Annotated in this window: 45 protein-coding genes (1 of these 45 running past the window's edge); 15 read left to right on the plus strand and 30 right to left on the minus strand. The window is 71.9% G+C overall.

Features of this window, described 5'->3' with window-relative positions; genetic code table 11:
* Positions 1 to 330: 330 nt before the first annotated feature.
* The 3 genes from IE258_RS30905 to thyX all read right to left on the minus strand — a co-directional run bounded on the left by IE258_RS30905 (position 331) and on the right by thyX (position 4036).
* A complete protein-coding gene (locus IE258_RS30905) occupies positions 331 to 2016 on the minus strand; it encodes a ribonuclease J (RefSeq protein WP_127894082.1) in 1686 nt (561 codons plus the stop codon).
* Positions 2017 to 2169: 153 nt separating this feature from the next.
* Positions 2170 to 3069: a 4-hydroxy-tetrahydrodipicolinate synthase gene (gene dapA / locus IE258_RS30910; protein WP_159330381.1), complete on the minus strand. Its 900-nt coding sequence runs from the start codon at positions 3067 to 3069 to the stop codon at positions 2170 to 2172.
* Between the two features lie 226 nt (positions 3070 to 3295).
* Positions 3296 to 4036, minus strand: a complete 741-nt coding sequence (thyX, locus tag IE258_RS30915) for an FAD-dependent thymidylate synthase (RefSeq protein ID WP_189749032.1) — start codon at positions 4034 to 4036, stop codon at positions 3296 to 3298.
* Between the two features lie 191 nt (positions 4037 to 4227).
* On the opposite strand from thyX, the gene IE258_RS30920 reads away from it, so the two are divergent.
* Positions 4228 to 4467, plus strand: a complete 240-nt coding sequence (locus IE258_RS30920; protein WP_076976600.1) for a hypothetical protein — start codon at positions 4228 to 4230, stop codon at positions 4465 to 4467.
* Between the two features lie 117 nt (positions 4468 to 4584).
* On the plus strand, positions 4585 to 5139 hold the full coding sequence (locus IE258_RS30925; RefSeq protein WP_189749033.1) for an SCO5741 family PH domain-containing membrane protein: 555 nt from the start codon (positions 4585 to 4587) through the stop codon (positions 5137 to 5139).
* A 75-nt stretch (positions 5140 to 5214) separates the two neighbouring features.
* On the opposite strand, the gene IE258_RS30930 is transcribed toward IE258_RS30925, so the two are convergent.
* The 5 genes from IE258_RS30930 to rpsO form a co-directional block, all read right to left on the minus strand.
* Positions 5215 to 5670: a tetratricopeptide repeat protein gene (locus IE258_RS30930; protein ID WP_109035865.1), complete on the minus strand. Its 456-nt coding sequence runs from the start codon at positions 5668 to 5670 to the stop codon at positions 5215 to 5217.
* Positions 5671 to 5683: 13 nt separating this feature from the next.
* Positions 5684 to 6436 (minus strand): 4-hydroxy-tetrahydrodipicolinate reductase, encoded by a 753-nt coding sequence (dapB, locus tag IE258_RS30935; protein ID WP_189749035.1) that lies wholly within the window; start codon positions 6434 to 6436, stop codon positions 5684 to 5686.
* 39 nt (positions 6437 to 6475) lie between these two features.
* Entirely contained in the window at positions 6476 to 7855 is a 1380-nt protein-coding gene (locus IE258_RS30940; protein ID WP_189749037.1) for a M16 family metallopeptidase, read from the minus strand.
* Positions 7852 to 10068 carry a polyribonucleotide nucleotidyltransferase gene (locus IE258_RS30945; RefSeq protein WP_189749039.1) on the minus strand — a complete coding sequence of 739 codons (2217 nt, stop codon included), beginning with the start codon at positions 10066 to 10068 and terminating at the stop codon, positions 7852 to 7854. Before IE258_RS30945 ends, IE258_RS30940 begins: the two co-directional genes overlap by 4 nt.
* A gap of 281 nt (positions 10069 to 10349) precedes the next feature.
* Entirely contained in the window at positions 10350 to 10637 is a 288-nt protein-coding gene (gene rpsO, locus IE258_RS30950) for a 30S ribosomal protein S15 (protein WP_003973291.1), read from the minus strand.
* 284 nt (positions 10638 to 10921) lie between these two features.
* Between rpsO and IE258_RS30955 the strand changes: the two genes are divergently transcribed.
* The 8 genes from IE258_RS30955 (at position 10922) to IE258_RS30990 (ending at position 21182) form a co-directional block, all read left to right on the plus strand.
* Positions 10922 to 11218 carry a DUF397 domain-containing protein gene (locus tag IE258_RS30955; protein WP_127894090.1) on the plus strand — a complete coding sequence of 99 codons (297 nt, stop codon included), beginning with the start codon at positions 10922 to 10924 and terminating at the stop codon, positions 11216 to 11218.
* Positions 11219 to 11279: 61 nt separating this feature from the next.
* The gene (locus tag IE258_RS30960) at positions 11280 to 11423 is read left to right on the plus strand and encodes a hypothetical protein (RefSeq protein ID WP_189749041.1); all 144 of its coding nucleotides are present in this window, start codon (positions 11280 to 11282) and stop codon (positions 11421 to 11423) included.
* Between the two features lie 198 nt (positions 11424 to 11621).
* A complete protein-coding gene (locus tag IE258_RS30965) occupies positions 11622 to 14798 on the plus strand; it encodes an SCO5717 family growth-regulating ATPase (protein WP_189749042.1) in 3177 nt (1058 codons plus the stop codon).
* 314 nt (positions 14799 to 15112) lie between these two features.
* Positions 15113 to 16969, plus strand: coding sequence for an ABC transporter substrate-binding protein (locus IE258_RS30970; RefSeq protein ID WP_189749044.1), 1857 nt, complete (start codon positions 15113 to 15115; stop codon positions 16967 to 16969).
* On the plus strand, positions 16962 to 18038 hold the full coding sequence (locus IE258_RS30975) for an ABC transporter permease (protein WP_189749046.1): 1077 nt from the start codon (positions 16962 to 16964) through the stop codon (positions 18036 to 18038). Before IE258_RS30970 ends, IE258_RS30975 begins: the two co-directional genes overlap by 8 nt.
* Positions 18035 to 18991, plus strand: a complete 957-nt coding sequence (locus tag IE258_RS30980; protein ID WP_159330402.1) for an ABC transporter permease — start codon at positions 18035 to 18037, stop codon at positions 18989 to 18991. The genes IE258_RS30975 and IE258_RS30980 overlap by 4 nt, the downstream gene beginning before the upstream one ends.
* A complete protein-coding gene (locus tag IE258_RS30985) occupies positions 18988 to 20130 on the plus strand; it encodes an ABC transporter ATP-binding protein (protein WP_189749048.1) in 1143 nt (380 codons plus the stop codon). The genes IE258_RS30980 and IE258_RS30985 overlap by 4 nt, the downstream gene beginning before the upstream one ends.
* On the plus strand, positions 20127 to 21182 hold the full coding sequence (locus IE258_RS30990) for an ABC transporter ATP-binding protein (RefSeq protein ID WP_373309956.1): 1056 nt from the start codon (positions 20127 to 20129) through the stop codon (positions 21180 to 21182). Before IE258_RS30985 ends, IE258_RS30990 begins: the two co-directional genes overlap by 4 nt.
* Before the next feature lie 66 nt (positions 21183 to 21248).
* On the opposite strand, the gene IE258_RS30995 is transcribed toward IE258_RS30990, so the two are convergent.
* From IE258_RS30995 to rimP, 9 genes are all read right to left on the minus strand, one after another.
* A complete protein-coding gene (locus IE258_RS30995) occupies positions 21249 to 22205 on the minus strand; it encodes a bifunctional riboflavin kinase/FAD synthetase (RefSeq protein ID WP_189749049.1) in 957 nt (318 codons plus the stop codon).
* Positions 22206 to 22341: 136 nt separating this feature from the next.
* Positions 22342 to 26283 carry a trypsin-like peptidase domain-containing protein gene (locus IE258_RS31000; RefSeq protein WP_189749051.1) on the minus strand — a complete coding sequence of 1314 codons (3942 nt, stop codon included), beginning with the start codon at positions 26281 to 26283 and terminating at the stop codon, positions 22342 to 22344.
* Positions 26284 to 26538: 255 nt separating this feature from the next.
* Positions 26539 to 27444: a tRNA pseudouridine(55) synthase TruB gene (gene truB / locus IE258_RS31005; protein ID WP_189749053.1), complete on the minus strand. Its 906-nt coding sequence runs from the start codon at positions 27442 to 27444 to the stop codon at positions 26539 to 26541.
* Positions 27441 to 27917 (minus strand): 30S ribosome-binding factor RbfA, encoded by a 477-nt coding sequence (rbfA, locus tag IE258_RS31010; protein WP_189749056.1) that lies wholly within the window; start codon positions 27915 to 27917, stop codon positions 27441 to 27443. The genes truB and rbfA overlap by 4 nt, the downstream gene beginning before the upstream one ends.
* An 82-nt stretch (positions 27918 to 27999) precedes the next feature.
* On the minus strand, positions 28000 to 28293 hold the full coding sequence (locus IE258_RS31015) for a DUF503 domain-containing protein (protein WP_061442259.1): 294 nt from the start codon (positions 28291 to 28293) through the stop codon (positions 28000 to 28002).
* A 152-nt stretch (positions 28294 to 28445) separates the two neighbouring features.
* Positions 28446 to 31508, minus strand: coding sequence for a translation initiation factor IF-2 (infB, locus tag IE258_RS31020; protein WP_189749057.1), 3063 nt, complete (start codon positions 31506 to 31508; stop codon positions 28446 to 28448).
* Positions 31509 to 31669: 161 nt separating this feature from the next.
* Positions 31670 to 31975, minus strand: coding sequence for a YlxR family protein (locus IE258_RS31025; RefSeq protein ID WP_189749058.1), 306 nt, complete (start codon positions 31973 to 31975; stop codon positions 31670 to 31672).
* 102 nt (positions 31976 to 32077) lie between these two features.
* Positions 32078 to 33124 (minus strand): transcription termination factor NusA, encoded by a 1047-nt coding sequence (nusA, locus tag IE258_RS31030; RefSeq protein ID WP_189749059.1) that lies wholly within the window; start codon positions 33122 to 33124, stop codon positions 32078 to 32080.
* Between the two features lie 2 nt (positions 33125 to 33126).
* Positions 33127 to 33669, minus strand: coding sequence for a ribosome maturation factor RimP (gene rimP / locus IE258_RS31035; RefSeq protein ID WP_189749060.1), 543 nt, complete (start codon positions 33667 to 33669; stop codon positions 33127 to 33129).
* 251 nt (positions 33670 to 33920) lie between these two features.
* Between rimP and IE258_RS31040 the strand changes: the two genes are divergently transcribed.
* The 3 genes from IE258_RS31040 to IE258_RS31050 are packed head-to-tail and all read left to right on the plus strand — an operon-like array spanning position 33921 to position 36020.
* On the plus strand, positions 33921 to 34550 hold the full coding sequence (locus IE258_RS31040; protein WP_189749062.1) for a hypothetical protein: 630 nt from the start codon (positions 33921 to 33923) through the stop codon (positions 34548 to 34550).
* A gap of 3 nt (positions 34551 to 34553) precedes the next feature.
* Positions 34554 to 35060, plus strand: coding sequence for a ferritin-like domain-containing protein (locus tag IE258_RS31045; protein ID WP_189749064.1), 507 nt, complete (start codon positions 34554 to 34556; stop codon positions 35058 to 35060).
* Positions 35061 to 35099: 39 nt separating this feature from the next.
* The gene (locus IE258_RS31050) at positions 35100 to 36020 is read left to right on the plus strand and encodes an aminoglycoside phosphotransferase family protein (RefSeq protein ID WP_189749066.1); all 921 of its coding nucleotides are present in this window, start codon (positions 35100 to 35102) and stop codon (positions 36018 to 36020) included.
* Between the two features lie 446 nt (positions 36021 to 36466).
* Here IE258_RS31050 and IE258_RS31055 read toward each other — a convergent pair whose 3' ends face one another.
* The 7 genes from IE258_RS31055 to IE258_RS31085 all read right to left on the minus strand — a co-directional run bounded on the left by IE258_RS31055 (position 36467) and on the right by IE258_RS31085 (position 45819).
* Positions 36467 to 38170: a proline--tRNA ligase gene (locus IE258_RS31055; RefSeq protein WP_189749068.1), complete on the minus strand. Its 1704-nt coding sequence runs from the start codon at positions 38168 to 38170 to the stop codon at positions 36467 to 36469.
* Positions 38171 to 38243: 73 nt separating this feature from the next.
* Positions 38244 to 38786, minus strand: a complete 543-nt coding sequence (locus IE258_RS41945; RefSeq protein WP_127896522.1) for a GNAT family N-acetyltransferase — start codon at positions 38784 to 38786, stop codon at positions 38244 to 38246.
* A gap of 60 nt (positions 38787 to 38846) precedes the next feature.
* Entirely contained in the window at positions 38847 to 39695 is an 849-nt protein-coding gene (locus IE258_RS31065; RefSeq protein WP_164461201.1) for a GNAT family N-acetyltransferase, read from the minus strand.
* Between the two features lie 95 nt (positions 39696 to 39790).
* Complete coding sequence (ispG, locus tag IE258_RS31070; RefSeq protein WP_189749070.1) at positions 39791 to 40948, minus strand: flavodoxin-dependent (E)-4-hydroxy-3-methylbut-2-enyl-diphosphate synthase; 1158 nt, start codon at positions 40946 to 40948, stop codon at positions 39791 to 39793.
* Between the two features lie 195 nt (positions 40949 to 41143).
* On the minus strand, positions 41144 to 42448 hold the full coding sequence (locus IE258_RS31075; RefSeq protein WP_506417437.1) for a M50 family metallopeptidase: 1305 nt from the start codon (positions 42446 to 42448) through the stop codon (positions 41144 to 41146).
* On the minus strand, positions 42445 to 43701 hold the full coding sequence (gene dxr, locus IE258_RS31080; RefSeq protein WP_189749071.1) for a 1-deoxy-D-xylulose-5-phosphate reductoisomerase: 1257 nt from the start codon (positions 43699 to 43701) through the stop codon (positions 42445 to 42447). Before dxr ends, IE258_RS31075 begins: the two co-directional genes overlap by 4 nt.
* Positions 43702 to 43827: 126 nt before the next feature.
* Positions 43828 to 45819, minus strand: coding sequence for an acyl-CoA dehydrogenase family protein (locus IE258_RS31085; protein WP_189749073.1), 1992 nt, complete (start codon positions 45817 to 45819; stop codon positions 43828 to 43830).
* A gap of 316 nt (positions 45820 to 46135) precedes the next feature.
* On the opposite strand from IE258_RS31085, the gene IE258_RS31090 reads away from it, so the two are divergent.
* Positions 46136 to 47149, plus strand: coding sequence for a LacI family DNA-binding transcriptional regulator (locus tag IE258_RS31090; protein ID WP_189749075.1), 1014 nt, complete (start codon positions 46136 to 46138; stop codon positions 47147 to 47149).
* Positions 47150 to 47228: 79 nt separating this feature from the next.
* Here the strand turns inward: IE258_RS31090 and IE258_RS31095 are convergent, their stop codons facing one another.
* From IE258_RS31095 to IE258_RS31120, 6 genes are all read right to left on the minus strand, one after another.
* Entirely contained in the window at positions 47229 to 47957 is a 729-nt protein-coding gene (locus IE258_RS31095) for a glycoside hydrolase family 12 protein (protein ID WP_189749077.1), read from the minus strand.
* Positions 47958 to 47995: 38 nt separating this feature from the next.
* A complete protein-coding gene (locus IE258_RS31100; protein WP_189749079.1) occupies positions 47996 to 50221 on the minus strand; it encodes a glycosyl hydrolase family 95 catalytic domain-containing protein in 2226 nt (741 codons plus the stop codon).
* On the minus strand, positions 50218 to 52200 hold the full coding sequence (locus IE258_RS31105; protein WP_189749081.1) for a beta-galactosidase: 1983 nt from the start codon (positions 52198 to 52200) through the stop codon (positions 50218 to 50220). Before IE258_RS31105 ends, IE258_RS31100 begins: the two co-directional genes overlap by 4 nt.
* Positions 52200 to 53072, minus strand: a complete 873-nt coding sequence (locus IE258_RS31110) for a carbohydrate ABC transporter permease (protein WP_229892530.1) — start codon at positions 53070 to 53072, stop codon at positions 52200 to 52202. Before IE258_RS31110 ends, IE258_RS31105 begins: the two co-directional genes overlap by 1 nt.
* A 95-nt stretch (positions 53073 to 53167) precedes the next feature.
* A complete protein-coding gene (locus IE258_RS31115; RefSeq protein WP_189749084.1) occupies positions 53168 to 54205 on the minus strand; it encodes an ABC transporter permease in 1038 nt (345 codons plus the stop codon).
* A gap of 27 nt (positions 54206 to 54232) precedes the next feature.
* Entirely contained in the window at positions 54233 to 55918 is a 1686-nt protein-coding gene (locus IE258_RS31120) for an extracellular solute-binding protein (protein ID WP_189749085.1), read from the minus strand.
* 259 nt (positions 55919 to 56177) lie between these two features.
* Between IE258_RS31120 and IE258_RS31125 the strand changes: the two genes are divergently transcribed.
* A protein-coding gene (locus IE258_RS31125) for a glycoside hydrolase family 3 C-terminal domain-containing protein (protein ID WP_189749086.1) crosses the window boundary here: on the plus strand, positions 56178 to 57671 show its 5' portion. It continues 1350 nt past the right edge of the window; 1494 of the gene's 2844 nt are visible here — the first part of the coding sequence; it begins with the start codon at positions 56178 to 56180; its stop codon lies beyond the right edge, outside the window.

A 57671-nucleotide genomic window follows, 5' to 3' on the forward strand; every position in this document is an offset into this window, starting at 1 on the left:
GTTCTCAAGGAACGGACGCTTCCTTTGTACTCACCCTCTCGGGCTTTCCTCCGGGCGCTTCCCTTCGGTCTTGCGTTTCCGACTCTATCAGATCTTTTCGATCCGATTTCCTCGGTGCTTTCCAGGTTCCCGCTTTCGCGTTTCCCTTTCCGGCGGTTCCGACTTTATCAGAGATTCTGAGTCGGAATTTCCGCCCTCCGGGGCGGCTCCGGACCACGAAGTGATCGGGTGCCCGTCCGAGCGGAGATGTAAACGTACTGGAGCGGGGCGCCCCGATGCAAATCGGGGCGCCCCGCTCCAGGTTGGCGCTGTCGATGGTCCGACGGCCCGTCAGACCTCCACGACGACAGGCAGGATCATCGGCCGGCGCCGGTAGGTGTCCGAGACCCACTTGCCGAGGGTCCTGCGGATCAGCTGCTGGAGCTGGTGCGGCTCGACGACTCCGTCCTGGGCCGAACGCTCCAGCGCTTCGGTGATCTTGGGGAGCACCGCGGCGAAGGCCGAGTCCTCGATGCCCGAACCGCGGGCCTGGACGTGCGGCCCACCGGTGATCTTGCCGGTGGAGGAGTCCATGACCACGAAGACCGAGATGATGCCCTCGTCACCGAGGATCTTGCGGTCCTTGAGGGCCGGTTCACCGACGTCGCCGACCGAGAGCCCGTCGACGTAGACGTATCCCGCCTGGACCTTGCCGGTGATCTTCGCCTTGCCCTCGACGAGGTCGACGACCACGCCGTCCTCGGCGATGACGATCCGGTCGTGCGGAACGCCGGTTAGGGCGCCCAGTTCGGCGTTGGCGCGCAGGTGGCGCCATTCGCCGTGGACCGGCATCAGGTTCTTCGGGCGGCAGATGTTGTAGAAGTACAGCAGCTCGCCGGCCGAGGCGTGGCCCGAGACGTGGACCTTGGCGTTGCCCTTGTGGACGACGTTGGCGCCCCAGCGGGTGAGGCCGTTGATCACGCGGTAGACCGCGTTCTCGTTGCCCGGGATGAGGGACGAGGCCAGGATCACCGTGTCGCCGTTGACGATGCGGATCTGGTGGTCGCGGTTGGCCATGCGGGACAGGGCGGCCATCGGTTCGCCCTGGGAGCCCGTGCAGACCAGGACCACCTCGCTGTCGGGCAGGTCGTCCAGCGTCTTGACGTCGACCACCAGGCCCGGCGGGACCTTGAGGTAGCCGAGGTCTCTCGCGATGCCCATGTTGCGGACCATGGAGCGGCCGACGAAGGCGACCCGGCGGCCGTACTCGTGGGCGGCGTCCAGGATCTGCTGGATGCGGTGGACGTGGCTGGCGAAGCTCGCCACGATGATGCGCTTGCGGGCGCTGGCGAAGACCTGCCGCAGGACGTTGGAGATGTCCCGCTCGGGCGGGACGAAGCCCGGCACCTCGGCGTTGGTCGAGTCGGCGAGGAGCAGGTCGATGCCCTCCTCGCTCAGCCGCGCGAAGGCGTGCAGGTCCGTGAGGCGGCCGTCCAGCGGGAGCTGATCCATCTTGAAGTCGCCGGTGTGGACGACCATGCCCGCGGGGGTGCGGATGGCGACGGCCAGCGCGTCCGGGATGGAGTGGTTGACCGCGACGAACTCGCAGTCGAAGGGGCCGACGCGTTCGCGGTGCCCTTCCGCCACCTCGAGGGTGTACGGACGGATGCGGTGCTCCTGGAGCTTGGCCTCGATGAGCGCGAGGGTCAGCTTGGAGCCGATCAGCGGGATGTCCGGCTTCTCGCGGAGGAGGAAGGGGACGCCGCCGATGTGGTCCTCGTGGCCGTGGGTCAGGACGATGCCCTCGATGTCGTCGAGGCGGTCCCGGATGGACGTGAAGTCCGGCAGGATCAGGTCGATGCCGGGCTGCTCCTCCTCGGGGAAGAGCACGCCGCAGTCGACGATCAGCAGACGGCCGCCGTATTCGAAGACCGTCATGTTGCGGCCGATTTCGCCGAGGCCGCCCAGCGGCGTGACCCGGAGGCCGCCCTTGGGGAGCGCCGGGGGCCGGCCCAGTTCAGGATGCGGATGACTCAAAAGACTCTCCTCACCACACGCGCCACGTACCGGTGGGCACGTGGCGCGCGTGACGTTCGTGCAGAAGCAGTTGCCGTATGGGGTGCGGGCACCGGTGGCCCGCCTATTCAGTTGTGAAGTCCGTCCGGTCGTGCGGTGGTGCGAAGTCTGTTGTCAGAGCTGTACCCCGCCGGCGGCAAGATCGATCTTGAGCTGCTCGGTTTCCTCGGGCGTGAGGCCCACCATGGGGGCGCGCAGTGGTCCGGCGGGCAGGCCCTGGAGGGCGAGCGCGGCCTTGGTGGTCATGACGCCCTGGGTGCGGAACATGCCGGTGAAGACGGAGAGCAGCTTCTGGTGGATCTCCAGGGCCTTCTGTACGTCACCGGCGACGAACGCGTCCACCATGGCGCGCAGCTCGGGGGTGACGACGTGGCCGACGACCGAGACGAAGCCGACCGCGCCCACGGAGAGCAGCGGCAGGTTCAGCATGTCGTCGCCGGAGTACCAGGCGAGGCCGGAGCGCGCGATGGCCCAGCTGGCCCGGCCGAGGTCGCCCTTCGCGTCCTTGTTGGCGACGATCCGCGGGTGCTCCGCGAGGCGGACCAGGGTCTCGGTGTTGATCGGGACGCCGCTGCGGCCGGGGATGTCGTAGAGCATGACCGGCAGCCCGGCGGCGTCGGCGATGGCCGTGAAGTGCAGGTACAGGCCCTCCTGCGGGGGCTTGTTGTAGTACGGCGTGACGAGCAGCAGGCCGTGGGCGCCGACGCGCTCGGCGGCGCGGGCCAGCTCGATGCTGTGCTGGGTGTTGTTCGTGCCCACTCCGGCGACGACGTGCGCCCGGTCGCCGACGGCCTCCAGTACGGCTCGTACGAGATCCGCTTTCTCCGCGTCGCTGGTGGTCGGGGACTCGCCGGTGGTGCCGTTGATGATCAGGCCGTCGTTGCCTGCGTCCACCAGGTGGGTGGCGAGCCGCTGGGCGCCGTCGAGGTCGAGTGCGCCGTCCGCCGTGAAGGGCGTGACCATGGCGGTGAGGACCCGCCCGAAGGGGGTCTGCGGAGTGGAGGTCGGAGCCATGGGTTACACGCTACTCGTTGCTCAGGGCGGGGTCTGCCCTCGGGGGAGGCGGCAGGTCGGAACGGAAGTGGAGCCCGGCACTGCCTGCTCGGGGGTTCAAGCAGTGCCGGGTCCCTTTGATCAGGCTAGATGAACTTCTCCAACCGCCGCAATCCGGACACTTCGGATGGTTGAACCGTACATCTGTGCCCGGGCGGGACGGCCGGAGACCGGAGGCCGGGCTCCGTTACGGCGCGACGCGGCCGTTGGCGTTGAAGGCGGCGTGGGTGAGCGGCATGAGGCGGGACCACTCCGCCTCCATCTTCTCGCCGACCATCTCGATCTCCCGCTGCGGGAAGGAGGGCACCTTCGCCAGCTCGTGCTGGGTGCGCAGGCCCAGGAAGTGCATCAGCGAGCGGGCGTTGCAGGTGGCGTACATCGACGAGTACAGGCCGACGGGGAGCACCGCGCGGGCCACCTCGCGGGCGACGCCGGCGGCGAGCATCCGCTGGTACGTCGCGTAGGCCTGGCGGTAGGAGTCCTCCATCGCGTCGCCGACCAGCTCGTGCTGCTCGGGGGTGCCCTCGACGAAGACGTACTTGCCGGGGCGGCCCTGCTGCACCAGCTTGCGGGAGGCGTCCGGCACGTAGAAGACCGGCTGGAGCTCCCGGTAGCGGCCCGACTCCTCGTTGTAGGACCAGCCGACGCGGTGCCGCATGAACTCCCGGAAGACGAAGATCGGGGCGTTCACGAAGAAGGTCATCGAGTTGTGCTCGAACGGGCTGCCGTGCCGGTCCCGCATCAGGTAGTTGATCAGGCCCTTGGAGCGCTCCGGGTCCTTCTTCAGCTCGTCCAGGGACTGCTCCCCGGCGGTGGAGACACGGGCGGCGAACAGCACGTCGGAGTCGGTCGCGGCGCTCTTGACCAGCTCGACGGTGATGTCACTGCGGAGTTCGATCTTCGGATCGTCGGCGGGGGTGTCGGTCACGGTGTGGAGGGCCTTCCCAGTCAATCTCGGCGCTTGGCGAGGCCACTCTACGACCCGCTCAGGGGCGCCGAATGGGGCGATCGGTGCCGTGCCGCAATGAAGTCGGCGAAACAGGGCACCTGGAGGGCCGTTCGTTCGTCTGTATGAGTAACAGCACTTCATTCCAGTCCCTGAAGGGAGACGCAGTCCCTATGATCCGCCGGCGTGAACCCGTGCCGTTCGCCTTCGTCGCCGAGGCCGACAGGTTCCGCAGCAATGTCACACCCCCGCCGCGCGAGCGGGCGTCCTTCGGCCAGCTGGCCGGACGCTGGCTCCTCGGCGTCACCGTCGTCGCCGGTCTGGTCGGTTCCCTGGTGATCGGGATGCCCGCCCTGTCGGCCGACCAGCCCTCCCCGCACAAGCAGCCGTCGCAGGCGTCCGAGGGGCGCTAGAGGCACACGGGCGCGGCCGGCCCGACTCCGTCCGGACCCCCGAGGGTGGTGACCGGAGACACAGGTCGGTAGCCTCACCGGGCACAACACTTGCCTTGGAACGAGTGAGGACCAGCCGTGCCCCTGCCCTTCCTGACGGCCGACCGCGCCTTTGACACGGCCGACGACGTCGCGCTGCCGTACGACGACCGCGACCTGTGGCGCCGGCCCTACCGGCCGGGGCCGTGGCGCGTGGGGGCGGCGGCGCTGATGCTGCTGCTCGCCTCGTTCGTCCTGTTCGCGGCGGTCATCATCGCGGCGACCGGCGGGCCGTCCTCCGCCGGGGTGGTCTTCGGCCTCGCGGTCGTCGTCATCCTCTGCGCCCTGCGGATGCTGCGCATGGGCGCGTGGGTGAGCGCGCACGGAGTGCGTCAGGTGGCCTTCTTCACCACGCGCACGGTGGCCTGGCAGCAGGTCGCCAGCCTGCGCACGGTGCAGCAGCCGGTGCGCTGGCTGGGGCTGCCGCGCACGGTGCAGGGGCAGGCGCTGCTGCTGGTGCGGCAGGGCCGGTCGGCGGAGCCCATGGCCCCGCTGCTGACCTCGCACAACTCCGACTTCCTCGCCCGCGACGGTGCCTTCAACCGGGCGGCCGACGCGGTGGAGGCGTGGGCCGACGAGTACCGACGGGGCTGACGGCCGAGAGTCGAAACGCCGGGGCCCGGACCGCACCACTGCGGTCCGGGCCCCGGCGTTTCGCTTGCGGTCGGGTCAGGCGGCCTCGACGTGCTTGCCGTCGTGCAGGGCGATCGCCCGTTGCATCGCCTTGCGGGCGCGCGGGGTGTCGCGGGCGTCGTGGTAGGCGACGGCGAGGCGGAACCAGCTGCGCCAGTCGCCGGGGGCGTCCTCCGTCTCCGCCTTGCGCAGGGCGAAGACCGCGTCGGCCGACTCGCGGTCGACTCGGCCGCTGGGGGTGCGCTTCAGCTCGTCGACGGGCAGTCCGCCCTCGGCGTCGAGTTCGGCGGCGAGGGCGTTGGCCCGGCGGACGAACTGGGTGTTCTTCCACAGGAACCACAGGCCGATCACCGGCAGGATCAGCACCGCGACGCCGAAGGTGACGGTGAGCAGGGTGCCGGTCTTGATGAGCAGGACGCCGCGGCTGCCGACCAGGGCGAAGTAGAAGACCAGGACGGCGGCCGTGACGAGGTAGGTGATCTTCGCGCGCATCAGGGTGAGGGTCTCAGTTCAGGTCCAGGAAGTGTTCCAGGCCGAAGGTGAGGCCCGGGGTGGTGACCACCCGGCGGGCGCCCAGCAGGATGCCCGGCATGAAGCTGCTGTGGTGCAGGGAGTCGTGCCGGACGGTGAGGGTCTCGCCCTCGGCGCCGAGCAGGACCTCCTGGTGGGCGAGCAGGCCGCGCAGCCGGATCGCGTGCACCGGGACCCCGTCCACGTCCGCGCCGCGGGCGCCGTCCAGGGCGGTGGCAGTGGCGTCGGGCGCCGGTGCGGAGCCTGCCTTCTGCCGGGCCTGAGCGATCAGCTGGGCGGTGCGGGTGGCGGTGCCGCTGGGGGCGTCCACCTTGTTCGGGTGGTGCAGCTCGACGACCTCGACGGACTCGAAGTACGGGGCCGCGATCTGCGCGAACTTCATGGTCAGCACGGCGCCGATGGAGAAGTTCGGCGCGATGAGCACGCCGGTCCCCGGGGCGGCGTCGAGCCACGCGTTCAGCTGCGCGAGGCGCTCGTCGGTCCAGCCGGTGGTGCCGACGACGGCGTGGATGCCGTGGCGCACGCAGTAGTCGAGGTTGTCCATCACCGAGGCGGGGGTGGTCAGCTCGACGGCGACCTGGGCGCCGGTCTCGGCCAGCGCCTCCAGGCTGTCGCCCCGGCCGAGGGCGGCGACCAGCTCCATGTCCTCGGCGGCCTCGACCGCCCGTACCGCCTCGGAGCCGATCCGGCCCTTGGCACCGAGGACGGCCACGCGCAGCTTGCTCATGTCACACGCTTCCTTCTCGAACTTTTCGCAACGGGACCGTCAGGCGACGGCGTCGTGCAGCCGGGACGCCTGCTTGTCCTTGAGCGGGCCGATGACCGACAGGGACGGCCGTCGGCCCAGGACGTCGCGGGCGACGGCGCGGACGTCGTCCGGCGTGACCGAGGCTATCCGGGCCAGCATGTCATCGACCGACATCTGCTCGCCCCAGCACAGCTCGCTCTTGCCGATACGGTTCATCAGCGCGCCCGTGTCCTCCAGGCCGAGGACCGTGGAGCCCTGGAGCTGGCCGACGGCGCGGCCGATCTCGTCGTCGGTGAGGCCGTGCTCGGCGACGTGGTCCAGCTCGTCGCGGCAGATCTTGAGCACGTCGTGCACCTGGGAGGGCCGGCAGCCCGCGTACACGCCGAAGAGGCCGCAGTCGGCGAAGCCGGACGTGTACGAGTACACGCTGTAGGCCAGGCCGCGCTTCTCCCGGACCTCCTGGAACAGCCGCGAGGACATGCCGCCGCCGAGGGCAGTGTTGAGGACGCCCATGGCCCAGCGGCGCTCGTCGGTGCGGGCCAGGCCCGGCATGCCGAGGATGACGTGGGCCTGCTCGGTCTTGCGGCCGATCAGCTCGACGCGGCCCGCGGCCCGGACGGTGCGCCGGCCGTCGCGCGGGGCGAGCGGCTGGGCCACCGGGTCCCTGAGGGCGCCGGCCTTCTCGAAGGCGGCGCGGACCTGGCGTACGACCTTGTTGTGGTCGACGTTGCCGGCCGCGGCGACCACCAGGTGGGTGGGGTCGTAGTGCTTCTTGTAGAAGCGGCGGATGCGGTCGGCGGTGAGGGCGTTGACCGTGTCGACGGTGCCGAGGACGGGGCGGCCCAGCGCGTTGTCGCCGAACATGGTGTGCGCGAACAGGTCGTGCACGCAGTCCCCGGGGTCGTCCTCGGTCATCGCGATCTCTTCGAGGATGGCGCCGCGCTCGACGTCGACGTCCTCCTCCTGGATCAGCGAGCCGGTCAGCATGTCGCAGACCACGTCGATGGCGAGCGGCAGGTCGGTGTCGAGCACGCGCGCGTAGTAGCACGTGTACTCCTTCGCCGTGAACGCGTTCATCTCGCCGCCGACCGCGTCGATGGCGGAGGAGATGTCCAGGGCGCTGCGCTTGCGGGTGCCCTTGAAGAGCAGGTGCTCCAGGTAGTGGGTGGCGCCGTTCAGGGCGGGGGTCTCGTCGCGGGAGCCGACGTGGGCCCAGATGCCGAAGGTCGCCGAGCGGACCGAGGGCAGGGTCTCGGTGACGACGCGCAGGCCGCCGGGGAGGGTCGTCCTGCGGACCGTGCCGATGCCGTGCTCGCCCTTGATGAGCGTTTGGGTACGGGCGACGGCCCGCGCCTCCGAGGAGGTGCGGGCCGTCGCCTTGGCGCTACGGGACGTCACTGGTCGGCGTCGTCCTTCTTGTCGTCGCCCTCTTCGCCCTCGATGACGGGGATGAGGGAGAGCTTGCCGCGGGAGTCGATCTCGGCGATCTCGACCTGGACCTTGGCGCCCACGCCGAGCACGTCCTCGACGTTCTCCACGCGCTTGCCGCCGGCGAGCTTGCGGATCTGCGAGATGTGCAGCAGACCGTCCTTGCCGGGCAGCAGGGAGACGAACGCGCCGAAGGTGGTCGTCTTGACGACCGTGCCCAGGTAGCGCTCGCCGACCTCGGGCATGGTCGGGTTGGCGATGCCGTTGATCGTGGCGCGCGCGGCCTCGGCCTGCGAGCCCTGAGCGGCACCGATGTAGATGGTGCCGTCGTCCTCGATCGTGATGTCGGCGCCCGTGTCCTCCTGGATCTGGTTGATCATCTTGCCCTTGGGGCCGATGACCTCACCGATCTTGTCGACGGGGATCTTCACGGTGATGATCCGCGGCGCGTTCGGGGACATCTCGTCCGGCGTGTCGATCGCTTCCATCATCACGTCGAGGATGTGGAGGCGGGCGTCACGGGCCTGCTTGAGGGCTGCGGCCAGGACGGAGGCGGGGATGCCGTCCAGCTTGGTGTCGAGCTGGAGGGCGGTCACGAACTCCTTGGTACCGGCGACCTTGAAGTCCATGTCGCCGAAGGCGTCCTCCGCACCGAGGATGTCGGTGAGGGCGACGTAGTGCGTCTCGCCGTTGATCTCCTGGGAGATCAGGCCCATGGCGATACCGGCGACGGGGGCCTTCAGCGGCACACCGGCGTTCAGCAGCGACATGGTGGAGGCGCAGACCGAGCCCATGGACGTCGAGCCGTTGGAGCCGAGGGCCTCGGACACCTGGCGGATCGCGTAGGGGAACTCCTCACGCGTCGGCAGCACCGGCACGATGGCGCGCTCGGCGAGGGCGCCATGGCCGATCTCGCGGCGCTTCGGGGAGCCGACGCGGCCGGTCTCGCCGACGGAGTACGGCGGGAAGTTGTAGTTGTGCATGTAGCGCTTGCGGGTCACCGGGGAGAGGGTGTCCAGCTGCTGCTCCATGCGGAGCATGTTCAGGGTGGTGACGCCCAGGATCTGGGTCTCGCCACGCTCGAACAGGGCGGAGCCGTGCACACGCGGGATGGCCTCGACCTCGGCGGCCAGGGTGCGGATGTCGGTGACACCGCGGCCGTCGATGCGCTTCTTCTCCTTGATGACGCGCTCGCGCACCAGGGACTTGGTCAGCGCGCGGTACGCGGCGGAGATCTCCTTCTCGCGGCCCTCGAACTCCGGCAGGAGCTTCTCGGCGGCGAGGCCCTTGACGCGGTCCAGCTCGGCCTCGCGCTCCTGCTTGCCGGCGATGGTGAGCGCCTGCGTCAGCTCGGGCTTGACGGCGCCGGTCAGCGCCTCGAGGACGTCGTCCTGGAAGTCCAGGAAGATCGGGAACTCGCCGGTCGGCTTGGCGGCCTTGGCGGCGAGGTCGGCCTGGGCGCGGCACAGCACCTTGATGAAGGGCTTCGCGGCGTCCAGACCGGCGGCGACGACCTCCTCGGTGGGCGCCTCGGCGCCGCCCTCGACCAGCTTGATGGTCTTGTCGGTGGCCTCGGCCTCGACCATCATGATCGCGACGTCGCCGTCCTCCAGGACGCGGCCCGCGACGACCATGTCGAAGACGGCGTCCTCGAGCTCGGTGTGCGTCGGGAAGGCCACCCACTGGCCGCGGATCAGCGCGACGCGAACGCCGCCGATCGGGCCGGAGAAGGGCAGGCCGGCCAGCTGCGTGGACGCGGAGGCGGCGTTGATCGCCACGACGTCGTACAGGTGGTCGGGGTTGAGGGCCATGATCGTCGCGACGACCTGGATCTCGTTGCGCAGGCCCTTCTTGAAGGACGGGCGCAGCGGGCGGTCGATCAGGCGGCAGGTGAGGACGGCGTCCTCGGAGGGGCGGCCCTCACGACGGAAGAAGCTGCCGGGGATCTTGCCGGCGGCGTACATCCGCTCCTCGACGTCCACCGTGAGCGGGAAGAAGTCGAGCTGGTCCTTCGGGTTCTTGGAGGCGCTGGTGGCCGACAGCACCATGGTGTCGTCGTCCAGGTACGCCACGGCGGAACCGGCGGCCTGACGGGCCAGGCGGCCCGTCTCGAAGCGGATGGTGCGGGTGCCGAACGCGCCGTTGTCGATCACGGCTTCGGCGTAGTGGGTCTCGTTCTCCACTAGTGGTTTCTCCGATGCTTGTCGTCTTTTGTCCCGCCCGCCCGTGTGGCGGAGGGGACGGTGCCGGAGAAGCGTCCGTGCAATGCGGGCCGGTCTTCGATCGAAGCACCCGGGGATCTGCCCCCGGGGGCCACTACCGAGGACCGGCGGCGGCGGTGCGGTCCGCTTCTCCTCGTACGTCTTGTTCTTCTGTTACCACACTACAAAGGGGCGGCGACAGCGCGCACGTACAGCAAAGGGAGCGGCCCCCTTACGTTGGGAACCGCTCCCTTCACGGCGTGCTAGCGGGCGCCCGCCGCACCGCGGCGGATGCCGAGGCGCTCGACCAGCGCACGGAAGCGCTGGATGTCCTTCTTGGCGAGGTACTGCAGCAGCCGGCGGCGCTGGCCGACCAGGATGAGCAGACCACGACGGGAGTGGTGGTCGTGCTTGTGCGTCTTGAGGTGCTCGGTCAGGTCGGAGATCCGACGGGACAGCAGAGCGACCTGGACCTCGGGGGAGCCGGTGTCGCCCTCCTTGGTACCGAACTCGGTGATGATCTGCTTCTTCACTGCGGCGTCGAGCGACACGCGTACTCCTCTTGGTCTGTGACTGGCCACCGAGTGCCCCCGGTCTACGTCTCGGGGGATCTTCCGTAACTCGGAAGGCGGGGATCCGCTGGGCGCGACCTCCAGGGCTCGCGGCTCCGGGGGCGCGTACACAAACGGCCGTCACACAGCGTACCAGCCCGTAGACACACCTCCGCCCGTCCCCCGTACCGGTGCCTCCATCGGTGAACCGCTGACCTGGAAGAACGGGGACAAGTATGGTGACCGCACAGTTCGTTGGCACAGCAGGAAGGACCCGAGCCGCCATGGCCGATGCCGAGGACAAGGAACTCCGAGCACGAAAGGACCGGGAACGGGACGAGCTCTACGCCCTCGACATCTCCGGTGTCGAATGGCACAGCGCGCCCGGCACCGAGTCCCACGAGGAACGGGTCGAGATCGCCTACCTGCCGGAGGGCGCCGTCGCCATGCGGTCCTCGCTCGACCACGACACCGTACTGCGGTACACGGAGGCGGAGTGGCGGGCGTTCGTGCTCGGTGCGCGGGACGGGGAATTCGACCTGGAACCGGCCGCGGAACGCTCTGGGGGCGACGTCGAGTAGCGGAGGCGGTCCGGTCAGGACCTCCCGGTGCGCCGCCGCCGATGCCGAGCACGAGGCGGCCATGACCGTCAGGGTCGTCGTCTGCGCCTCGCTCGGCGGCCCGATGCAGAGGTACGGCACCTCCTGGTCCGTCCGCGGGCCCAGGGCGACGGCGACCGGTTCCAGTCGTGCGCCCGGCTCGGCGTCGGTGCCGGACGGGGGCTGACAGGGCGGGGCTCGTGGTGATTAGGCTGGTGTGGGGAGCGACACCAGAACCCGTGGAGCGGGCGTCGGCGTCTCAGGGGGAAAGCCGGTGGATCGGACGACCTCGAACGGCCTCGGACCATTTCGAATGACAAGTTCGAAGACAAGCAAGGGTCGCCCCAGCACGGCTTGAGGGTGCTCGACCACACCAGGAGGAACTGTGAGCAGCGATCGGGACGGGATCCGCGGGGGCTGGGCTACACCCGGCGATGACCAACCCGACGCGGAGTCCTCCGTCGAGACGACCGGCGAGTTCACCATCGACTACGCGCCGCCCGCCTGGTACACGCAGAACGCGTCCGGCGACGGCGGTCAGGGGGACGGTGCGGGTGAGGCGGACGGGGCATCCTCCGGCTCCTCCTCTTCCGCTCCCTCCTCCTCGCCTTCCGGTTCGTCCGGCTCTTCCTCGTCTTCCGGTCCGGCCGTTCCGCCTGCGCCTCGTGGGCCGGTTCCGCCGTTGCCGGGGTTGACGCCGCCGCCGCACGCGACACCCAACGGGCCTTCCCCGGTTCCGGCCCCTGCCCCGGGGGCGCCTTTCACGCCCCCGCCGGCGCCCGCTCCGGGGGCCGCCTTCACGCCGCCTCCGCCGCCGGGACCGGGTGCGCCGTTCACGCCGCCCGCGCCGCCGAGCTCAGGGCCGGCCGGGGTGCCCAAGTTGCCGGTGGGGAGCGGCTTCGAGCCGCAGCCCTCGCAGCAGTCGGCGCCGCCCGAGCCGGAGCCCGAGCCCGAGCCCGAGCCGGAAGCCGTGGCGGACCCGGCACCTGTTGCAGATCTCGCCTCTCCGACGGCCCTGCCGTCGTTTCCGGCCGGTGGGTTCCAGCTCCAGGCGCCCGCTCCGCCGGCTGCCGAGGAACCCGAGGCGGTGGCGGAGCCCGAGCCCCAGCCCGAGCCGGTGACCGACGGCAGGGCCGACTCTGCCGATCTCGACAACGGCGACCTGGAAAGCGGCGCGACCATGCGGTTCTCCGCAGTCGCCCTCAAGCGTGAGATCGCCGAACGGGCCGCCGCGGAGGATGCGGAGGGCGCCACCGCGGAATCCCCGGTGACCGGTTCCGACGAGGTCGATGACACGCCGGACGAGGTCGACGCGGGTCCGGACGACGCGGACGACGCGGACAGCACCGGGGCCGAGGCCGACGTCGACTCCGACGTCGACTCCGACTTCGGCTCCGGCTCCGGCTCCGGCTCCGGGAAGGACACCAGCGGTGTGTCCAGTGCCGGGGACGGCGACGTGGACGACCCGCGCCTTGACGGGCCGGTCGCGCTGACCGCCGTACCCGAGCCCGAGCCCGAAGACCAGGTCGCGGACGAGCCCGCGGACGAGCCCGAGGACGCGGTGCCCGCCGATGCCGCGCCCCCGGCCGACAGCGTGCCGCAGGACGCGCCGCCGCCCCCGGCCGGGATGCCGCCGCTGCCTCCGTCGTACCCGCCGGTCGCGCCCGCGCCCGCCCACCAGTGGCCCGCACAGCCGCAGCCCGCCCCCGCGCCTCCCGAGCAGCCGGGGGTACCGGCCCAGCAGCCGCCGTTCCAGCCGCAGGCTCCACAGCCGGCGCCCGCCGCGTGGAACCCGCCGCCGCCCGACCCGCAGACCGGTTACGGCTTCCCGCAGCCCGGTACGCAGACGCCCCAGCCACAGCCCCAACCTGCCGCCCCGGTCCAGCCCGGTGGATACGGCTTCCCGCAGGGGCCGCACGGGCCGTCGGCGCAACAGCCGTACCCCGGTGTTCCGCAGCAGGCGCAGCAGGCTCAGCAGGCGCAGGGGGACGGTCAGGCTCCGCCGGCCCAGCCCGGTCAGCCGGTTCCGCCGGTTCCGGCACCCCACGCACCCCAGGCGCCCCAAGCACCCCAGGCGCCTCAAGCACCCCAGGCGCCTCAACCGCCCCAGGCGATGCAGCAGCCGGAGTATCAGCCCCTCCCGCCGCAGCAGCAGGCGCCCCAGCAACCGCAGCCGCAGCCGCAGCCACACGCGCAGCAGCCCGCCGATCCCCGGCTCGGTGCCGCCTGGCCGCAGCCCATGCAGCACGACCAGCGGCAGGCCACCAATCCGGGGGCGGCGCCGCTCGGTTACACGGCGGCCGTGGAGCTGTCGTCCGACCGGCTGGTGAACAACAAGCGGCAGAAGGCGAAGAGCAGCCGTCCGGCGGCCGGTGGTTCGCGGTTCAAACTGGGCGGTAAGAAGGAGGAGGCCGAGCGGCAGCGGAAGCTGGACCTGATCCGCACCCCGGTGCTGTCCTGCTACCGCATCGCGGTGATCAGTCTCAAGGGCGGCGTCGGCAAGACGACCACCACCACCGCGCTCGGCTCCACGCTCGCCACCGAGCGGCAGGACAAGATCCTCGCGATCGACGCCAACCCGGACGCCGGTACGCTCGGCCGCCGGGTGCGCCGGGAGACCGGGGCCACCATCCGGGACCTCGTCCAGGCCATCCCGTACCTCAACTCGTACATGGACATCCGGCGGTTCACCTCGCAGGCATCCTCCGGACTGGAGATCATCGCCAACGACGTCGACCCCGCCGTGTCCACGACCTTCAACGACGAGGACTACCGGCGCGCGATCGACGTGCTCGGCCAGCAGTACCCGATCATCCTCACCGACTCGGGCACCGGTCTCCTCTACAGCGCCATGCGCGGCGTGCTCGACCTCGCCGACCAGCTCATCATCATCTCGACGCCGTCCGTGGACGGTGCGAGCAGCGCCAGTACGACCCTGGACTGGCTGTCGGCACACGGGTACGCCGACCTCGTCTCCCGGTCGCTCACGGTCATCTCCGGGGTCCGCGAGACCGGCAAGATGATCAAGGTCGACGACATCGTGGGGCACTTCCAGACCCGCTGCCGGGGGGTCGTCGTGGTCCCGTTCGACGAGCACCTGTCCGCCGGTGCCGAGGTCGACCTCGACATGATGCGGCCGAAGGTGCGGGAGGCGTACTTCAACCTCGCGGCGATGGTCGCCGAGGACTTCGTCCGCCACCAGCAGTCGCACGGCCTGTGGACGTCCGACGGCAACCCGCCCCCGGTCGCCGCCCCGCCCATGCCGGGCCAGCAGATGCCAGGCCAGCAGATGCCGGGGCAGCCCATGCCCGGTCAGCAGATGCCGCCGCAGCAGGGCCAGCCGATGCCGCCTCAGCCGGGACAGCCGGTGCCGGGGCAGCCGTACCCGCCGCAGCCCGGGCCCGGGCAGCAGCCGCCGCACCCGCAGCCCGGCTACGGCCAGCCCTACGCCCCGCCGCCCGGTTACGGATATCCGCAACACGGACAACCGGGACAGCAGGGGCAGCCGGGACAGCAGCCGCAACAGGGGCAGACGCCTCCGCCTCCCCCGCCCCAGCAGTAGCTACACCCACCTCCGCACCATCTCCGAAGGCCCGCGCCGTCACCGACGGCGCGGGCCTTCGGGCGTGTGCGAACGACAACGTCAGCCCCAGCCGCCACGCTCTCACCAGGCAAGCGCCAGTGGTCTGCGCCAATGAGGGTCACGTGTTGGGCAACTCGTCGTTTCCGCAGGCCACATGGGGTTTGACACACCGTTGACGCGCGCAGACTGCCGCTGGTAGACACACACTTCATTCCGCGTTCACCACCGTTCAAGCCCGCCTCACGCGAGGACGCCCGGCGTCTGCGCGTGCGATGACGCGAGGTCAGGTAGTCATGAACAGACACGATCAGCACGGCAGCGGACGTACCTCCCACCGGCCGTGGCGAACCCGTCTCCTCGCGGCAGCAGGCGCCGGCGCGCTGCTCCTCGCGTCGGGGGCGGTCGCCCCCTCGGTCTCGGCGGCGGACGGCGACGGGGGCGACAAGGTGCTCACCGTCGCCGTGGCGCAGAGCGTCGACTCGCTCAGCCCGTTCCTGGCGGTACGGCTGCTCAGTACGAGCATCCACCGGCTGACGTACGAGTACCTGACCAACTACGACGCCAAGGACAACCACGTCATACCGGGGCTCGCCACCGAGTGGAAGTCCTCGCCGGACAAGCTGACCTGGACGTACACGATCCGATCCGACTCCAAGTGGTCGGACGGCGAGCAGGCCACCGCCGAGGACGCGGCGTGGACGTTCAACACGATGATGACCGACCCGGGCGCCGCCACCGCCAACGGCAGCTTCGTCGGGAACTTCGCGAAGGTCACCGCGCCGAGCCCGACCCAGCTGGTGATCCGGCTGAAGAAGCCGCAGGCCACGATGACCGCGCTGGACGTGCCGATCGTGCCCAAGCACGTCTGGGAGAAGGTCGACGACTTCTCGAAGTTCAACAACGACAAGGACTTCCCCGTAGTCGGCAACGGTCCGTTCGTGCTCACCGACTACAAGCCCGACAGCTATGTGCGGCTCAAGGCCAACAAGGACTTCTGGCGCGGCGCGCCGAAGTTCGACGAGCTGGTCTTCCGCTACTACAAGGACCAGGACGCCGCCGTCGCCGCCCTGCGCAAGGGCGAGGTGTCCTTCGTCGCCGGGTCGCCGTCGCTGACTCCGGCCCAGGCCGACTCGCTCAAGGGCGAGGAGAACATCCGCGTCAACGACGCCCCCGGGCGCCGCTTCTACGCCCTCGCCACCAACCCGGGCGCGCGGGCGAAGGACGGGACGAAGTTCGGTGACGGCGACCCCTCGCTGCTGGACCAGCGGGTGCGCAACGCGCTGTTCATGGCGGTGGACCGCAAGGCGATCGTCGACAAGGTGTTCCAGGGCCACGCGGTCGAGGGGGCGGGCTACATCCCGCCGCGCTTCTCCTCCTACTTCTTCGAGCCGTCGGCGGGGCAGGAGCTGGCCTACGATCCCAAGAAGGCCGCCCAGTTGCTCGACGAGGCGGGCTACCGGACGAACGGGGACGGCAAGCGCCTCGGCAAGGACGGCAAGCCGCTGGACTACCGCATCCTGTGCCACGCCACCGACCCGAACGACAAGGCGGTCGGCAAGTACCTCCAGGAGTGGTGGGGCGAGCTGGGCATCTCGGTCACGCTCAACTGCCTGGACAACGTGACCGACCCGTGGCTGGCCGGCAAGTACGACCTCGCCTTCGACGGCTGGTCCGTCAACCCCGACCCGGACTTCGTGCTCTCCATCCACACCTGCGACGCGCTCCCTGCGACGCCGAAGGACACCGGGGCGACCGACAACTTCATCTGCGACAAGCAGTACGACGAGCTGTACGCACGGCAGTTGGGCGAGTACGACGCCGACAAGCGGGCGGAGATCGTCAAGCAGATGCAGTCCCGGCTGTACGACACCGGGTACATGAACGTCATGGCGTATCCGAACGCGGTGGAGGCCTACCGCACGGACCAGATCGAGTCGATCACCACGATGCCGTCCGACGCGGGCAACATCTACGGGCAGGACGGCTACTGGAGCTGGTGGTCGGCGGTGCCCGCGGACTCCGGTGACTCCTCGGGGAGTTCGTCGTCCACGGGGACCGTGATCGGGATCGTCGCGGGCGTCGTCGTCCTCGTCGGTCTCGGGGTGCTCTTCGCCGTCCGCCGCCGGGCCTCGGCCGACGACCGTGAGTAGCGCGACCGACTCGGCGAGCGCCTCCGCGGGCGCCTCCGCAAACCCCTCCGCGGCCGACAAGCGGCCGGCCGCGGGGACGCGGGGGCGCACCCGCAGCGCGTATCCGCGGTACCTGGCGGGGAAGCTGGCGGGCGCGGTGGTCTCCCTGTTCGCCGTCCTCGTCACGAGCTTCTTCCTCTTCCGGCTGATCCCCGGCGATCCGGTGAAGTTCATGACCGGCGGCCGTCCGGTCTCGGCCGAGCAGCTCGCCGTGTACAAGGAGGAGTTCGGGCTCGACCTGCCGCTGTGGGAGCAGTTCACGGACTACTGCGCCAAGGCGCTGAGCGGGGACCTGGGCACGTCGTACCAGTTCCACGCGCCCGTCGTCGACAAGATCACCGAGGCGCTGCCGAACACCCTGCTGCTCACCGGAACGGCCTTCGTGCTCTACACCGCGCTGGGTGCCTTCCTCGGCACCCGCTCGGCGTGGCGGCACGGCGGGCTCGGCGACCGGCTCAACACCGGCCTGGCGCTGACGCTTTACTCCATCCCGTCCTTCTGGCTGGGCCTGCTGCTCATCATCGTGCTGTCGGTGGGGGTGGACCCGATCCCGGGGCTGTTCCCGACCGGCGGCATGGAGTCGGGCCGCGAGGAGGGCTTCGCGCACATGCTCGACGTCGCGCACCATCTCGTACTGCCGGTGGTGACGCTGGTCGCGGTGGAGTACGGGCAGACGCTGCTGGTCACCCGGTCGGCGCTGCTCGACGAGATGGGCAGCGACTATCTCACGACCGCGCGGGCCAAGGGGCTCAGGGACGACCTCGTGCGGCGTCGACACGCCGTGCCCAACGCGCTGCTGCCGACGGTGACGCTGGTCTTCGTCAATCTGGGGCGGACCGTCGCGGGAGTCATCCTCGTCGAGACGGTGTTCTCCTGGCCGGGGCTCGGCGGGCTGTTCTACCAGGCGCTCAGCGTTCCCGACCTGCCGCTGGTGCAGGGGCTGTTCTTCGTCTTCGCCGCCGCGGTGATCCTGATGAACACCCTGGCCGACCTGTTGTATCCGATGCTCGATCCGAGGGTGGGCCGATGACCGCCGAGACCACCGACACCACCGAATCCGCGTCCGGGTCGCCGCCGGTGAAGTCCGGCGGGCCCGGTCCGCGCGCTCTGGCCCGGCGGCGGCGCCGCGCCTCCGTCGCGCGCTTCTGGAGGGAGTACCGCAAGCACCGTGCGGGGGTGTTCGGGCTGGCGGCGCTGGTGCTGTTCGTGCTCGTGGCACTGACCGCGCCGCTGACCGTCGGGTCCGACGTGGACAGTGTGACCGACGCGCCCGGGCAGCCGCTGGAGAGCCCGAGCGGCCGGTTCCCGCTGGGCACCGACCAGTTCGGGCGGAACCTGCTGGGCCTGCTGATCTGGGGCTCGCGCGTCTCGCTCCTGGTCGGGCTGCTCGCGGCGGTGCTGTCGGTGCTCATCGGCGCGCTGATCGGGATCACGGCCGGGCACTTCCGCGGCTGGTACGCCACGGTGATGATGCGGATCACGGACTGGTTCCTGGTGATGCCGACGCTGGTGCTCGCAATCGTGCTGGCGACGGTGCTGTCCCGGTCGCTCGGCACGATCGTGCTCGCGATCGGCGTGACCACCTGGCCCACCACGGCGCGCCTGGTGCGGGCGCAGACGCTGGCGGTGGAGTCGCGGCCGTACATCGAGCGGGCGAAGGCGCTCGGAGGCGGGCACTGGCACATCATGTCGCGGCACGTGCTGCCCAATGTGATGCCGCTGATCCTGGCGCAGACGACGCTGATCATCTCCTCCGCGATCCTGGCCGAGGCGACCCTGGCCTTCCTCGGGCTCGGGGACCCGGCGGTCGTGTCCTGGGGCGGGCTGCTGCAGGACGCGCGGGAGGCGGGGTCGGTGAGTTCGGGCGACTGGTGGTACCTGGTGCCGCCGGGCATCGGGATCGCGGTGGTGGCGCTGGCCTTCACCTTGTGCGGGCGTGCGGTGGAGGCCGTTCTCAATCCCAGGCTGGGGGTGTCCCGTTGAGTCTGCTCGAGGTGCGGGACCTGAAGGTGACGTATCCCGGCGGTGCGGCCGCCGTGCGCGGGGTCGACCTGGCCCTGGAGGCGGGCGAGAAGCTCGGCATCGCGGGCGAGTCGGGCTGCGGCAAGTCCACCCTGGCCCTGGCGCTGCTGCGGCTGCTGCCGCCGGGTGCCCGGGTCGGCGGGGAGGTGCTGCTGGACGGCGAGGACGTGCTCACGATGAAGTGGGGCCGGGTACGGGCGGTCCGCTGGGCCGGCGCGTCGATCGTCTTCCAGGGCGCGATGCACTCCCTGAACGCCGTCCACCGCATCGGTGACCAGATCGCCGAGCCGATCCTGCTGCACCGCAGGGCCACGCCGGCCGGGGCGCGCAAGCGGGCCGGGGAACTGCTGGAGCAGGTCGGTCTGCCGGCCGCCCGGGCGAGTGCCTACCCGCACGAGTTGTCCGGCGGGCAGCGACAGCGGGTGATGATCGCGATGGCGCTCGCCTGCGACCCGCGGCTGATCGTCGCCGACGAGCCGACCACGGCGCTGGACGTGATGATCCAGGCGCAGATCCTGCGGCTGATCGAGGGCCTGGTGGGCGAGCAGGACGTCGGCCTCGTCATGATCAGCCACGACCTGGCCGTGCTGGCCGACACCTGCGACCGGCTCGCGGTGATGTACGCGGGCCGGGTGGTCGAGGAGGGTCCCGCCCGGGAGGTCTACGACGACGCCCGGCATCCCTACGGCCGGGCGCTGTCGGAGGCGTTCCCCACGATCGGGGACCCGGCCTCCCGGTTCGCGCCCCGCGGGCTGCCGGGCGACCCGCCCGACCCGGCGGCGGTGCCGTCCGGGTGCGCGTTCCATCCGCGCTGCCCGGTCGCGCTGGACCTCTGTACGACCGAGGACCAGCTCCTGCGGGAAGCGGGCGCACGACGCCGGGCGGCATGCGTGCACGTGGGCTCGGACGGCACGGGAACAGCGGGCGGCGGTACGGCGGCCGAGGGCGGGACGCCCACCAAGGGCGCGGCGCCTGCCGGGGTCGGTGGCGCCGAGGAGCGTGGGACGCCCGCGGAGCGCGGGGAGCCTGCCGAGGGCGAACGACCCGCGGGCGGGGTCGCGGCGGCGGAGGACGACGGAGTGAGGAGCAGTGCCCCATGACCAGCACCATGTCCGGCGGCGCACCCACCGGGCCGCAGCAAGACACCCCCGGTGACCCTCCTCCGCTGCTGAGCGTCCAGGGGCTGCACGTCACGTTCCCCGGCAGGCGCGGGGCGGCCGCCGCCCGAGCCGTGGACGGGGTCGACCTCGACATCCGGCGGGGTGAGATCGTCGCGCTGGTCGGCGAGTCGGGCTGCGGCAAGACGACCCTGGCCCGTTCGCTGCTCGGCCTGGTGCGGCCGACCGGGGGACGCGTCAGCTTCGACGGCGCGTCCCTCACGTACTCCGCCCGGGCTCTCAAGGCGTACCGCAGGCGGGCCCAGCTGGTCCTGCAGGATCCGAACGGTTCGCTGAACCCGCGGCACACGGTGTACGACATCGTCGCCGAGGGCCTGCGCATCCACGGCCACGCCGGGGACGAGCGGACAGCGGTCGCCGAGGCGCTCGCGCGTGCCGGGCTGCGGCCGCCGGAGCGGTTCTTCCTGCGCTACCCGCACGAGCTGTCCGGGGGCCAGCGCCAGCGGGTCGTCATCGCGGGCGCGCTGGTCCTGCAACCCGAACTGCTCGTCGCCGACGAACCGGTGGCCTCCCTCGACGCGTCGGTGCGCGGCGAGATCCTCGCGCTGCTGCTGCGGCTGCGCACCGAGCTGGGCCTGGCCGCGCTCGTGGTGACCCACGATCTGGGCCTGGCCTGGAACATCGCCGACCGGGTCGCGGTGATGTACCTGGGCCGGATCGTCGAGACCGGCCCGGTGGAGCAGGTGCTGACGGCACCCCGGCACCCCTACACCCAGGCCCTGCTGTCCGTGCTGCCCGAGGCCCCCGGCACCCCGGTCGTGCTCACCGGCGAGCCTCCGGACCCGTCGTACGTCCCCGGCGGCTGTCGCTTCCACGTCCGCTGCCCGGTCCTGGCGAGCGGCGAGGCCGAACGCGCCGGCGTCGCGGATGCCTGCCGGAACCGCGAGCTGGAGATCCTGCGCGGCGGCGACGAGTCCCAGGTCGCCTGCCACTGGGCCCGGGCGGAGCAGCCCGCGGCCAAGGGAACGGGCTGACGGGCGACCGGGGGACGGCCGCAGCGGAGGCGGGCCCCCGGCAGTCGGCGGATCAGACCCCGGCCGTCAGGCCCCGGGCGCGTCCGTCGCGGTGAGCTCGCGGCACCTGTCGACGTCCTCGGCCATCTGCACCAGGAGCGCGTCCAGCGTCTCGAACTTCGCCTGCCCCCGGACGTAGGCCACGAAGTCCACGGCGACGTGCAGGCCGTACAGCTCCAGGCCGACGCGGTCGATGGCGTACGCCTCGACCGTGCGCTCGGTGCCCTCGAACTGCGGGTTGGTGCCGACGGAGATCGCGGCCGGCATCGCCTCGCCCTGGGCGTGCAGCCAGCCGGCGTAGACGCCGTCGGCCGGGATCGCGGTGTGCGGGAGAGTCTCGACGTTGGCCGTGGGGAAGCCCATCTCGCGGCCGCGCTGGGCGCCCCGCACGACCACGCCCTCCACGCGGTGCGGTCGGCCCAGGATCTCCGCGGCGCCGGACACGTCGCCCTCGGCGACCAGGCGGCGGGTCAGGGTGGAGGAGAACGGCTCGCCGCCGCCGGCCTCGCCGGTGACGTACAGGTCGACGACCTCGACCTCGAAGTCGTAGACCTTGCCCTGCTCGGTGAGGAAGTCCACGTTCCCGGCGGCCTTGTGGCCGAAGCGGAAGTTGGGGCCCTCGACGACCGCCTTGGCGCGCAGCCGGTCGACCAGGACCTTGACCACGAAGTCGGCGGCGGAGAGCTTCGAGAACTCCTTGGTGAAGGGGAGGATCAGCACCGCGTCCACGCCCAGGTCCGCCATCAGTTCGGCCCGGCGGTGGTGCGGGGCGAGCAGCGGGGGGTGGCTGCCGGGGCGGACGACCTCACTGGGGTGCGGGTCGAAGGTGACGACGACGGCCGGAACGCCCAGCTCGCGGGCCCGGTCCACGGCGTGCCTGATGATCAGCTGGTGCCCGCGGTGAACGCCGTCGTAGGAGCCAATGGTGACGACGCTGCGTCCCCAGTCCTCGGGGATGTCCTCCAAGCCACGCCAGCGCTGCACTGTGTCCGCTCCTCGGTGCTTCCGTGGTTTCGATGGTTCCGTGGTGACCCTTGCGCAGGTCTAAGGGTGCCATGCCGTCCGGCTCCGGCCCGCATCGGCATCCGCCTCCGCATCGGCGCCGTGACCGAGGCCCGGATCAGGCGAGGACGCGGGCGCCCGCCAGGTGCTCGATCGTGCGGCGGGTGCTGGGACCCACCAGCGCGGCCCAGTCCTGGGGCGCGTCGCTGAGCCAGCCGGTCAGCCGGGCGGCGAAGCCGGGGAGGTGGCGGGCCAGGTCGACGAGGCCGCGGTCGAAGCGGGTGGCGCCCTCGGGGGTGCGGACGAGGAGCAGCCCGGTGCGCTGCACGAGGGCGCGCAGCTCCTCCCCTTCGCACCGGGCGGCCGCGTGCAGCAGCGCGTCCAGGACGGCGGGTTCGTGCTCGTGGGCGAACAGGTGCTCCCGCAGGCTGCGGCGGAGCGGGGCGCCCGACGTCGCCCCGTCGGCGGCGAGGACTCCGGCGAGCGCGGCCCGCACCGGCTCGGGGCCGTCGTCCAGGAGGCGGGTGACCAGCGGCAGGAGTACGGCGCGGGGTGCGGGGTCCCGGTCCAGGCGCCGGTCGACGTACGCGGCCAGGTGTCCGGCGGTCTCGGGGCGCTCGGCCACCGCCCGCCCGACGAGGGCGGCCACCCGGTCGGCCAGCGCGGGCGTGGTGGCGTCGGCGAGCCTGCGCAGCGCCTCACCGGCGTCCGGGCCGAGCAGACGGGCCCGGAACGCCTCCAGGACGGGCTCGGGGTGGGTCGGCAGGGCGGCGGCCACCGCGCCCGGCGGGAGGTACGGGTCGCCGGCGGCGAAGTGGTCGAGGGCCCTGGGGAGGTGGCGGTCGCGGCAGGCGGGGTCCTGGATGAGCAGGGCCAGTGCGCCGCCGCGCAGCGGGCTGTCGGAGGGACCGGCGAGCAGGACGAGGGCGGCGTGGCGGAGCAGGGTGCGGTCGGCGCCGGGGCGCGCGTGCGGGGCGGTCCGCAGGCCGTGGGTGACCGCCGCGGTCTGCCGCGCGGGGCGCTCGTCGCGCGCCCACCGCTCCACCGCGCGGCAGAGCGCCGACGGCTCCTCCTCGGCCAGGACGGCGAGCAGTTCGTCGGCGCGCCGGTGCGCGCTGTCGACGAGGACCTCGGTGAGGCTGTCCAGGCCGCGGTGGCGGTGCGTGTGCAGCAGCGCCTGCGCGGCCGTCGCCACGGTGGCGTGCGGGGTGGCGGGCAGCGGCCGCTCGTCGTCGAACCAGCGCACGAGGAGCGGTTGTACGGCCGCGGGGTCGGCGACGAGCAGCCCGGCCGCGGTGTCGAGGTGCCTGGGGCCGGGGCGGTGCGGCGGTCCGTCGGCGAGGACGAGGCGGCGCAGCAGGTCGAGGCGGGTGGTCCCGGGCAGCCGCAGGGCCGTCCAGAATCCGGGCCCGAACACCTGGGGCGCCGGCTGCCCCTCGCCGCCCCGTTCCGCGATCCCGTCGGCGAGCAGCCGCAGCACCTCCGTGTACGGCGTCGCGTCGGGGACGCGGGTCAGCACCTCGGCGAGCAGCCGGGCGGCCCACCAGGAGTGCTGATCGAGGTCCAGGGCGTGCACCAGCTCTTCGAGGGTCAGGGCGAGTTGGGGGACGCCGTGCTGACGGGCGAGGAGCAGGACCGCCTCGACGACGGAGCCGATGCGGTGGTGCGGGACGGGCAGGGTGTGGGTGCCGTGCGGGGTGTCACGACGGTGGACGAGGGCGCGCAGGGCCTCCTCCAGGTCGAGGTGAATGCCCTGGATCCAGTCGGCGAGCTCCTCGTGCGCGAAGCGGTAGCCGCTGCCCGCGGGTGCGAAGAGGCCCTCGGCGAGCACGGCCGGTGCCCAGCCGGTGCCGCCGCCCAGCCGGGCCGGGGCCGGTCCCCACGGGAACAGCGCCTCGAAGGAGTCCCGGTCCAGTCCGCCCTGTCCGGACCCGAGGCTGCGCCGGGCGGCTTCGTGTACCTGGCCCGAGACCTTCGCCGCGAGTCGGCGCACGGCGGTGCCGTGCAGGCCGTTCTCCCCGGCCAGGCGGGTGGCGACGCGCAGGCACATCAGGTCCAGGTAGGCGGCGAAGACCGCGTCCCGGGTGACGGGTGCGGGGGCCGGGGGGCCGGGCAGGGCGGCGTGGACCTCCGCGAACAGGCGGAGGGTGAGGGGGTGAGCGGCGTCCGGGTCGGCCAGGGCGCCTTCCGGCACGCCGTGGCGTACGCGCGCCTCTCGGGCCTCCTCGTCGCTCAGGTCGCCGAGGCGGACACAGGGCGGGAGCCCGACGGGCCCACCCCCCGGGGTGCCTGCGGACGCCGGCCCGGAGCCGACGGCTTCCGTCGCGTCCGGGGGACCTGCGGCACCGGTGCCGGACCCCGGTAGCGGTACCGCGCGGCCGATGCCGCCACGCCACCACGGAGCGGCACCACCGGACGCCGGCCCTGAGCCGACCGCACCCGTCTCCTCCAAGGAACCTGCGACACCGGACGCCGGGTGCGGTCCCGCAGGCGCGGCGGTACGACGCGGCCACGGTGGCGCACCGGACGTCCCACCGGTCGCCCAGGGTGTCGGCGCTGCTCCTGCTGGTGCCTCCGGGCGCGCCGGCCGCAAGTCGGCCCAGGACGAGGCCACACCCGCTCCCGGCCCCGGCACGGCGAGAGCCGCCCGGGGCGGCGGGGCCTGCCCCATGTCCGATCCGTGCAGCAGCTCCCTCGGGAACTCCGCTCCGGCGTGCTCCCAGTACTCCGCGCGGCAGGCCAGCACCAGCCGTGCCCCCGTCGCCCCCAGCCAGGTGGCCGTGCCCTCGGTCCACTCGGGGAGCCGGTGGGCCAGGGCGGGCGGCATCTCCTCGGGGCCGTCCAGGAGGAGCAGGAGGGGCCGTCCGGCGGTGCGGGCCAGGTGGGCGAGGCGGTCCGGGGAGATGTCGCCGAGGCTGCCGGGGTCGGAGCCGTCCGAGGCGGCGACGATGCGGGCGGCCCGGGCCAGTGTCCGGCGGGCGGCGTCCGCCAGCGACATGTCGTCGTCCTGCAGATCGGCGCCGCGCAGCCACAGCGTGGGCGCCGCGTCCGGGCCCCGGGAACGACGGGCGGCGAGGGCCGCCAGCTCGGTCGTCCGGCCACTGCCCGGCGCGCCGACCAGACCGAGCACGCGGGCCCGGCCTGCGGTGAAGGCGGCGAACTCGCGTGTCACCGCCGTCCGTTCGACCGGCTCCGCCGCGCCGGATCCGCTGCCCGGCACGGCGAGGGGGTCCCCGTCCCGGACCGATGTCGCGGTGAGGGCGAGCACGCCGGCCGGATTGAGGTCGGCGCCGTAGGCCGGGACGGTCGCCGCGTTCTCGGCGAGGAGTGCGGCGAGCGGGCCCGTGGCGGCGGGGCGCAGTGGTACGGCGAAGCCGACGTCGCTGTGTCCCGAGCTGAGGGCGGTGCCGAGGACGCCGAGGACGGCGCCGGTCGCCGCGTCGAGCACGGGTCCGCCGGCCGCGCCGCCGCCCAGCCGCAGCGCGTCCCGCCCGCAGGTGCCGACGGCCAGTTCGAGGGCGTCGCCGAGGTGGTGGAAGCGGTCGGTGGCCGTGTAGGTGACGTCGGTGGCGCCCAGGACTCGGGCCTCCCGCCAGCCGCCGGCGGCGATCCGGACGTAGGTCCCGGCCTCGACGCGGTCCCGGACGGTGAGCGGCAGCGGGTCGACGCCGAGGCCCTCGGTGCGCACCAGGGCCAGGCCGAGGGCGGGCAGCGGGGTCACGTCGGCGGCGGCCACGACGCGCCGACGGTCCCCGGCGGTGCTCAGCACCAGGCGGGTCAGGCCGTCGACCGCTTCGTGGCTGGTGAGCACCGTGCCGTGGTGGTCGGCGACGAATCCCGTGCCGCGGGGGCGGCCGGCGAGGTCGTGGAAGCGGATCAGCGCGGCGTCGTGGGCGCACCCGGCCGGATCGGACGCGTACCCCGCCGGATCGGACGCGTACCCTGCCGGATCGGCCTGCCGGGCGGCCGGTGGGCCGCCTCGTGCCTCCCGGGAGTCGGGCCCGGGCCGCTCCCCCGCCCTGCCGCCCGTCGTCTCCCGGGACCGGTTCCGCGACGCCATCGTCGAACCTCCCCGCCCTACACCCGTGCCGTGTGTTCGACGGTAGGCGCGAGATGATCAGCGGGACAGATCTCCTGGCGAACGCGCCCCCTTCCACTCCCCCGGTTCACTCCGAGCGCCTGCCCGGACGGGTGAACAGAAGGGGTGGGTTGGATACACCCTAGGGAGCGGGGGAACCGAGGGGGGACCGTGGAGCGGCGACAGTGGCAGTCCCCGTGATCGCCGCTCCACGGGCGGACCCGACGGCGGGTCGGCTCAGCCGAAGACGGCCAGGCTCTTCGCCTTGCCCTTGTGCTCCTCCACGAGGGCGAGGAGGCGCCCCTCGGCATCGAAGACGGCGACGGCACCGGCGCCCGTGTACTCCTCGGGCATCTCAAGGCGTACGCCGTTGGTGAGCAGCCGGGCCCGCTTCGTGTCCACGTCCCAGCGGGGGAAGGCGGCACCGGCCGCGTCCGCGACGGGCATGACGGTCAGCTCCTGCTGGAGCTGGTCCAGGGTGCGGGCGCCGTCCAGCTTGTACGGCCCGACGCGGGTGCGCCGCAGTGCCGTGAGGTGTCCGCCGACGCCGAGGCCGGCGCCCAGGTCGCGGGCGAGGGCACGGATGTAGGTGCCGGAGGAGCAGGTCACCGAGACCACCAGGTCGAGCACCGGGGTGCCGTCGTCGGCGACGGCGTCCCGGACGTCGTACACCGCGAAGGAGGAGACGGTGACGGGGCGGGCGGGGATCTCGAAGTCCTCGCCCTCGCGGGCCCGCTTGTAGGAGCGCACGCCCTTGATCTTGATGGCGCTGACCTTGGACGGCACCTGCATGATGTCGCCGCTCAGCTCGGCGATGCCGGCGTCGATCGCCTCCCGGGTGACCTTCGAGGCGTCCCGCGACCCCGTGATCTCGCCCTCGGCGTCGTCGGTGAGCGTCGTCTGCCCGAGCCTGATGGTGCCCAGGTACTCCTTCTCGGTGAGGGCGAGGTGACCGAGGAGCTTGGTCGCCCGCTCCACACCGAGGACCAGGACGCCCGTCGCCATCGGGTCGAGCGTGCCGGCGTGCCCGACGCGCCGGGTGCGGGCGATGCCCCGCATCTTGGCGACGACGTCGTGCGAAGTGAAGCCCGACGGCTTGTCGACGATGACAAGGCCGTCGGGCGTGTTGTGCTTCTCGGTCATTTAGCGGTGTCGTCCGTCTCGTCGGCCCCGGTCTCGGTCTCCGTCTCGTCCTCGCCCGGCTTGCGGTACGGGTCCGCTTCACCCGCGTACGCGGCGCCGGCGGACGCCTCGCGCACCTTCTCGTCGGACTGCCGCGCCTTGTCGAGGAGGTCCTCGATGTTGCGTGCGGTGTCCGGCAGGGCGTCCATGACGAAGGTCAGGGTCGGCGTGAACTTCACGCCCGCCGCCTTGCCGACCTCGGAGCGCAGGATGCCCTTGGCGCTCTCCAGGCCCGCCGAGGCGGCCTTGCGCTCCTCGTCGTCCCCGTAGACCGTGTAGAAGACGGTCGCCTCCCGCAGGTCACCCGTGACCCGGGTGTCCGTGATGGTGACGTGCGAGCCGAGCCGCGGGTCCTTGATCCCGCGCTGCAGCTTCTGGGCCACCACCTCTCGGATGAGGTCCGCCAGCCTTTTCGCCCGCGCGTTGTCGGCCACTGGTCCGTCTCCCGTTCTTTCTTCTCTTGCCCGATCCGGCTTCTCTTGCCCGATCCGGTCTTCTGCCGATTGCCCGGTCTGGTCAGTCGTCGTCGCCGTGGAAGCGCCGCCTCACCGACAGCAGTTCCACCTCGGGGCGGCCGGCCACCAGCCGTTCGCACCGGTCGAGCACGTCGCTGAGGTGGCCCGCGTCGCCGGACACCATGGCGAGGCCGACGACCGCCCGGCGGTGGAGGTTCATGTGCTCCACCTCCGCCGCGCTCACCGCGTACTTCCGCTGGAGTTCGGCGACGATCGGACGGACGACGGAGCGCTTCTCCTTCAGCGAATGTACGTCGCCGAGGAGGAGGTCGAAGGACAGCGTCCCCACATACATGTGCAGCCGGTTCACCCGCCGGTCCGGGATCGATGGCCCCGCCGCGAACGGGCGGGATCATCTGAACCGTACAACGAACGACCGGGGCCGATCGACGGATATTGTGCTCCGCCGACCGGCCCCGGACCGGTCACTCCCGGAAGTCGCGGTACTTACACCCGCGGCTTCTCGCGCATCTCGTACGTCGCGATGACGTCGTCGACCTTGATGTCGTTGAAGTTTCCGAGGTTGATACCGCCCTCGAAGCCTTCGCGGATCTCGGTGACGTCGTCCTTGAAGCGACGCAGACCCTCGATGTTGAGGTTCTCCGCGATGACCTTGCCATCGCGCAGGAGGCGCGCCTTGGTGTTGCGCTTGACCTCGCCGGAGCGGATGAGAACACCCGCGATGTTGCCCAGCTTGGAGGAGCGGAAGACCTCGCGGATCTCCGCCGTGCCCAGCTCGACCTCTTCGTACTCCGGCTTGAGCATGCCCTTGAGGGCCGCCTCGATCTCCTCGATCGCCTGGTAGATGACCGAGTAGTACCGGACGTCCACACCCTCGCGCTCGGCCATCTGCGCGGCACGCCCGGCGGCGCGCACGTTGAAGCCGATCACGATGGCGTCGGAGCCCATCGCCAGGTCGATGTCGGACTCCGTGACCGCACCGACGCCGCGGTGCAGGACGCGGATGTCGACCTCTTCGCCGACGTCCAGCTGGAGCAGGGAGGATTCCAGCGCCTCGACCGATCCGGACGCGTCGCCCTTGATGATCAGGTTGAGCTGCTGGACCTCGCCGGCCTTCAGCACCTTGTCCAGGTCCTCCAGCGACACGCGGCGCGTGCGCTTGGCGAACGCGGCGTTGCGCTCGCGGGCGGCGCGCTTCTCCGCGATCTGGCGGGCCGTACGGTCCTCCTCGACCACGATGAAGTTGTCACCGGCGCCCGGGACGTTGGTCAGACCCAGCACCTGGACCGGCGTGGACGGACCCGCCTCGGCGACGTTGTTGCCGTTGTCGTCGAGCATGGCGCGGACACGGCCGTAGGCGTCGCCCACCACCATCGTGTCGCCGACCCGCAGGGTGCCTCGCTGCACGAGGACCGTCGCCACGGCACCGCGGCCGCGGTCGAGACGGGACTCGATCGAGATGCCCTGCGCGTCCTGGACCGGGTTGGCCCGCAGGTCGAGCGAGGCGTCCGCGGTGAGGACCACGGCCTCCAGCAGGGAGTCGATGTGCAGACCCTGCTTGGCGGAGATGTCGACGAACATGGTGTCGCCGCCGTACTCCTCGGCCACCAGGCCGTACTCGGTCAGCTGACCGCGCACCTTGGTCGGGTCGGCGCCCTCGACGTCGATCTTGTTGACCGCGACGACGATCGGGACCTCGGCCGCCTTGGCGTGGTTGAGCGCCTCGACCGTCTGCGGCATGACGCCGTCGTTGGCCGCGACGACCAGGATCGCGATGTCGGTCGACCGGGCACCGCGGGCACGCATGGCGGTGAACGCCTCGTGACCCGGGGTGTCGATGAAGGTGATCTTGCGCTCTTCGTCGTTGACCTCGGTCGCGACCTGGTAGGCACCGATGTGCTGGGTGATGCCGCCGGCCTCGCCCGCGATGACGTTCGTCTTGCGGATGGCGTCGAGCAGTCGGGTCTTTCCGTGGTCGACGTGACCCATGACGGTGACCACCGGAGGACGGACGACCAGGTCCTCCTCGGAGCCCTCGTCCTCGCCGAACTCCAGGTCGAAGGACTCGAGCAGCTCGCGGTCCTCCTCCTCCGGGCTGACGATCTGAACCGTGTAGTTCATCTCGTCCGCGAGGAGCTGGAGCGTCTCGTCGGAGACGGACTGCGTCGCGGTGACCATCTCGCCGAGGTTCATCATGACCGCGACGAGCGACGCCGGGTTGGCGTTGATCTTCTCCGCGAAGTCGGTGAGCGACGCGCCGCGGGAGAGACGGATGGTCTCGCCGTTGCCGCGCGGCAGCATCACGCCGCCGACGCTCGGGGCCTGCATGGCCTCGTACTCCTGGCGCCTCTGCCGCTTCGACTTGCGACCGCGACGCGCGGGACCACCGGGACGACCGAAGGCGCCCTGCGTGCCACCACGGCCACCGGGACCGCCGGGACGACCACCGAAGCCGGGACGGCCACCGCCGCCGCCGAAGCCGCCGCCACCGCCGGGACGACCGGCGAAACCGCCGCCACCCGGACGACCGCCACCGCCGCCACCGGGACGACCGGCGAAGCCGCCGCCACCGGGACGACCGCCGCCGCCGGGACGACCGGCACCGCCGGGACCGCGACCGCCGCCACCGGGGCCGGGACGCGGGCCGGCAGCCGGACGCTGCGGCATCATGCCGGGGTTCGGACGCGGGCCGCCGCCGGGACGGGGACCTGCGCCGCCGCCCTGCGGACGGGGCATCGAGCCCGGGCTCGGACGGTTGCCGCCCGGAGCCTGGGGACGGGGACCGCCGCCCTGGCCGCCGGGGCCCTGCGGACGCGGACCGGCGCCGGGAGCACCGGGACCGCCCGGACGCGGCCCGCCCTGCGGACGGGGCGCCTGCGGGCGCGCCATGCCGGCGTTGCCGCCGGAGGTGAAGGGGTTGTTACCCGGACGCGGACCGCCGGGGCGACCGCCCGGACGCTGCGCCGGGGCACCGGGACGCTGGCCACCGGGACGGCCCTGGCCGCCCTGCTGACCACGGTCCTGGCCCGGGCCGGACGGACGGGCGCCGCCGGGCTTGGGGGCACCGGGACGCGCACCGCCGGGCTTCGGACCGGACGGAGCCTGGGCCGGAGTGGACGGAGCCGCCGGAGCCGCAGGCGGAGCGGTGAACTCCGGCGCGGCCGGGGCCGGACGCGGCGCGGGCTTGGGGCCCGGCGTCGGACGCGGGCCCTGGGACGGAGCCGGCGCGGGGGCCGACGGAGCCGCGGGCTGCTGGGCAGCGGCGGGCTTGGGTGCGGCCGACGGCCGCGGGGCAGCCGGACGAGCCGCCTGCGCCGGGGAGGGCGCCGACGGCCTGGGGGCAGCCTTCTTCGGGGCCGCGGGGCGACCGGCGGACCGGCCGTTGCCGCCACCCTGCTGGAAGGCGTCTGTCAGCTTGCGTACTACGGGCGCTTCGATCGTCGAAGACGCCGAACGGACGAATTCACCGAGTTCCTGGAGCTTGGCCATGACGACCTTGCTCTCGACACCGAACTCCTTGGCGAGTTCGTAGACCCGGACCTTAGCCACTTCGCTCCTCTGAGGTCCGGGTTGCGTCCGGACCGTCGCTAGTTCATGGGCGTACTCATCGCGTACTCATCGAGTGCTCATCGCAATCTCGACCTGCTTTCGACTCGCGAGGTACCAAGCCGCGCGGGGTTCCGCGCGGCATGTCTTCCTTACCACGTTGCTCACATGCTGCTTTCAGCAACCTTGCTGCAACCTTCTGCCTGCTCGACGTAGTGGCGCAACGCCTTTACGTCGAGCGGACCCGGGACGCGGAGCGCCCGCGGAAACGCCTTGCGGCGCACCGCCTGGTCGACACAGACCGGTGCGGGGTGTACGTACGCACCCCGGCCGGGCAGCGTACCGCGTGGATCAGGGGTGCAATGACCCTCGACCACCACGGTGCGCAGCAGCTCGCTCTTGACCGCTCGCTCCCGGCACCCCACGCAGGTGCGCTCGGGGCATGCTCGGGTACGTGTCCGGCCAGACACTCCTAAGTCTACCTCCCCGGACCGACCTCACCCCTTCGGGGCAAGAATCGAACACGTGCCGCACGCAAAGCTGTCGTGATCTCAGCGCCGTGCGGCTTGGATCTATTCCCCGCGACCGCCGGACGACCCGTCGGACGACCGCTCCGCGGACTGCTCCGACGCCTGGTTCTCCGGCTGCTCGGTGTCCGGGCGGATGTCGATCCGCCAGCCGGTCAGCCGGGCCGCGAGCCGGGCGTTCTGGCCTTCCTTGCCGATGGCCAGCGACAGCTGGTAGTCGGGCACGATCACGCGCGCGGAGCGGGCCGCCAGATCCACGACCTCCACCTTGGAGACGCGGGCCGGGGAGAGCGCGTTCGCCACCATCTCGGCCGGGTCGTCCGACCAGTCGACGATGTCGATCTTCTCGCCGTTCAGCTCGCCCATGACGTTGCGCACCCGGCCGCCCATGGGGCCGATGCAGGCGCCCTTGGCGTTCAGGCCCGAGCGGGTGGAGCGTACGGCGATCTTGGTGCGGTGGCCTGCCTCGCGAGCGATCGCGGAGATCTCGACGGACCCGTCCGCGATCTCCGGCACCTCCAGGGCGAACAGCTTCTTCACCAGGTTGGGGTGCGTGCGGGAGAGCGTCACGGAGGGGCCCCGTACGCCCTTGGCCACCCGGACGACGTACGAGCGCAGGCGCGTGCCGTGCGGGTAGGTCTCGCCGGGCACCTGCTCCTGCACCGGCAGGATGGCCTCCAGCTTGCCGATGTCGACCAGCACGTTCTTCGGGTCGCGGCCCTGCTGGACCACGCCGGTGACGATGTCGCCCTCACGGCCGGCGTACTCGCCGAGCGTCGCGTCGTCCTCGGCGTCGCGCAGCCGCTGCAGGATGACCTGCTTGGCGGTGGTGGCGGCGATGCGGCCGAAGTCGGACGGGGTGTCGTCGAACTCGCGGGCCGCCTGGCCCTCCTCGAGGTCGTCCGGGTCCTCCTTCGCCCACACGGTCACATGGCCGGTGTTCCGGTCGAGCTCCACGCGCGCGTGCCGGCGGCTTCCCTCGGTGCGGTGGTAGGCGATGAGGAGGGCCGACTCGATCGCCTCGACCAGCAGGTCGAAGGAGATCTCCTTCTCCCGTACCAAGCCCCGCAGGGCGCTCATGTCGATGTCCACGGCTACGCCTCCTCCTCTTCCGTCTTGTTGTTGTTTTCCGGCTGGTTGTCGTTCTTGTCGCTCTTGGTGTCCTTGCGGTTGAACTCGACCTGGACGCGCGCCTTGTCGATGTCGCCGAAGGGCAGTCTGCGGGTGGTGGCCTTGCGGCCCTTCACCCCTGGTACTTCGAGGTCGAGTCCGTCCTCGTCCACGGCGAGGATCCGGGCGACCAGTTCGCCGCCCTCGTGCAGCTGGAAGCGGACCAGGCGGTCCGTGGCGCGCACGTAGTGGCGGTGCTGGGTGAGGGAGCGCTCCGCGCCGGGGGTGCCGACCTCGAGGGTGTACTCCCCCTCGCCCATCGCGTCGGTCTCGTCGAGCTTCGCCGAGAGCGCGCGGCTCACATCGGCGATTCGGTCCAGGTCCGCTCCGGTGTCGGAGTCGACGACCACGCTCAGCACACGCCTGCGGCCGACCGAGTCCACCGCGATCTCTTCGAGGTCCAGTCCCTGGGAGGCGACGAGCGGCTCAAGCAGCTCTCGCAGCCTCTCGCTCTGGGTGGTGCTCATCCGGGTGACTCCTCGGCCGCGTGTGCTGTTGTGGGACGGTGCGCGTGTCTGGTCAAAGGGTATCCGGTCGCGGGGGGTGTTGCCGTCCACCCGGGTCGGGCGGTGCCGATGAGTGGTGGCCGGGCGGTGCACGGGTACCGTGATCACGGGCGGGCGGGATCTCGGGTTTCCGTCGCGTTGGTCGTCGTTCTGCCGTGGTTTTTTGTCGCTTTTTTCGTCGTTTCCGTACGAGCCTGTCGAGGACGTCTGCCGTGTCGCTTTCCCCATCGCCGCGCCGCCCGTCCCGGGGGCCGCGCAGAAGGAGCCTGCTCGCCTCGGCCGCCGGGGCCGCGGGGGCCGCCCTGCTCGTCGGGTGTACCGGAGGGTCGGGCTCCGGCGAGTCGGGGGGCGGGCCCTCGGACACCGAGCGGGCACGCGCGCGTGCGGCCCGGGACAGTGCGGAGCTGGCCGCGCGGTATGCGGCGGTGATCGCCGCCCATCCCGGGCTGGCGGAGCGGCTGGGGCCGCTGCGGGACGGCGTCGTGCGGCACGTGGAGGCGTTCGGCGGCGTGCGGGCGGGTTCGCCTTCGCCGACGGTGTCGGGGACGGCGTCGGCATCGGGGACGGCGTCGGCCGCGTCGCCCTCGGTCTCCGCTCGGGCCGCCGGGCCGGGGGGTGACGCCGGTGGCGCCGGTGAGTCCGGTGACGTCAGTGACTCCGGGGACTCCCAGGTCGTGCCTGCGGATGAGAAGGGCGCGCTGGCGCTGCTCGCCGGGGCCGAGCGGAAGCTCGCCGATCGGCGGGCCCGTGCGCTGCTGGAGGTGCCGGGTGAGTTGGCTCGGCTGCTCGCCTCGGTCGCGGCGGCCGGGGCCGCGCACGTGTTCCTGCTGACGGAGGGCTGACGGGTGGGCAAGGCGGAGGACGGGCGGCTGGACGCCCTCCAGGCGGCGCTGGCCGCGGAGCACGCGGCGGTGTACGGCTACGGGGTCGTCGGCGGACGGATCGTCGAGGAACGGCGTGCCGAGGCGCGCACGGCGTACGACGCGCACCGGGCGCGGCGGGACGCGCTGGCGCGCGAGGTGCGGGACCTGGGCGGTGCGCCGGTCGCCGCGGCGGCGGGGTACGCGCTGCCCTTCTCGGTGCCGGACTCGGCGGCGGCGGTACGGCTGGCGGCCGAGCTGGAGGACCGGGTGGCCGGGGTGTACTCCGATCTGGTGCGGGCGGCCGAGGGCGACGGACGGGCCTCGGCGGCCGCGGCGCTGCGCGAGGCCGCGGTGCGTGCGGTGCGCTGGCGGGGCGGGAGCGTAGCCTTCCCTGGGCTCGCCGAGCGGGCAGCCGGCACGTCGGCCGGGCGGCGGTCCGCTCCGGATGCCTCCGACACGACGGCTGCGACGGCATCACCGACTGCGTAACGCGTACGGCACTCCGTACGGGAAGGGAACGGCTCGCGCATGGCTTTCGAACCGCCGCGGCGTTTGGTCAAGGCGCTCGGCGAGACGGCACCGGACGGTGACGACTGGTTGGCGAAGCTGCCCGAAGTGGCGGAGCGGGCCGTGGCGCGGCGGGAGTTGGCGGTCGAGCGGGTGCAGGTGCCCGGCGGGCGCAGCAGCCTGGTGGTCCTGGTGCGGACGGCCGAGGGGGCGCCGGCGGTGCTGAAGCTCGCCCCGCGCCGGGCGCGGCCGGGGAGCGAGCGGGCCGCGCTCGCGCACTGGGGCGGGCGGGGTGCCGTGCAGTTGCGGGAAGTGTGGGCCGGGGACGGGGCCGAGGGGACCGACGAGGGCGTGCTGCTGCTGGAGCGGCTGCATCCGGACGTGTCGGTGCGGTCGCTGCCGGAGGCCAAGGCGTTGCTGGAGGCCGCGGGGACGTTGCGGCGGCTGTGGGTGGAGCCGCCGGCCTCCCATCCCTTCGAGACGGTGGCCGAGCGGACCGGGCGGCAGGCCGAGGCGATGCGGGCGGGGGCGGCGGCGGACGCGGAGATCGCGCCGCTGGTCGACGCGGCGCTGGCGGCGCGGGCGGAGCTGCTCGCCGAGCCGCCGGAGCGGCGGTTGCTGCACGGGACGTTCCGGCAGAGCAAGGTGCTGGCCGGGGATCGGATGCCGTGGCTTGCGGTGGGGCCCGATCCGGTGGTCGGGGAGAGCGCGTTCGATCTGGCGCGGCTGGTGCGGGACCGGGTGGAGGATCTGATCGCACAGCCGTCGGGGGCGTCGACGACTCGGCGGCGGATCAAGCGGCTCGCGGAGTCGCTGGAGGTCGATCAGGAGCGGCTGCGGGGGTGGACGCTGTTCCGGGCGGTGGAGTCGGGGGTGCGGGCCCGGCGAGTGGGGCGGGAGCAGGACGCGGAGCTCTTGTTGGAGTTCGCGGGGTGGTTGTGACGGTGTGCGTGCGGGTGCCTGCGGCGCCTGTGCGGGTTCTGTGGGAGTGCGGGATGCCTGCGGCGCCGCTGCGGGTTCGGTGGGGGTGCGCGTAGCGCGGTGCGTGGGGTGGTGGGTCGGGGCCGCGCCGGGGGGTGTTCGTCCTCGGAACGGCGCGGAATCGGTTTCTTGAAGAGGTGCGCGGCGTTGACGCGCCAACCGCTGCGGGCGAACACCCCCCGACACGTCCCCTGCTCGCCGTACGCGCCTGCGGGCCGTCGCCCCGCCGCCGCGGGCAGTCGTGCCGCTGGGGCGGCACGGGTGGGCGCGGCGGCACCCCGGCAGCGCCGGGCCACGCGACCCACCCTCGCGGCCACATCCGCGCCGGGTGCCGAGGCCACGCCGGGCCGCGTTCCCCCGCCCCCGGGGGCCCGCGCCGGGGGCAGGGAACGCCGGGTCGCTTCGGGTCAGCTGGTGAGGCGGGTGAGGGCTTCCTCGACCGTTACTTCCTCGCGCTCCCCCGTACGTCGGTCCTTCAGCTCGACCACGCCCTCGGCGGAGCGGCGGCCGGCCACCAGGATCTGCGGGACGCCGATGAGTTCCGCGTCGGTGAACTTCACGCCGGGAGAGACTCCCGCGCGGTCGTCCACCAGGACCCGGACGCCGGCCGCGGCCAGCTTGTCGGAGACCTCCAGGGCCAGCTCGGTCTGCAGGGCCTTGCCGGCGGCGACGACGTGGACGTCGGCCGGGGCGACCTCCTTGGACCAGACGAGGCCCTTGTCGTCGGCGTGCTGCTCGGCGAGGGCGGCCACCGCGCGGGAGACGCCGATGCCGTAGGAGCCCATGGTGACGCGGGCCGGCTTGCCGTTCTGGCCGAGGACGTCGAGCTTGAGGGCGTCGGCGTACTTGCGGCCCAGCTGGAAGATGTGGCCGATCTCGATGGCGCGGTCCAGCTTGAGGCCGGTGCCGCAGTTGGGGCACGGGTCGCCCTCGCGGACGACGACGACGTCCACGTAGGTGTCGACCTCGAAGTCGCGGCCCGCCACGACGTTCTTGGCGTGCGTGTCGGCCTTGTTGGCGCCCGTGATCCACGCGGTGCCGGGGGCGACGCGGGGGTCGGCGACGTACTTGACCTTGTCGCCCAGGCCCTGCGGGCCGACGTAGCCGCGGACCAGGTCGGGGCGGCCGACGAAGTCCTCGGCGGTGACCAGCTCGACGGCGGCCGGGGCGAAGTGCGCCTCGACCTTGTCCATGTCGACCTCGCGGTCGCCGGGGACGCCCACGGCCACGATCTCGCCGTCCACCTTGACGAGGAGGTTCTTGAGGGTGGCCGAGGCCGGTACGCCCAGGGAGGCCGCCAGGGTCTCGATGGTCGGGGTGTCGGGGGTGGGGATGTCCTCGGCCGCGGGGACGTCGGCCGCCTCTACGGGGCTCAGCTTGTAGGTGATCGCCTCGGTGTTGGCGGCGTAGTCGCAGTTCGGGCAGTCGGCGAAGGTGTCCTCGCCTGCCTCGGCGGGGGCCAGGAACTCCTCGGACTTGGAGCCGCCCATGGCGCCCGCGGTGGCCGCGACGATGCGGTAGTCGAGGCCCAGGCGCTCGAAGATGCGCTGGTAGGCGGCGCGGTGCAGGGCGTAGGACTCCGCGAGGCCCTCGTCGGCCACGTCGAAGGAGTAGGAGTCCTTCATGAGGAACTCGCGGCCGCGCAGGATGCCGGCCCGGGGGCGGGCCTCGTCGCGGTACTTGTTCTGGATCTGGTAGAGGATGACCGGCAGGTCCTTGTAGGACGATGCCTGGTCCTTGACCAGGAGCGTGAAGATCTCCTCGTGGGTGGGGCCCAGGAGGTAGTCGCCGCCCTTGCGGTCCTGGAGGCGGAAGAGTTCGGGGCCGTACTCCTGCCAGCGGCCCGTCGCCTCGTACGGCTCGCGCGGCAGGAGGGCGGGGAGCTGGACCTCCTGGGCGCCGATGGCGTCCATCTCCTCGCGGACGATGCGCTCGATGTTGCCGAGGACCTTCTTGCCGAGCGGCAGCCAGCTCCACAGGCCGGCGGCGGTGCGGCGCACGTAGCCGGCGCGGACCAGCAGCTTGTGGCTGAGGACCTCGGCGTCCGCCGGGTCGTCGCGCAGCGTCTTCGCCATCAACTTCGACATGCGCTGGACCGGTGCGTTGGCCATGGTTCTCGTGTCTCCTGCTGCGTAAGGGTGGTGCTAGGAGGTTAGCCGGGCGGTCCGGTGCGGTGGAAATCGGTTATCGGCCCGCCGGTGGCCGGTGCAGGGGAAGCGGGGCACCCATCACCGCGTACGGCTTGGGGGCGCTGGGGAAGAGGACCCGGCGGGCGAGGTCCTGGTAGCCGAGGGAGCGGTAGAGGCCGCGGGCGGGGCTCTCGGTGTCGATCGCGGAGAGGATCGAGCGGGGCTCGGTGGCGGCGTCGGTGATCGTGGTGATCAGAGCGCGGCCCGCGCCGCGGTTCTGGTGGGACGGGTGGACGTGGAGTTCGGTGATGACGAAGGAGTCGTCGAGCCAGGCGTCGGTGCCCTGGGCGCGGAGGTAGGGCTCGACGACGGTGGACCACCAGTGGGTGCGGTCGTTGGGCATGCCGTAGACGAAGCCGACGAGACGGCCCCGGACGGTGGCGCCGAGGGCTCTGGCGCCCGGGTGGGTCATGTGGCGCAGGACGATCTGACGGCGGACGGCCACCTCGTCGGGGCCGAGGCCGAAGGCGGCGGCTTGGACGGCCAGGGCCTCGTCCACGTGCGCGGAGAGGTCCAGTGGGCCGATCACGAGGTCCATGCCGGGGAGCCTACAGGGGGGTTTCGGTTGGGGCGCTGGTGCTGGTGGTGCGCCAGCGGCTCAGAACAGGACGCTCATGAAGGCGCCCACCTCTTGGAAGCCGACCCGGAGGTACGTCCGTCGCGCCGCCGTGTTGAAGTCGTTGACGTACAGGCTCGCCACCGGGGCGACGTCCGCGAGGGCGTAGCGCAGGACCGCCGCCATGCCCGGTGCCGCCAGGCCCTTGCCGCGGTACTCGGGGGCCACCCACACGCCCTGGATCTGGCAGGCGCGGTCGGTGGCGGCGCCGATCTCGGCCTTGAAGACGACCTTGCCGTCGGCGTCGAAGTGGGCGAAGGAGCGGCCGGAGCCGACGAGTTCGGCGACCCGGGCCTGGTAGAGCAGGCCGCCGTCGCCGGCCATCGGGGAGATGCCGACCTCCTCGGTGAACATCGCCACGCAGGCCGGCATGATCCGTTCCATCTCGTCCTTGCGGACGCGGCGGACGTAGGGGTCCGGGGCGATGTCGTCGGGGAGGCGGTCGGTGACCATGAGGGGCTGGTGGGTGCGGACCTCGCGGGCGGGGCCCCAGCCCGGTTCGAGCAGGCGCCAGAGCTGGGCGGTGGTGTCGGCGGGGCCGACGATCGAGGAGCAGCGGCGGCCGGCCCGGCGGGCGCGGTCGGCGAAGGCGCGGACGGCGCGCGGGGTGGCGCAGATGGGCACGAGGTTGGCGCCGGCGTAGCACAGGGACGTGAGCATGCCGTGCTCGTACCAGCCCCACATCTCGCCGCCGAGGCGCCACGGTTCGAGTCCGGCGATCTGGACGCGGGCGGCCACGAAGGCGTTCGCGACCGGGTCGCGGTCGAGGATGGCGAGCGCGGCGTCCAGGTCGCTCGGTTCGAGCACGCGGGAGGTGGTCTGCGTCAACACGTGCGGGGGCCTCACCCTGAGATCTGCTGGTCCCCGCACTGTACCTGCCGCGAATATGCCGCGCCGCCCCCCGGGGCGACGCGGCACGAGGTGGATCAGCCCGCGATGGAGACGGAGGGTTCGCCGGAGGTCACGCCGTCCTTCTCCATCTGCTCGGCGATCTTCATGGCCTCGTCGATGAGGGTCTCCACGATCTTGGACTCGGGGACGGTCTTGATGACCTCGCCCTTGACGAAGATCTGGCCCTTGCCGTTGCCGGAGGCGACGCCGAGGTCGGCCTCGCGGGCCTCGCCGGGGCCGTTGACGACGCAGCCCATGACGGCCACGCGGAGGGGGACCTCCATGCCCTCCAGACCGGCGGTGACCTCCTCGGCCAGCTTGTAGACGTCGACCTGGGCGCGGCCGCAGGACGGGCAGGAGACGATCTCCAGGCCGCGCTGGCGCAGGTTCAGCGACTCCAGGATCTGGATGCCGACCTTGATCTCCTCGACCGGCGGGGCGGAGAGGGAGACGCGGATGGTGTCGCCGATGCCCTGGGAGAGGAGCGCGCCGAAGGCGACCGCCGACTTGATGGTGCCCTGGAAGGCGGGGCCGGCCTCGGTGACACCGAGGTGGAGGGGGTAGTCGCACTGGGCGGCGAGCTGGCGGTATGCCTCGACCATGACGACCGGGTCGTTGTGCTTGACCGAGATCTTGATGTCCCGGAAGTCGTGCTCCTCGAAGAGCGAGGCTTCCCAGAGGGCGGACTCGGCGAGGGCCTCGGGGGTCGCCCTGCCGTACTTCTGGAGCAGGCGGCGGTCGAGGGAGCCGGCGTTCACGCCGATGCGGATCGGCGTGCCGTGGTCCTTGGCCGCCTTGGCGATCTCCTTGACCTTGTCGTCGAACTGCTTGATGTTGCCCGGGTTCACCCGGACCGCCGCGCAGCCCGCCTCGATCGCGGCGAAGACGTACTTGGGCTGGAAGTGGATGTCCGCGATCACCGGGATCTGCGACTTCCTCGCGATCACGGGCAGCGCGTCGGCGTCGTCCTGGGTGGGGCAGGCCACCCGGACGATCTGGCAGCCGGACGCCGTCAGCTCGGCGATCTGCTGGAGGGTGGCGCCGATGTCGGAGGTGCGGGTGGTGGTCATGGACTGCACCGACACGGGGGCGTCGCCGCCCACCGCCACGGGTCCGACCTGGATCTGCCGGCTCTTGCGGCGCTCCGCGAGCCTGGTCGGAACGTCCGGCATGCCGAGAGAAATCGCAGTCATCTGCTGTGCAACCCCAAGTCGTGGATCAAGGTCCGGCCCCGTTCAGCGGCGGGCTCCGGCCTTCGAGATTACGGCACCGAGATGAACGCCGGGCACGCGGCGTACGGGAGATGCACCCTTTGGCGTCCATCTGCCGGGTGAGGCGAGTGAAGCCCGGTCCGGAGGGACATGCTCTCCGGATCGGGCTTCCCGCCGTCAGCTGATGCGCACCGGATTCACCACGTCGGCCACCAGCACGAGCAGTGTGAAGCAGACGAAGACGCCCGCCACCACGTACGCCACCGGCATCAGCTTCGCCACGTCGAAGGGCCCCGGGTCGGGCCTGCGCAGCACCTTCGCTGCGCCGCGGCGCAGCGACTCCCACAGGGCGCCCGCGATGTGGCCGCCGTCGAGCGGCAGCAGCGGCAGCATGTTGAAGAGGAACAGGGAGAGGTTGAAGCCGGCCACCAGCATGACGAACATGGCGAGCTGCTGGGTGGGCGGGATGTCGAGGGTGGCGATCTCGCCGCCGACGCGGGCGGCGCCGACGACGCCCATCGGGGAGTCGGCCTCGCGGGGTCCGTCGCCGAAGGCCGCGTCCCACAGTGCGGGGATCTTGGCGGGCAGCGCGGCGAGGGAGTCGACGGCGTCGCCGATCCGGTCGCCCATCCAGGTCACGGACTGGCCGAAGTCCTGTTTCACCACGCCGGTGGCGGCGCTGAAGCCGAGGAAGCCCGCGGTGACGTACTCGCCCTGGACGATCTGTCCGTTGGAGTCCTTCTTGGCGACCTTGTTGGTGGCGATGGTCGCGTGGAGGGTGATCTCCTCGCCCTTGCGCTCGACGACGACCGGCACGTCCTCGCCGGGGTTGGCGCGGATCAGGTCGGAGAGCCTGTCCCAGTCGTCGGTCCGTACGCCGTCGAAGGCGAGGATCTTGTCCCCGGCCCGCAGGCCCGCCGCCGCGGCCGGGGAGGCCGGGTCGGACTTGGCGCAGTCGTCGCGGTTCTCGCTCTGCGAGATGACGCACTTCGAGACGGAGCTGACGGTGGTGGTCTGCTGGGAGATGCCGAAGCCCATCAGCACCGTGAGGAAGAGCACCACTGCGAGGATCAGGTTCATGAACGGGCCGGCGAACATGACGATGACGCGCTTCCACGGCTTGCGCGTGTAGAAGAGGCGCTTGTCGTCACCGGGCTGCAGTTCCTCGAAGGCGGCCGAGCGGGCGTCCTCTATCATCCCGCGCCAGGGCGAGGTGGAGCGTGCCTCCATGCGGCCGTCGGGGCCGGGCGGGAACATGCCGATCATGCGGATGTAGCCGCCGAACGGGATGGCCTTGACCCCGTACTCGGTGTCGCCCTTCTTCTTCGAGAAGAGTGTCGGCCCGAAGCCCACCATGTACTGCGGCACCCGGATGCCGAACATCTTGGCCGTGGACAGGTGGCCCAGCTCGTGCCAGGCGATGGAGAACAGCAGGCCGACGGCGAAGAGGACTATGCCGAGGATGAACATCAGGGTCGTCATGCACGGGCCTCCGCCGTCTGTGCCGCCAGTTGCCGGGCCCGGGCGCGTGCCCAGGTCTCCGCTTCGAGGACGTCCGCGACGGTGAGCGAGGTTCCCGTACGGGGGGTGCCGTGCTCCTCGACCACCCGCGTGACGGTCTCCATGATCCCGAGAAACGGCAGCGCGCCGGAGCGGAACGCCTCGACGCACTCCTCATTGGCGGCATTGAACACCGCCGGGGCCGTGCCCGCGAGCTGTCCGACGTGCCTGGCCAGGTTCACCGAGGGGAAAGCCTCGTTGTCGAGCGGGAAGAACTCCCAGGTCGAGGCCTTGCTCCAGTCGAAGGCGGGCGCGGCGTCGGGGACGCGTTCGGGCCAGCCGAGACCCACGGCGATGGGCCCGCCCATGTCGGGGGGCGTGGCGTGGGCCAGTGTCGATCCGTCCGTGTACTCAACCATCGAGTGGACATACGACTGCGGGTGCACGACCACCTCAATGCGGTCGAAGGGAATGTCGTAGAGCAGGTGGGCCTCGATCACCTCCAGGCCCTTGTTGACGAGGGTCGCGGAGTTGATCGTGATCACCGGGCCCATGGCCCAGGTGGGGTGGGCGAGCGCGTCCTCGACGGTGACGGCGGCCAGCTGGTCCCTGGTCCGGCCGCGGAACGGGCCGCCGGAGGCGGTGACGACCAGCTTGCGCACATCGGCACGGGTGCCGGCGGCCAGCGCCTGGAAGAGGGCGGCGTGCTCGGAGTCGACCGGGATGATCTGGCCCGGCTTGGCCAGCGCCTTGACCAGCGGGCCGCCGACGATGAGCGACTCCTTGTTGGCCAGCGCGAGGGTGCGGCCCGCCTCCAGGGCGGCCAGCGTGGGCGCGAGTCCGATGGAGCCGGTGATGCCGTTGAGCACGGTGTGGCAGTCGGACGCGGCGAGACGGGTGGCCGCCTCCGGTCCGGCGAGGATCTCCGGGAGCGGCTCGCCCGTGCCGTAGTGCGCGGTGAGCGCCTCCCGCAGCGCCGGTACGACGTCCTCACGGGCGACGGCGACGGTCCGCACCCTCAGCCGGTACGCCTGCTCGGCGAGGAGGGCGACCCGGCCGCCGTTGGCGGACAGGGCGGTGACCCGGAAGCGGTCCGGGTTACGCAGCACGAGGTCGATGGCCTGGGTCCCGATCGACCCGGTGGACCCGAGGATCACCACGTCCTTCGGGCCGTCGCCCGCCACCGGGTCGTAGACGAGGTGGGGGTCGGCGAGTGGGGCTGGACTGTCGCTCATCCCCCCATTGTGTCCGTAACGGCCCTCCGGAAGGACAGCGCGTCCCTCGGTCGGGTGTCGCGGGCCCGCGCGGGAGATCGCCGAGGCGTCTCTCCCGTGCGGGTTCCGTCCGGCCGGGGCCCCGGGTCAGCCGATGGCGCGGCGGACGTTTTCCCTCGTGCCGGCGCCCGGTGTCGCGTCCGCGATCCAAGGGCCGTCGCCCGACGGGTCGACGACGCCCTGCTCCAGCCACTCGTACGCGCCGCCCAGTACGCCCTTGACGACCTTGCGGTCCAGGTCGTCGGTGTTGCTCCACAGGCGGCCGAAGAGTTCCTCGACGCGGATGCGGGACTGGCGGCAGAAGGCGTCGGCGAGCTGGTATGCCTCGCGGCCGTGCTCGTCCCTGGTGCGCAGGTGCTCGGCGCGGACGCAGGCGGCGCTCATCGCGAACAGCTCCGCGCCGATGTCGACGATCCGGCCCAGGAAGCCCTGCTTGGTCTCCATCCGGCCCTGCCAGCGGGACATGGCGTAGAAGGTGGAGCGGGCGAGCTTGCGGGCGGTGCGTTCGACGTAGCGCAGGTGGCCGGAGAGGTCGGGGTGGCCGGAAGGGTGGAAGTCCCCGTACGAGCGCGGGAGTTGGCCGGGGCCCGCGACGAGCTTCGGCAGCCACTTGGCGTAGAAGACGCCGGCCTGCGCGCCCGCCCGCGCCTTGTCGGAGAGGGTCTTGTCGGGGTCGATCAGGTCGCCGGCGACCGAGAGGTGGGCGTCGACGGCCTCGCGCGCGATCAGCAGGTGCATGATCTCGGTGGAGCCCTCGAAGATGCGGTTGATGCGCAGGTCCCGCAGGAGTTGTTCGGCGGGGACCGCGCGCTCGCCGCGTGCTTCGAGGGAGGCCGCGGTCTCGAAGCCCCGGCCGCCGCGGATCTGGACCAGTTCGTCGGCCATCAGGCAGGCCATCTCGGAGCCGTAGAGCTTGGCGAGGGCGGCTTCGATGCGGATGTCGTTGCGGTCCTCGTCGGCCATCTGGGAGGAGAGGTCCAGGACGGCCTCCAGCGCGAAGGTCGTCGCCGCGATGAAGGAGATCTTGGAGCCGACCGCCTCGTGCAGCGCGACCGGCTTGCCCCACTGCTCGCGCACCGCCGACCACTCGCGGGCGATCTTCAGGCACCACTTGCCGGCGCCGACGCACATGGCGGGCAGCGAGAGGCGGCCGGTGTTGAGAGTGGTGAGCGCGATCTTGAGGCCGGAGCCCTCCGGACCGATGCGGTTGGCGGCGGGCACCCGGACCCGGTGGAAGCGGGTGACGCCGTTCTCCAGGCCGCGCAGGCCCATGAAGGCGTTGCGGTTCTCGACCGTGATGCCTTCGGAGGCCGCCTCGACGACGAAGGCGGTGATGCCTCCCCTGCCGTCCTTGCCGTCCTTGCCGTCCTGGCCTTCCCTGCCTTCCGCGCCCTTCTGCGGCTTCGGGACGCGGGCCATGACGACGAGCAGGTCGGCGACGACGCCGTTGGTGGTCCAGAGTTTCACGCCGTCGAGGACGTAGTCGTCGCCGTCCCGGACGGCCGTGGTGGCCAGCCGCGCAGGGTCGGAGCCGACGTCCGGCTCGGTGAGCAGGAAGGCCGAGATGTCGGTACGGGCGCAGCGCGGCAGGAACGTGTCCTTCTGCTCCTGGGTGCCGAACATCTTCAGCGGCTGCGGCACCCCGATCGACTGGTGCGCGGAGAGCAGCGCGCCGATCGCCGGGTTCGCGGAGCCGACCAGGGCGAGGGCCTTGTTGTAGTAGACCTGGGTCAGGCCGAGGCCGCCGTACTTGGTGTCGATCTTCATGCCGAAGGCGCCCAGCTCCTTCAGCCCGGTGATCACGTCGTCGGGGATCCGCGCGTCGCGCTCGATCACCGCTCCGTCGATCTTCGTCTCGCAGAAGTCGCGGAGCTTGGCGAGGAACTCCTCGCCCCGCTGGACGTCCTCGTCGGCCGGGAGCGGGTGGGGGTGGAGGAGGTCGAGGCGGAAGCGGCCGAGGAACAGCTCCTTGGCGAAGCTGGGCTTGCGCCAGTCCTGTTCCCGGGCCGACTCCGCGACCTGGCGGGCCTCACGTTCGGTGACGGTGGGACGGGAGGAGGGGGTGGATGGTGCGGACATGGGGCTCACCTCGCCACGAATCGCCCTGCACGAACTTGCGGACGTACGTCACTAGTCGGTGCTACTCGATCGTATGTACCCGATCCCGGGCACCCCAGCCACCCTTCGTGCGGCCGTTCGGCGGATACTGCGGGGGGAGGGCCGGCGGGGCACATGCGGAAGACCTCGGAGAGGCACGCGTGGGAAGACACGGCTGTCGAAGCGCTTCGACAGGCTATGGACACCCATCCGCACTGCGGCTACTGTCGAACCACCCTCGCCCGCCCTTGTTCACACCCCGCGCTGTCGAAGCGCTTCACATGACTTGGAGAGCTGGATGGTCACCCTCGCCGAGGTCGCCCAGCACGCCGGAGTCTCGGCGAGCACGGTGAGCTATGTCCTCAGCGGCAAGCGGTCCATCTCCACCACCACCCGGCAGCGGGTCGAGGAGAGCATCCGGAAGCTCGGCTACCACCCGAACGCCGGCGCCCGCGCCCTGGCCAGCAGCAGGTCGAACATCATCGCCCTCATGATCCCACTGCGCACCGACATGTACGTGCCGGTGATGATGGAGATCGCCATCGCGGTCGCGGCGGGCGCGCGCACCCACGGGTACGACATCCTGCTGCTCACCGGCGAGGAGGGCCCCGACGCGGTGCGCCGCGTCACCGGCAGCGGACTCGCCGACGCGATGATCCTGATGGACGTCGAACTCGACGACGAGCGGCTCCCCCTGCTGCGCGACACCCACCAGCCGTCCGTCCTCATCGGGCTCCCCGCCGACACCGAGGGCCTCACCTGCGTCGACTTGGACTTCCGGGCGACCGGCGCGCTGTGCGTGGAGCACCTGGCACAGCTGGGCCACCGCGACATCGCGGTCATCGGCGAGGCGGCCGCCGTCTACGAGCGGCACACCGGTTTCGCCGAGCGCACCCTCGACGGTCTGCGCACCCGCGCACGGGAGCTGGGACTGCGGCTGCTGCACCGGCCCTGCGAGGGCGGGTACGACGCGATGGCCGCGACACTGGCCCGCGTCTTCGACGAACGGCCGGACACCACGGGGTTCGTCGTCCAGAACGAGGCAGCCGTCGAGCCGCTGCTCGCCCTGCTGCGCCAGCAGGGCCGGGCCGTGCCGGAGGACGTGTCGGTGGTCGCGGTCTGCCCCGAGCAGGTCGCCACCCAGGCATCGGTGCGGCTCACCTCGGTCGCGGTGCCCGCGCAGGAGATGGGGCGGCGGGCCGTGGAACAGCTGGTCGCCAAGCTCGACGGCCGGGGCAGCGACGAGGTCGTGCTGCTCTCGCCGGAGCTGACCGTCCGGGCCAGCTCGGGACCGGCGCCCGTCGCGCCCTAGGGGTGTCGTTCGCAGAGCGCAGAGCGGGGGGGGCCGGTCCCGGGACCGGCCCCCGCGCCGTGGCGTGCGGGTGCCGGGGTCAGCCGCCGCTGACCGTCAGGTTGTTGGTGCGGAAGTCCAGGCCGCCCGCGGACGAGGTGATCTCGTAGCCGAACTGCACGTCGCCGATGGTCTCGTTGCCCATCCAGCCCTTGGTGTCCTTGATCCACTTCAGGATCGGGAGGATGTTCACCGTGCCGGAGTTCGAGTCCGAGGTGCGCAGGAACGAGTAGACCTCGTTGGCGCCGTTGTTCCCCTTGTAGACGTTCCAGGTGTGGCCGCCGAGGCTGACGGTCCCCTGCGAGGTGCCGAGGGGGCCGACGGCGCCGTTCTGGTTGACCCAGAGCATGATCTCGTGGTCGTAGTCCGTGTCCCAGATGTCGTACGAGGTGTTGTACGCGCCGGAGGACGGGACCGTGACGTTGTAGCTGCTGGTGAGCGAACCGAGCGAGGCGATCGGCTTGTTGATCACCTTCTTGGCGTTCGGGTAGGACTTGATGCCGCCGGTGTTGGGGTGGTCCGCCCAGACGCCCCAGTTGGTCCCGGAGTTGGCCCAGACGCACTGGCTTCCGGCGCCGGAACCCCAGATGTTGTTGTAGAGGGTGTAGCCGTCCAGGGTGGTGTTGCCCCACTGGTCGCAGGAGTTCCAGACGGCGGCCTGGGCGGGGGCGGAGGCGAGGCCGACGGTGGCGCCGAGCGCGAGGGCCGGGGCGAGGAGCGCGGTCAGGGTTCGGGCGCGGGTGCGGGTGGGGCGCGTGCGTGGTGCCATGGCGTTTCCTTCCATGGGTGGGGGGACGTGCGCTGGTGCTACCGCGCCTTCACGTTGATGACGCGGTCCTCCCCGGCGGCGAGGTCGAGCGGTTCGGCTCCGGAGGGGGTCCTGAGTTCGACGCGGCGGGTGCGCTCCGGGCGCAGGCGGGCACTCGCGCGGCCGTCTGCCGTCCAGGTGAGGTCGAGTGAGGCGCCGAAGCGGGTCCGTACGCCCCTGAGTTCGCCCTGCGGGCAGGAGGCGGGGAGGGCGGGCAGCAGGACCAGTCGGTCGGGGGTGGACTGTACGAGCATCTCGACGAGCACGGCGGGCAGGGCGTGCGCGGCGTCCGCGTTGTAGACGTCGCGGTGGGGGTAGTGCGCGCTCATCAGCGACGCGTGGAAGTAGTCGCCGCCGAGCACCTGGTCCAGCGCGTGGGCGACCCCGGACCCGTCCCGGAGGCGGGCGGCCACCAGGGCGTGGTGGAGGTGGCCGTGCGCGGAGTCGTTCTCGGCGCCGCGCAGGGCGAGGGCGCGACGGGCGGCCTCGGCGAGGTCGGGGGTGTCGTACGGGTTGATCTCCTCCAGCGGCCAGACGCCGTAGAGGTGGCTGAGGTGGCGGTGGTCGTAGGTGTCCGCCAGGCCGGGCCACGCCCATTCCGCGAGGGCGCCGTCGGCGTTGACCCGGTGCGCGGGGAGGCGCTCGGCGAGGGCGCGCCAGCGGTCGGCGTGCTCGGGGTGGTGGTCGGCGGCGGTGCGCAGGGCGTGCCGGGCGGCGGAGAGGTCCATCGCCGCGTTCAGGGTGCCCCAGCTCGCGCCCGCGGGACGGTTCTCGGGCGAGTAGGAGGGGACGACGACCAGGTGGCCGCCGTCGTCGGTGCGCTGGAGGAAGTCCTCGTAGAACAGGGCGACTTCGGCCAGGGCGGCGGCGGTGCGCGGGTCGGGGGTGCCGTGGGTCTCGTCGTGGTCGAGGAGCGGTTTGAGCAGCCAGTCGGCGCCCGCGGTCCACAGGTGCAGGGGGTACTCACGGCTGAAGTGGTACGTGTGGCCGCACTCGCCGTCGGTGTGGGAGGGCGCGACCACGCCGCGGGCGCCGAAGATCTCGCGGGCGTTGTCCCGCCAGTCCGGGAGCTGGCGGTGGACCAGCGCGGCGTGGGCCTCGGTGACCTCGGGGAGGGCGGCGGCCGCGGCGGAGGCGGTCTGGAGGTTGAGGTTGGCGTTGGTGGTGAAGGCGCCGGACCAGGCGGTGTTCCAGTCGCCGGTCCACAGGCCGGTGAGGCGGGGCGGGAGCAGGCCGCTCGCCGAGAGCAGGTGGTAGCGGCCGGCGGCGAAGAGCCGTTCCAGCAGGGCGGGGCCGCCCGCCCCGGCGAGCAGTGCCGAGCCCGGCAGTGCGCGTTCGGCGGGATCGGCGGCGAGGTCGAGGGTGACGCGGTCGTAGGCGGTGCGGTGCCGGGCCAGGTGCCGGGCGAGGAGGTCGTCGTACGAGGCCGGGTACGGGGCGCCGTCAAGCAGGTCGCGCAGGGCGCGGCTCTCGGCGACCGTGTCCAGCTCGCCGGTGTGGCGGTGGACCCGGGTCATCAGCAGCACCTCGGTGGCGCCCTCGACGAGGACGCCCGGCGGTACGAGCTTCACGGTGCCGCCGGTGACGGCGGCGAGGGTGACGCCGGTGTAGGCGAGGTCGCTGCCGGGATAGCGGGCGCGCAGGGTGAGCAGGGCTCCCTCGGGGGTGAGGACGGCCCCGTGGCCGATGCGGAGCCCGGCGGGGGCGCCGGGGAGACGCGGGTCGAGGGACAGGTCGAGGGTGAGGTGCGGGGCGGTGACGTGCTGGACGATCACGTCGTCGGCGCGGGAGACGAAGACACGGCTGGTCCAGCCGGCGCGGGTGGCCGTGGTCTCGCCGGTGGTGAAGTCGACGGCGCGGCGGTAGGGGGCGCGGGTGTCGTGGGTGTCGCCCTCCGGCGGTCGGTTCAGGCGCAGTTGGAAGGCCGGGTGGAAGGGGCGTACCCATTGCAGCGGGCGGCCGTCGGTGAAGTCCTCGGCGGCGGCGGTGTCGCCGGCCAGCAGGCGGTCCTGGAGGGCGGGGAGTGCGGCGGCGAGCGCGGGCGGGCGGCGCCGGCCGTCGTCGCCGCCGGGACGGACCAGGGTGTGGTGGGTGACGATCACCCGGTCGGTGTCCGGATCGCCGAACACGAGGGCGCCGTGGTGGCCGTTGCCGCTCAGGAAGGCGTCCTCCCAGCGGGCGGCGGGCTCCGGCTCCCAGGTGCCGTGCACGGGCGTGCCACTCATGACGCCGGCTCCGGGTCCAGCAGTACGGCGACGCCGTAGCGGCCCAGGGTGACGCGGTCGGTGACGACGGCGTCGGTCAGCAGCTCGCGGTGGGTGCCGGGGACGTCCACGGTGACCGCGTCGCGGCCGTGGTGGAGCAGGAACAGCAGGTCGCCCCGGCGTACCGCCTCGACGTCGGCGGGGAGGGCGTCGAGCACCGGGTGGGCGCCCGCGTCGGCGGCGACGCGGGCGAGGAGGTCGCGCAGCGCGTCCGGCTCGGGGAGGGTCGAGAGGTACCAGGCGCTGCCCTTGCGCAGGACGGCCGGGAGCCCGTCCAGCTCGCCGCCCCGGTAGGGGATCGTTTCGGACGCGGTGCCGTCGGGTTCGATCTCCTCCGACCAGAGGGTGCCACGGAAGCCGTCGCAGTCGGCTCTCTCGTCGGCGTCCAGGGGCCACCACTCGTGCAGGGTGCGGATGCCGAACAGCTCGCGCAGCCGGGCGTCCATGCCGCCGGGCCTGATCCGGTCGTCCATGTCGGCGACGCCGGTGAGGAAGCCGCAGACCAGCGTGCCGCCGCCGCGGACGTGGGCCAGGAGGTTGTCGACCGCCGCGTCGGTGAGCGCGTAGAGCTGCGGGACGACGACGACCTTGTACGGGGCGAGGTCGTCCTCCGGGTGGGCGAAGTCGGTGGTGAGCCCGCCCCGCCACAGCGCGCGGTGCCAGGCGCGCAGGACGTCCGCGTGGTCGACGCGGGCGGAGGGGCGGGCCTCCTGGTCGGCGGCCCACCAGGCGTGCCAGTCGTGCAGGACGGCGATGTCGGCGCCGACCGTGCGCCCGGCCACGTGCGGGCCCAGTCGCGCGAGGTCGGCGCCGAGCCGGACGACCTCCTGGTGGGTGCGCCCGTACTCACCCGCGTGGCCGACCATCCCGGAGTGGAACTTCTCGGCGCCCTGGCGTGACTGGCGCCACTGGAAGTAGCAGACGGCGTCGGCGCCGCGGGCCACCGCCTGGAGCGACCAGAGCCGGTTGAGGCCGCGCGGCTTGGGGTGGTTCACGCCGCGCCAGTTGACGGCTCCGGCCGCCTGTTCCATGAGCATCCACGGGCCGCGTGCCTGGGAGCGGGTCATGTCCTGGACCAGGGCGCCTTCCTGGGCCCCGAAGGGGTCGCGCGGGTCGGGGTAGAGGTCGACGGAGACGACGTCCTCCTCCTCGGCCCAGCGCCAGGCGTCCTGCCCCGACCACAGCGGCATGAAGTTGGTGGTGACCGGGATGTGCGGGGTGTGGCGGCGGACGATGTCGCGCTCGGCGGTGTAGCACTCCAGGAGCATGTCGGAGGTGAAGCGCCGGAAGTCCAGCACCTGGCTGGGGTTCCTCAGGTAGTGGGCGTGGCGGGGCGGGGCGACCTCGGCCCAGTCGCCGTAGCCCTGGCTCCAGAAGGCGGTGCCCCAGGCGGTGTTGAGGGCGTCGAGGGTGCCGTAGCGGTCCTGGAGCCAGCGGCGGAAGCGGGCGGCGGCCTCGTCGCCGTGGTCGTAGGTGCAGTACTCGTTGTTGATGTGCCACAGGGTGAGCGCGGGGTGGGTCGCGTACCGCGCGGCCAGGGCCTCGGTGATCGCGGCGGCATGTCGGCGGTAGACGGTGCTGGAGTGCGAGAAGTGCTGTCGGCCGCCCCACCACTCGGTGCGGCCGTCCGCGTCGCGGGGCAGGGTGTCGGGGTGGAGGTGGCCGAGCCAGGGCGGCGGCGAGGCGGTGGGGGTGGCGAGGACGACGCCGATGCCGGCCTCGTGCAGCAGGTCCATGAGCCGGTCCAGCCAGGCGAAGTCGTGGACGCCGGGGCGTGGTTCGAGCTTGGACCAGGAGAAGACGCCGAGGGTGACGGAGTTGACGCCGGCGGCCTTCATCAGGCGTATGTCCTCGGGCCAGGTCTCCTCGGGCCACTGCTCGGGGTTGTAGTCGCCGCCGTAGAGGATGCGCCGGCCGGTGACGTCGGCGAGGTTCGGCATCAGCCCTTCACCGCCCCGGTGAGCATGCCCTTCTTGAAGTGGCGCTGGACGAAGGGCGACAGCACGGCGACCGGCAGCAGGGCCATGACCATCACGGCCATCTGGACGGCCAGCCCGGACAGTTCACCGGTCTTGATCGCCTGGCCGAGGCCGACCGGTGCCTCCTGCTTCTGCACCAGCTGGATCATGACGTTCTGCAGGGGCAGCATGTCCTGGTCGTTCAGGTAGAGGGAGGCGTTGAACCAGGCGCTCCAGTAGCCGACGGCGTAGAAGAGGGTGATGACCGCGACGACCGCGTGGGACAGCGGCAGGACGATCTGCCACAGGATGCGCAGGTCCCCGGCGCCGTCGATGCGGGCGCTGTCGATCAGCTCCTGGGAGATGCCCATGAAGAAGCCGCGCAGCACCAGGATGTTGAAGACGCTGATCGCGCTCGGCAGGATCAGCGCGAGGTAGCTGTCGGTCAGGCCCAGGGACTGCACCAGCAGGTAGGTGGGGATGAGACCGGCGCTGAAGAACATGGTGGCGAGCAGCACCATGAGGATCCAGCGGTGGCCCAGCGAGCCGCTGCGGGAGAGCCCGTAGGCGCACAGTACGGACACGGCCATGGAGAACAGGGTGCCGACGAGCGTGATGCCGATGCTGACGAGGGCGGCGCGGGTGACCTGGCCGCCGCTGAGCAGCTCCTGGTAGGCGACGAAGGTGATGTCCTTGGGGATCATCACCAGTCCGCCGGCCTCGTCGATGGACCTGCGGCTGGACAGGCTGGTGACGACGACGATCCACAGCGGGAACAGGATGCCCAGGCAGGCCAGGAGCAGCACGAGCCCCTTGCCGGCGAGTCCGGCCCGGCTGGGCTTCTCCTCCCACACGGGGCGGGGCGGGGCGGCCCACGGGCGGGGCCGCGGCGCGGGCGGACCGCTCGCGCCGGTCGCTTCTCGTCGGGCCGTCGCTTCGGGTACGGCGGTCACTTCTTGTACACCCCCTGCTCGCCCATGAGGTGGGCCACCTTGTTGGCCACCAGCACCAGGCCGAGGCTGATGACGCCCTTGACGAGCCCCGCGGCGGCCGCGTAGCCGAAGTCCTGGTTGCGCACGCCGTTCCACCACACGAAGGTGTCGAGGACCTCGGCGGCGCCGGGACCCACGGCGTCGCGTTGCAGCAGGATCTGTTCGAAGCCCACCGTCAGGGCGTCGCCGACGCGCAGCACCAGCAGCAGGGCGATCACCGGGCGCAGTGCGGGCAGCGTGACGTGCCACATGCGGCGCCAGCGGTTCGCGCCGTCCATCGCGGCGGCCTCGTACAGGTCGGGACTGACCGAGGCGAGGGCGGCGAGGAAGACGATGATCCCCCAGCCGGCGTCCTTCCACACGCTCTGCGCGGTGACCAGGAACTTGAAGGTGTCCGGGTCGGTCATGACGCTCAGCCCGTCGTACCCGTGGTCGCGCAGCAGCTGGGAGAGCAGCCCCGCGCCGCCGAGCAGTTGCTGGAAGACGGCGATGACCAGCACCCAGGAGAAGAAGTGCGGCAGGTAGAGGATGGCCTGCGAGATCGCCCGCACCCGGGGCCTGACCACGCTGTTGATGAGCAGCGCGAGGGCGATGGGGATCGGGAAGTACAGCAGGAGCTGGAGCACGAAGAGCACGAGGGTGTTGCGCACCGAGTTCCAGAAGGCGGAGTCCTCGAAGATCCGCTGGAAGTTCTCCAGGCCCACCCAGGGGCTGTGCAGGATGGAGACGACCCCGTTGTCGGAGAGGTAGGGGTCGTACTCCTGGAAGGCGACGACGTTGCCGAGGATCGGCACGTAGTTGAAGAGCAGCACCAGCAGCACGGCCGGCAGTGTCATCAGCAGCAGGACGCGGTCGCGGCGGAACCGCAGCCGCAGGCTCAGCTTTCCCGGCCGCCGTCTTCCCCCGCGGGGGCCGGTGGCGTCGCCGGACGCCACCGGGGTCTTCTTGGTCGCATCGGCCTCGGCCCTGGTCCGAGGCACCGTGCTGTGGGACACGGTGGTTCTCCTTGCCTCGGTACCTGGTCAGCCGGCCGCCGGACCGTTCTCGTCGAGGATCTTCTGGTACCAGTCGCGCAGCTTGTCCCCGCCCTTGCTCTTCCAGTCGGAGACGGCCTGCTGCATGTCGCCGATCTTCTTGCGGCCGCGGACGATGTCGTCCTCCAACTGCTCGAAGTCGTTGGAGAGGTTGGTGTAGCGGGCGGGCTCGACGATCTGCATGCCGTAGAACGTGGGCTTCTTGGTGACGGCGCCCGTCCGCTGCTGCCACTCGACCTGCCCCTTGGCGACCTCGGGAAAGTCGGGGTGGGCGATGGTCGCCGCGGGGCTCGCCACCATCACGTAGGCGTTCATCACGTCGATGTTGCCCTGGTCGGTCTTGGTGGGCACGCCGTCCTTGACGGTGTAGTGGGTGCCCTCGACGCCGTAGTTGGTGGCCATGTACTCCTTGGTCCCGTACGGCGCCGCGGTGACGTTGGCGAGGGCCAGCACGTCGCGGATCACGGACTTGGACGCCTTCTTGTTGACGAAGGCGAAGATGCTGGCCGGGTTCTGCGCCCACAGCGTGGGTGCACCGCCGTCGTGCCCGAAGAAGTCCATGCCCCAGATCTTGAACTCGGGGTTCTGGGTGGCCTGTTCCGCGGTGCGGCTCCACCACTGGGAGATGTCCTGGTTGTAGACGAGGAACTCGCCGGCGGCGAACTTGGGCCCGGGGTCGGCGGCGTTGGACTTGCCGAGCTTGGCGTCGGGGTGCACGACCCCGGCGGCGAACAGCTTGCGCGTCCACTCCAGCGCCTCGAGGTACTCGTCCGTCTCGGCGCGGTAGACCAGCTTGCCGTCGACCTGGTTCCAGCCGAGCGACTTCTCGTTGCCGGAGAGCACACCGAAGGCGTTGAAGGCGGTCCACTTCATGTCCAGGCAGGCCCAGCGCTTGGCCCTGGCGTTGGTGGCGTCCTTGGCCAGCGCCATGAACTCGTCGCAGGAGCGCGGGACTTCGTAGCCCTCCTTCTCGAAGATGTCCTGCCGGTACAGCGGCACGATGCCGGACACGTACGAGGAGGGCATCGGCAGGCCGAGCAGCTTGCCGCCGAAGATGGACCGCCGCCAGGCGTCGGTGGGGATCGCGGCGAGGTTCGGGTACTCCTTGACCGCGTCGCCGGACAGGTAGGGGCCGAGGTCGGCGAACTTGCCGATGATGGCGCTGGGTATCTTGCCGGTCATGTTCCAGCCGGGCACGACCACCACGTCCGGCACCTCGCTGGAGGCGAGCACCGCGCCGAGCTTCTGGTCGTAGGTGTTGCCGTCCTGGTTCTGCCAGACCACGTCGACACCGACGAGGTCGTTCATCGCCTTGTAGTAGGCGTTGTCCTCCTTGGGCGGGGACCCCCAGAACGGCGACATGATCGTGACCTCGCCGCCCTTGCCGAGCTTCTTGGGCACCGAGGTCTTCAGGTCCGCGAGGTCGAGCTTGCTCGTGAAGCCGACCGCGGAGCCGTTCTTGCTCGGGATGTCGGGCGTGACCACGCTCGCCGCCACGTACGCCGGCAGCAGCTTCTGGGCGTCCTTGCCCGACGTGGTGCCGTCGCGCGAACCTCCGTCGGATCCGCCGCAGGCGGAGAGCAGCGGCACCCCTCCCGCCACCGCCGCGGTGGCGACCGCGGTGGAGGCGAGGAAACTTCTCCGGCTGGGACCGGAGGCGGCGTTCGGCGTCATGTGCGTCAACCCTTCGTGCCTTCGTGGCACACCGAAACACCCGACGGTGGCCGTCGGCTGCGGTGTCGTGAGGGAACTGAACTCGGTTGTGTCGAAGCCCTGTCGAAGCGCTTCGATGTTGCAGCGAGGTTAAGTTAACCCCCCGGGGCACACAAGGGTCGTTCCCAAGATTGGTGGGTGTCTTGACACCCACCCGGGGCTGCACGGAGCATCGAAGCGCTTCGACGTCCTGCCCGCACCATTGCAAGGGGACCCCCAGGTGACCGCACCCACGCCGCCGTTCCGTGATCCGCGACTGCCGTTCGCGAAGCGCGTCGACGACCTGCTGTCGCGGCTCACGCTCGACGAGAAGACCGCCTTCCTGCACCAGTTCGCGCCCGCGGTCGAGCGGCTCGGCATCGCCGCCTTCCGCACCGGCCAGGAGGCCCTGCACGGCGTGGCCTGGATGGGTCCGGCGACCGTGTTCCCGCAGGCCGTGGGGCTCGGCGCGACCTGGAACGAGGAGCTGGTGCGGCGGGTCGGCGAGGCGGTGTCCAAGGAGGCCCGGGCGATGCGCGCCCGCGACGAGCGCGTCGGCCTCAACGTCTGGTCGCCGACCGTGAACCTGCTGCGCCACCCGCTGTGGGGCCGCAACGAGGAGGGCTACTCCGAGGACCCGAGGCTCACCTCGGCCGTCGCCACCGCCTACACCCGGGGCCTGCGCGGCGACCACCCGACGTACTGGCGCACCGCGCCCGTCCTCAAGCACTGGCTCGCCCACAACAACGAGACCGACCGGGACACCTCCTCGTCCTCCGTCCGCCCGCGCGTCCTGCACGAGTACGACCTGCGGGCCTTCCGGGAGACGGTCGAGGCGGGCGCGGTGGCCGGGGTGATGCCGGCCTACAACCTGGTCAACGGCCGCCCCAACCACCTCTCCCCGTACCTCGGGCGGCACCTGCGCGCCTGGACGGAGGACGACCTCCTGGTCTGCTCGGACGCGGGGGCGCCCTCCAACCTGGTCGACTCGGAGCACTACTTCGACAGCCACGAGGAAGCGACCGCCGCCGCGCTGCGGGCCGGGGTGGACAGCTTCACCGATCACGGCACCGACTCCTCGCACATCCTCGAGCGCCTGCGGGGCGCCCTGGAACAGGGCCTGTTGACGGAGGCGGACGTGGACGCGGCGGTGCGCCGTCAGCTGTCGGTCCGCTTCCGGCTCGGCGAGTTCGACCCGGAGCACGACCCGTACGCGGGCGTCGACGCCTTCGACACGCCGGAACACCGGGCGCTCGCGCGGGAGGCGGCCGAGCAGGCGGTGGTCCTGCTCAAGAACGACGGCGTCCTGCCGCTGGCCACCGACACCCGCGTCGCCGTCGTCGGACTGCTCGCCGACGAGTGCAAGCTCGACTGGTACAGCGGCACGCTCATCCACCGCTCGACTCCTCTGGAGGGCCTGTACGAGCGCTTCGGCGCCGACCGCGTGAGCTTCGCCGAGGGCGTGGATCGGGTCCGGCTGCGCACGGCCGACGGCGCCTTCCTGCACGTCCTCCCGTCGGACGGCTCCCCCGCCGAGGCGCACGGCACGGAGGGCGCCCTCGACCCGGCCCTGCTGGCCGGCCGCACCGACCTGCCGCCCCTGACCACCGACGCCGTCGGCACCGAACTGGCGCTCGTCGACTGGGGCGAGGGCGTGCTCACCCTGCGCGCGCCCGACGGCCGGTACCTGTCCGTGGCCGAGGACGGCTTCGTGCGCGCCTCCGCCGACCAGCCC

The sequence above is a fragment of the Streptomyces tendae genome (assembly GCF_014650435.1).
Lineage (GTDB): Bacteria > Actinomycetota > Actinomycetes > Streptomycetales > Streptomycetaceae > Streptomyces > Streptomyces tendae.

Bases quoted from the DNA above. Each gene is read 5' to 3' on its own strand.
- IE258_RS31075 (WP_506417437.1), bottom strand. From the start codon at position 42,448: ATGACGACCCTGATGTTCATCCTCGGCATAGTCCTCTTCGCCGTCGGC.
- IE258_RS31105 (WP_189749081.1), bottom strand. From the start codon at position 52,200: ATGCCGAACCTCGCCGACGTCACCGGCCGGCGCATCCTCTACGGCGGC.
- IE258_RS31100 (WP_189749079.1), bottom strand. From the start codon at position 50,221: ATGAGTGGCACGCCCGTGCACGGCACCTGGGAGCCGGAGCCCGCCGCC.
- IE258_RS41945 (WP_127896522.1), bottom strand. From the start codon at position 38,786: ATGGACCTCGTGATCGGCCCACTGGACCTCTCCGCGCACGTGGACGAG.
- ispG (WP_189749070.1), bottom strand. From the start codon at position 40,948: ATGACTGCGATTTCTCTCGGCATGCCGGACGTTCCGACCAGGCTCGCG.
- IE258_RS30920 (WP_076976600.1), top strand. From the start codon at position 4,228: ATGATCCGCCGGCGTGAACCCGTGCCGTTCGCCTTCGTCGCCGAGGCC.
- IE258_RS31090 (WP_189749075.1), top strand. From the start codon at position 46,136: ATGGTCACCCTCGCCGAGGTCGCCCAGCACGCCGGAGTCTCGGCGAGC.
- IE258_RS31055 (WP_189749068.1), bottom strand. From the start codon at position 38,170: ATGGCCAACGCACCGGTCCAGCGCATGTCGAAGTTGATGGCGAAGACG.
- IE258_RS31050 (WP_189749066.1), top strand. From the start codon at position 35,100: ATGGCTTTCGAACCGCCGCGGCGTTTGGTCAAGGCGCTCGGCGAGACG.
- IE258_RS31085 (WP_189749073.1), bottom strand. From the start codon at position 45,819: ATGTCCGCACCATCCACCCCCTCCTCCCGTCCCACCGTCACCGAACGT.
- rimP (WP_189749060.1), bottom strand. From the start codon at position 33,669: ATGAGCACCACCCAGAGCGAGAGGCTGCGAGAGCTGCTTGAGCCGCTC.
- IE258_RS30990 (WP_373309956.1), top strand. From the start codon at position 20,127: ATGACCAGCACCATGTCCGGCGGCGCACCCACCGGGCCGCAGCAAGAC.
- dapA (WP_159330381.1), bottom strand. From the start codon at position 3,069: ATGGCTCCGACCTCCACTCCGCAGACCCCCTTCGGGCGGGTCCTCACC.
- IE258_RS31120 (WP_189749085.1), bottom strand. From the start codon at position 55,918: ATGACGCCGAACGCCGCCTCCGGTCCCAGCCGGAGAAGTTTCCTCGCC.
- dapB (WP_189749035.1), bottom strand. From the start codon at position 6,436: ATGAGCAAGCTGCGCGTGGCCGTCCTCGGTGCCAAGGGCCGGATCGGC.
- IE258_RS30980 (WP_159330402.1), top strand. From the start codon at position 18,035: ATGACCGCCGAGACCACCGACACCACCGAATCCGCGTCCGGGTCGCCG.
- IE258_RS31095 (WP_189749077.1), bottom strand. From the start codon at position 47,957: ATGGCACCACGCACGCGCCCCACCCGCACCCGCGCCCGAACCCTGACC.
- IE258_RS31000 (WP_189749051.1), bottom strand. From the start codon at position 26,283: ATGGCGTCGCGGAACCGGTCCCGGGAGACGACGGGCGGCAGGGCGGGG.
- truB (WP_189749053.1), bottom strand. From the start codon at position 27,444: ATGACCGAGAAGCACAACACGCCCGACGGCCTTGTCATCGTCGACAAG.
- IE258_RS30970 (WP_189749044.1), top strand. From the start codon at position 15,113: ATGAACAGACACGATCAGCACGGCAGCGGACGTACCTCCCACCGGCCG.
- IE258_RS31015 (WP_061442259.1), bottom strand. From the start codon at position 28,293: ATGTATGTGGGGACGCTGTCCTTCGACCTCCTCCTCGGCGACGTACAT.
- IE258_RS30955 (WP_127894090.1), top strand. From the start codon at position 10,922: ATGGCCGATGCCGAGGACAAGGAACTCCGAGCACGAAAGGACCGGGAA.
- IE258_RS30930 (WP_109035865.1), bottom strand. From the start codon at position 5,670: ATGCGCGCGAAGATCACCTACCTCGTCACGGCCGCCGTCCTGGTCTTC.
- dxr (WP_189749071.1), bottom strand. From the start codon at position 43,701: ATGAGCGACAGTCCAGCCCCACTCGCCGACCCCCACCTCGTCTACGAC.
- IE258_RS30960 (WP_189749041.1), top strand. From the start codon at position 11,280: ATGACCGTCAGGGTCGTCGTCTGCGCCTCGCTCGGCGGCCCGATGCAG.